Annotated in this window: 54 protein-coding genes (2 of these 54 only partly in view); 33 read left to right on the top strand and 21 right to left on the bottom strand. The window is 41.1% G+C overall.

The annotated features are described in order from the left end of the window. Positions 1–3,050: the 5' portion of a M66 family metalloprotease gene (locus Q7657_RS01590; protein ID WP_498827201.1), read on the bottom strand. It extends 640 nt beyond the left edge of the window; 3,050 of the gene's 3,690 nt are visible here — the first part of the coding sequence; it begins with the start codon at positions 3,048–3,050; the stop codon falls past the left edge of the window. A gap of 801 nt (positions 3,051–3,851) precedes the next feature. Here Q7657_RS01590 and Q7657_RS01585 point away from each other — a divergent pair. Next, positions 3,852–4,085 carry a hypothetical protein gene (locus tag Q7657_RS01585; protein ID WP_053987848.1) on the top strand — a complete coding sequence of 78 codons (234 nt, stop codon included), beginning with the start codon at positions 3,852–3,854 and terminating at the stop codon, positions 4,083–4,085. A gap of 99 nt (positions 4,086–4,184) precedes the next feature. Here the strand turns inward: Q7657_RS01585 and Q7657_RS01580 are convergent, their stop codons facing one another. From Q7657_RS01580 to Q7657_RS01535, 10 genes are all read right to left on the bottom strand, one after another. Further along, positions 4,185–8,093, bottom strand: coding sequence for a M66 family metalloprotease (locus Q7657_RS01580; RefSeq protein WP_107167143.1), 3,909 nt, complete (start codon positions 8,091–8,093; stop codon positions 4,185–4,187). Positions 8,094–8,586: 493 nt separating this feature from the next. Further along, entirely contained in the window at positions 8,587–9,030 is a 444-nt protein-coding gene (locus Q7657_RS01575) for a F0F1 ATP synthase subunit epsilon (protein WP_053987847.1), read from the bottom strand. Between the two features lie 16 nt (positions 9,031–9,046). Next, complete coding sequence (gene atpD / locus Q7657_RS01570; RefSeq protein WP_008988655.1) at positions 9,047–10,432, bottom strand: F0F1 ATP synthase subunit beta; 1,386 nt, start codon at positions 10,430–10,432, stop codon at positions 9,047–9,049. Between the two features lie 21 nt (positions 10,433–10,453). Then, a complete protein-coding gene (gene atpG / locus Q7657_RS01565; protein WP_008988654.1) occupies positions 10,454–11,326 on the bottom strand; it encodes a F0F1 ATP synthase subunit gamma in 873 nt (290 codons plus the stop codon). 57 nt (positions 11,327–11,383) lie between these two features. Beyond that, positions 11,384–12,925 (bottom strand): F0F1 ATP synthase subunit alpha, encoded by a 1,542-nt coding sequence (gene atpA, locus Q7657_RS01560; RefSeq protein WP_053987844.1) that lies wholly within the window; start codon positions 12,923–12,925, stop codon positions 11,384–11,386. A gap of 12 nt (positions 12,926–12,937) precedes the next feature. Then, the gene (locus tag Q7657_RS01555) at positions 12,938–13,486 is read right to left on the bottom strand and encodes a F0F1 ATP synthase subunit delta (RefSeq protein ID WP_107167144.1); all 549 of its coding nucleotides are present in this window, start codon (positions 13,484–13,486) and stop codon (positions 12,938–12,940) included. A 14-nt stretch (positions 13,487–13,500) separates the two neighbouring features. Then, a complete protein-coding gene (atpF, locus tag Q7657_RS01550) occupies positions 13,501–13,971 on the bottom strand; it encodes a F0F1 ATP synthase subunit B (RefSeq protein ID WP_008988651.1) in 471 nt (156 codons plus the stop codon). 52 nt (positions 13,972–14,023) lie between these two features. Continuing rightward, on the bottom strand, positions 14,024–14,260 hold the full coding sequence (gene atpE, locus Q7657_RS01545) for a F0F1 ATP synthase subunit C (protein WP_004730405.1): 237 nt from the start codon (positions 14,258–14,260) through the stop codon (positions 14,024–14,026). A gap of 52 nt (positions 14,261–14,312) precedes the next feature. Beyond that, positions 14,313–15,080 (bottom strand): F0F1 ATP synthase subunit A, encoded by a 768-nt coding sequence (atpB, locus tag Q7657_RS01540; RefSeq protein ID WP_008988650.1) that lies wholly within the window; start codon positions 15,078–15,080, stop codon positions 14,313–14,315. Between the two features lies 1 nt (position 15,081). After that, entirely contained in the window at positions 15,082–15,480 is a 399-nt protein-coding gene (locus Q7657_RS01535) for an ATP synthase subunit I (RefSeq protein ID WP_008988649.1), read from the bottom strand. Positions 15,481–16,804: 1,324 nt separating this feature from the next. Between Q7657_RS01535 and Q7657_RS01530 the strand changes: the two genes are divergently transcribed. The 5 genes from Q7657_RS01530 to Q7657_RS01510 all read left to right on the top strand — a co-directional run bounded on the left by Q7657_RS01530 (position 16,805) and on the right by Q7657_RS01510 (position 20,230). Continuing rightward, positions 16,805–17,866, top strand: coding sequence for a helix-turn-helix domain-containing protein (locus tag Q7657_RS01530; protein ID WP_023934869.1), 1,062 nt, complete (start codon positions 16,805–16,807; stop codon positions 17,864–17,866). Positions 17,867–17,967: 101 nt separating this feature from the next. Next, positions 17,968–18,189, top strand: coding sequence for a VF530 family protein (locus tag Q7657_RS01525; RefSeq protein WP_008988647.1), 222 nt, complete (start codon positions 17,968–17,970; stop codon positions 18,187–18,189). 107 nt (positions 18,190–18,296) lie between these two features. Next, positions 18,297–18,728 (top strand): GNAT family N-acetyltransferase, encoded by a 432-nt coding sequence (locus Q7657_RS01520; protein WP_107167145.1) that lies wholly within the window; start codon positions 18,297–18,299, stop codon positions 18,726–18,728. A gap of 217 nt (positions 18,729–18,945) precedes the next feature. Then, the gene (locus tag Q7657_RS01515) at positions 18,946–19,734 is read left to right on the top strand and encodes a DUF8426 domain-containing protein (RefSeq protein ID WP_107167146.1); all 789 of its coding nucleotides are present in this window, start codon (positions 18,946–18,948) and stop codon (positions 19,732–19,734) included. A gap of 202 nt (positions 19,735–19,936) precedes the next feature. Further along, the gene (locus Q7657_RS01510; protein WP_107167147.1) at positions 19,937–20,230 is read left to right on the top strand and encodes a hypothetical protein; all 294 of its coding nucleotides are present in this window, start codon (positions 19,937–19,939) and stop codon (positions 20,228–20,230) included. 124 nt (positions 20,231–20,354) lie between these two features. Here Q7657_RS01510 and Q7657_RS01505 read toward each other — a convergent pair whose 3' ends face one another. Together Q7657_RS01505 and Q7657_RS01500 are read right to left on the bottom strand one after the other, a co-directional pair. After that, positions 20,355–20,570 carry an HP1242/YdcH family protein gene (locus Q7657_RS01505; protein WP_008988644.1) on the bottom strand — a complete coding sequence of 72 codons (216 nt, stop codon included), beginning with the start codon at positions 20,568–20,570 and terminating at the stop codon, positions 20,355–20,357. A 150-nt stretch (positions 20,571–20,720) separates the two neighbouring features. Then, positions 20,721–21,962, bottom strand: coding sequence for an NAD(P)/FAD-dependent oxidoreductase (locus Q7657_RS01500; RefSeq protein ID WP_107167148.1), 1,242 nt, complete (start codon positions 21,960–21,962; stop codon positions 20,721–20,723). A 238-nt stretch (positions 21,963–22,200) separates the two neighbouring features. Between Q7657_RS01500 and Q7657_RS01495 the strand changes: the two genes are divergently transcribed. Continuing rightward, the gene (locus Q7657_RS01495) at positions 22,201–23,067 is read left to right on the top strand and encodes an alpha/beta fold hydrolase (protein ID WP_258178292.1); all 867 of its coding nucleotides are present in this window, start codon (positions 22,201–22,203) and stop codon (positions 23,065–23,067) included. An 11-nt stretch (positions 23,068–23,078) separates the two neighbouring features. On the opposite strand, the gene Q7657_RS01490 is transcribed toward Q7657_RS01495, so the two are convergent. Beyond that, positions 23,079–24,146: a methyltransferase gene (locus tag Q7657_RS01490; protein ID WP_053987836.1), complete on the bottom strand. Its 1,068-nt coding sequence runs from the start codon at positions 24,144–24,146 to the stop codon at positions 23,079–23,081. A gap of 139 nt (positions 24,147–24,285) precedes the next feature. Further along, a complete protein-coding gene (locus Q7657_RS01485; RefSeq protein ID WP_107167150.1) occupies positions 24,286–24,684 on the bottom strand; it encodes a hypothetical protein in 399 nt (132 codons plus the stop codon). A 269-nt stretch (positions 24,685–24,953) separates the two neighbouring features. Here Q7657_RS01485 and Q7657_RS01480 point away from each other — a divergent pair, with 269 nt between their 5' ends. The 17 genes from Q7657_RS01480 (at position 24,954) to Q7657_RS01400 (ending at position 40,628) form a co-directional block, all read left to right on the top strand. Further along, entirely contained in the window at positions 24,954–25,682 is a 729-nt protein-coding gene (locus Q7657_RS01480) for a beta-ketoacyl synthase chain length factor (protein WP_107167151.1), read from the top strand. Further along, on the top strand, positions 25,682–26,500 hold the full coding sequence (locus Q7657_RS01475; RefSeq protein ID WP_107167152.1) for a lysophospholipid acyltransferase family protein: 819 nt from the start codon (positions 25,682–25,684) through the stop codon (positions 26,498–26,500). Before Q7657_RS01480 ends, Q7657_RS01475 begins: the two co-directional genes overlap by 1 nt. Positions 26,501–26,505: 5 nt before the next feature. Further along, on the top strand, positions 26,506–26,763 hold the full coding sequence (locus Q7657_RS01470; RefSeq protein WP_107167153.1) for a phosphopantetheine-binding protein: 258 nt from the start codon (positions 26,506–26,508) through the stop codon (positions 26,761–26,763). 26 nt (positions 26,764–26,789) lie between these two features. Continuing rightward, positions 26,790–27,044, top strand: coding sequence for an acyl carrier protein (locus Q7657_RS01465; RefSeq protein WP_053987833.1), 255 nt, complete (start codon positions 26,790–26,792; stop codon positions 27,042–27,044). Between the two features lie 3 nt (positions 27,045–27,047). After that, positions 27,048–27,611, top strand: a complete 564-nt coding sequence (locus Q7657_RS01460) for a COG4648 family protein (RefSeq protein WP_107167154.1) — start codon at positions 27,048–27,050, stop codon at positions 27,609–27,611. Positions 27,612–27,676: 65 nt separating this feature from the next. Continuing rightward, on the top strand, positions 27,677–29,071 hold the full coding sequence (locus tag Q7657_RS01455) for an AMP-binding protein (protein WP_107167155.1): 1,395 nt from the start codon (positions 27,677–27,679) through the stop codon (positions 29,069–29,071). Between the two features lie 18 nt (positions 29,072–29,089). Then, the gene (locus tag Q7657_RS01450) at positions 29,090–29,461 is read left to right on the top strand and encodes an ApeI family dehydratase (RefSeq protein ID WP_107167193.1); all 372 of its coding nucleotides are present in this window, start codon (positions 29,090–29,092) and stop codon (positions 29,459–29,461) included. Then, positions 29,458–31,149 carry a glycosyltransferase family 2 protein gene (locus Q7657_RS01445; RefSeq protein ID WP_107167156.1) on the top strand — a complete coding sequence of 564 codons (1,692 nt, stop codon included), beginning with the start codon at positions 29,458–29,460 and terminating at the stop codon, positions 31,147–31,149. Before Q7657_RS01450 ends, Q7657_RS01445 begins: the two co-directional genes overlap by 4 nt. Continuing rightward, positions 31,136–32,695, top strand: a complete 1,560-nt coding sequence (locus Q7657_RS01440) for an HAL/PAL/TAL family ammonia-lyase (RefSeq protein ID WP_107167157.1) — start codon at positions 31,136–31,138, stop codon at positions 32,693–32,695. Before Q7657_RS01445 ends, Q7657_RS01440 begins: the two co-directional genes overlap by 14 nt. Positions 32,696–32,866: 171 nt before the next feature. After that, positions 32,867–33,307 carry an acyl-CoA thioesterase gene (locus Q7657_RS01435; RefSeq protein ID WP_107167158.1) on the top strand — a complete coding sequence of 147 codons (441 nt, stop codon included), beginning with the start codon at positions 32,867–32,869 and terminating at the stop codon, positions 33,305–33,307. Continuing rightward, on the top strand, positions 33,291–33,962 hold the full coding sequence (locus tag Q7657_RS01430; protein WP_053987827.1) for a LolA family protein: 672 nt from the start codon (positions 33,291–33,293) through the stop codon (positions 33,960–33,962). The genes Q7657_RS01435 and Q7657_RS01430 overlap by 17 nt, the downstream gene beginning before the upstream one ends. After that, the gene (locus Q7657_RS01425) at positions 33,946–36,309 is read left to right on the top strand and encodes an MMPL family transporter (protein WP_107167159.1); all 2,364 of its coding nucleotides are present in this window, start codon (positions 33,946–33,948) and stop codon (positions 36,307–36,309) included. The genes Q7657_RS01430 and Q7657_RS01425 overlap by 17 nt, the downstream gene beginning before the upstream one ends. 11 nt (positions 36,310–36,320) lie before the next feature. Continuing rightward, complete coding sequence (locus Q7657_RS01420; protein ID WP_107167160.1) at positions 36,321–36,938, top strand: DUF3261 domain-containing protein; 618 nt, start codon at positions 36,321–36,323, stop codon at positions 36,936–36,938. Positions 36,939–36,999: 61 nt separating this feature from the next. Continuing rightward, positions 37,000–38,214, top strand: a complete 1,215-nt coding sequence (locus Q7657_RS01415; RefSeq protein ID WP_107167161.1) for a beta-ketoacyl-[acyl-carrier-protein] synthase family protein — start codon at positions 37,000–37,002, stop codon at positions 38,212–38,214. Then, a complete protein-coding gene (locus Q7657_RS01410; protein ID WP_053987823.1) occupies positions 38,207–38,683 on the top strand; it encodes a hotdog family protein in 477 nt (158 codons plus the stop codon). Before Q7657_RS01415 ends, Q7657_RS01410 begins: the two co-directional genes overlap by 8 nt. Further along, positions 38,680–39,405, top strand: coding sequence for a 3-ketoacyl-ACP reductase FabG2 (locus tag Q7657_RS01405; protein WP_107167162.1), 726 nt, complete (start codon positions 38,680–38,682; stop codon positions 39,403–39,405). Before Q7657_RS01410 ends, Q7657_RS01405 begins: the two co-directional genes overlap by 4 nt. Beyond that, positions 39,402–40,628 carry a beta-ketoacyl-ACP synthase gene (locus Q7657_RS01400; protein WP_107167163.1) on the top strand — a complete coding sequence of 409 codons (1,227 nt, stop codon included), beginning with the start codon at positions 39,402–39,404 and terminating at the stop codon, positions 40,626–40,628. Before Q7657_RS01405 ends, Q7657_RS01400 begins: the two co-directional genes overlap by 4 nt. Before the next feature lie 96 nt (positions 40,629–40,724). Here Q7657_RS01400 and Q7657_RS01395 read toward each other — a convergent pair whose 3' ends face one another. Further along, positions 40,725–41,090 carry a SpoIIAA family protein gene (locus Q7657_RS01395; RefSeq protein WP_107167164.1) on the bottom strand — a complete coding sequence of 122 codons (366 nt, stop codon included), beginning with the start codon at positions 41,088–41,090 and terminating at the stop codon, positions 40,725–40,727. A 375-nt stretch (positions 41,091–41,465) separates the two neighbouring features. Here Q7657_RS01395 and ectA point away from each other — a divergent pair, with 375 nt between their 5' ends. From ectA to Q7657_RS01380, 3 genes are read left to right on the top strand one after another with little or no spacing between them, the layout of a single operon-like run. Next, positions 41,466–42,020 (top strand): diaminobutyrate acetyltransferase, encoded by a 555-nt coding sequence (gene ectA, locus Q7657_RS01390; RefSeq protein WP_107167165.1) that lies wholly within the window; start codon positions 41,466–41,468, stop codon positions 42,018–42,020. Positions 42,021–42,031: 11 nt separating this feature from the next. Next, positions 42,032–43,297: a diaminobutyrate--2-oxoglutarate transaminase gene (gene ectB, locus Q7657_RS01385; RefSeq protein WP_107167166.1), complete on the top strand. Its 1,266-nt coding sequence runs from the start codon at positions 42,032–42,034 to the stop codon at positions 43,295–43,297. A gap of 14 nt (positions 43,298–43,311) precedes the next feature. Beyond that, positions 43,312–43,698 carry an ectoine synthase gene (locus Q7657_RS01380; RefSeq protein WP_008988619.1) on the top strand — a complete coding sequence of 129 codons (387 nt, stop codon included), beginning with the start codon at positions 43,312–43,314 and terminating at the stop codon, positions 43,696–43,698. Positions 43,699–43,804: 106 nt separating this feature from the next. Here Q7657_RS01380 and putP read toward each other — a convergent pair whose 3' ends face one another. The 5 genes from putP to Q7657_RS01355 all read right to left on the bottom strand — a co-directional run bounded on the left by putP (position 43,805) and on the right by Q7657_RS01355 (position 50,926). Further along, on the bottom strand, positions 43,805–45,301 hold the full coding sequence (putP, locus tag Q7657_RS01375) for a sodium/proline symporter PutP (protein WP_107167167.1): 1,497 nt from the start codon (positions 45,299–45,301) through the stop codon (positions 43,805–43,807). Between the two features lie 67 nt (positions 45,302–45,368). Continuing rightward, a complete protein-coding gene (locus tag Q7657_RS01370) occupies positions 45,369–46,094 on the bottom strand; it encodes an aldehyde dehydrogenase family protein (RefSeq protein ID WP_107167168.1) in 726 nt (241 codons plus the stop codon). Then, positions 46,094–49,267, bottom strand: a complete 3,174-nt coding sequence (gene putA, locus Q7657_RS01365) for a bifunctional proline dehydrogenase/L-glutamate gamma-semialdehyde dehydrogenase PutA (RefSeq protein ID WP_107167169.1) — start codon at positions 49,265–49,267, stop codon at positions 46,094–46,096. The genes Q7657_RS01370 and putA overlap by 1 nt, the downstream gene beginning before the upstream one ends. 229 nt (positions 49,268–49,496) lie before the next feature. Next, complete coding sequence (locus Q7657_RS01360; RefSeq protein WP_107167170.1) at positions 49,497–50,243, bottom strand: helix-turn-helix domain-containing protein; 747 nt, start codon at positions 50,241–50,243, stop codon at positions 49,497–49,499. 122 nt (positions 50,244–50,365) lie between these two features. After that, positions 50,366–50,926, bottom strand: a complete 561-nt coding sequence (locus Q7657_RS01355) for a hypothetical protein (RefSeq protein WP_107167171.1) — start codon at positions 50,924–50,926, stop codon at positions 50,366–50,368. Between the two features lie 810 nt (positions 50,927–51,736). Between Q7657_RS01355 and luxC the strand changes: the two genes are divergently transcribed. The 6 genes from luxC to luxE all read left to right on the top strand — a co-directional run. Next, positions 51,737–53,173 (top strand): long-chain-fatty-acyl-CoA reductase LuxC, encoded by a 1,437-nt coding sequence (gene luxC / locus Q7657_RS01350; protein WP_107167172.1) that lies wholly within the window; start codon positions 51,737–51,739, stop codon positions 53,171–53,173. Positions 53,174–53,184: 11 nt separating this feature from the next. Next, positions 53,185–54,108: a fatty acid reductase transferase subunit LuxD gene (gene luxD, locus Q7657_RS01345; protein WP_107167173.1), complete on the top strand. Its 924-nt coding sequence runs from the start codon at positions 53,185–53,187 to the stop codon at positions 54,106–54,108. Positions 54,109–54,144: 36 nt separating this feature from the next. After that, entirely contained in the window at positions 54,145–55,209 is a 1,065-nt protein-coding gene (gene luxA / locus Q7657_RS01340; protein ID WP_060988028.1) for a luciferase subunit alpha, read from the top strand. Between the two features lie 48 nt (positions 55,210–55,257). After that, positions 55,258–56,235: a luciferase subunit beta gene (gene luxB / locus Q7657_RS01335; protein ID WP_053987809.1), complete on the top strand. Its 978-nt coding sequence runs from the start codon at positions 55,258–55,260 to the stop codon at positions 56,233–56,235. Between the two features lie 23 nt (positions 56,236–56,258). Then, positions 56,259–56,945 (top strand): LLM class flavin-dependent oxidoreductase, encoded by a 687-nt coding sequence (locus Q7657_RS01330; protein WP_107167174.1) that lies wholly within the window; start codon positions 56,259–56,261, stop codon positions 56,943–56,945. Positions 56,946–57,046: 101 nt separating this feature from the next. Beyond that, on the top strand, positions 57,047–57,671 hold the 5' portion of the coding sequence (luxE, locus tag Q7657_RS01325) for a long-chain-fatty-acid--protein ligase LuxE (RefSeq protein ID WP_053987807.1). The gene runs 497 nt beyond the window's last position; the window shows 625 of its 1,122 coding nt (coding positions 1–625); it begins with the start codon at positions 57,047–57,049; the stop codon falls past the right edge of the window.

Here is a 57,671-nt window from a genome sequence, read left to right as displayed (position 1 = left end):
AAATACTCTAAACCATCTTGTTGAGACAACAAGCCAATACTCGCCTGAGCAGTATCCGCAATTGGGTGAGAATAACTAAATGGTTCCATTTTATGAGTTGCATTATTCCACTTTAAGTAACCTGTTGGTGATTCTTTAGAAAACACCATACGGCCTTCCATTACTCGCTGCATTTTAGTACTAGAGTATGGGGTGTACATGGTATAACGGTTGTCAGGGTACATACTGCCCTCTCCGCCATACATAGCATCTAAGCCAAATTGGAAACCATGCCATGGCTGAACACAAATAACCTCTTGATTTTTCTTTATATCACCAATGCACGAAGGTCTATTCGAACGATCACTATAGAAATTAGGGATAAATACATTCTTATCACTATCCCATCCCCACGTCGAATCGAGTTGATCAGCTGGGTGATGAATACTCATATCATAGCCTTCACTATGACCAAGTTCTATACCATGACCCGCTTCATGACTCATTTCATTACCAATCGTGCCAGCTAGCGTAACAATACCACCGCCACCAGAAAGACCATGAGGCTGAACACCATTTTTATATTTACCACTCGCTGTATGTGTCGTCAGCATTAAAGCAAGATCTGGATGAGCATCTTGTCCAGGGCCATCACTGTCATTAATACCAAAATTAGCGCTATCAATACCAATTGAAATAAGTGATTTCGCAATACTTCCTCGCATATCACCTTTATAATAGCCACCATCAGTCGCTGATGCATCAGTATACAGCGTACCATCTGGCATCATGACTTCATTGAGGGTTAAATCTTGGTAACGACTTAAAACAAAGCGGCTCACTGGCAAAGTTTGGTAAAATTCACGAGGTAAATTAGGGTCTTTCGCAAAATCCATTCTATCTGGATGCTTAGTCAACATACCAAGATCAATGGTATTCATATATAGAACAGTTGGTGCGCCAACATTAATGTTATCTAACGTACCTGTCTGATCACCATGCATGAAATCTAAACGTAAACCATAATGCATCCATGATGCTGGAATTTTTGCCGTCCAATAGCCATGCCCATACGTAACTTTTGTGATCTCTCCTGTCACATTGCGCATGTCATACCAAACGCCACCATGATTAACAAATGTCAGTGTCTGACCACGATTAAGTGGAACGTTATACTCAGCAAGAACACTTGAAGTATAGCCAGCATCAGACTTGATCTTAACAATTTTACCGTCTAAGGCTTTATCCTTTTTAAGGATAATTTGTGGCGTCCAGTAACCATCCCAAAGACCAATATAAGCACCATGCTTAGCATCCGCTAATTGCTCAGCAAGATAACTACCGTCATCACCAAGTTTATTTGTATCAACTTTCTTGAAATCTGCTTCTTTTAGTGTTGGATCAACTTTTATTTTTTCTCGGATTTTAGGATCAATAACACCTGAAATTGGCGGCAATTGATAAGGACGATTCAGTACCACAGAGCCTAATTTATTGCCATCAGCATCATAACCTTCCACTGTAACAGGTAAGGTTTCATCAAAATCTTTATCTTTAGCCTTAAACATTACTAAAGTCGTACGCTCACCAACTAAATGTTCAGTTGTGTTCGCCTCTGTGTGAACCACATCTTTACCATCAGGATTATGCTTATGCACAATATCTTTTTTGTGATATTTCGATGGAATAATATGGTTTTGAGCAAATAACACCGTACCTTCTAAACTTCCATCCAAATCACTTGGGAAATCATTAGTATTAAAGGCAATAGGAGGAATATAACCTACATCTTCAAAATTCACTTTTACCTGGCAATCAGCAGAAATATCATTAACAAGGTATTTGTTATCCTCTAATGTGCCATTACAGCCCGCAATACTTTTCAGTTTATTTTTAGAATCAAACTTAATCGTAAATGCACCACTGCCCCCTTCAACCATTGTCATCTTTGCAGGCATTATCTGACCGCTACCACTCACTAGCGTAGTAATCTCAATTTTATTCTCTTTAACATGAAGATGAAGTGCTGCGCTAGTTGATGCCTTACCATCACTTACTGTAACCGTTACAGTAAAATCACCTTTAACATTCGCATCAGGCGTCGCGATGATCACACCCGTTTTACTATCAATCATTAACCACTTCGGTGCATTTTCAAGACCGTATGTGAGTACATCTTTATTTGCATCCGTTGCTTTTACAGTAATATCGGTTATATCACCCGCAGTTAACGTTTGTTCTGGCAATGACGTCCAAACAGGTGCTTTATTTTTATTAGCAATAATAATGACCGTTACCCACTTCGATACAACATCTGTACCGTTATAAACACGCACATCTACGCGCATTTGACCAATATCATTAGGTCCTGGTGTACCAGACATCACTCCCGTATCTGGATCAATATCCAGCCAATCTGGGCGATTCGATATACCATAATGTAATGTTTTACCTTGTGGATCTTTCGCAGATACCTGATAAGTCAATGCCTTACCTACTTCGCCAGTTATCGTGACAGGAACAGTAACAATAGGAGTCGTATTGGCTTTAGTCACTTTCACTGTAACCCACTTCGATACAATGTCTGTACCGTTATATACACGCACATCCACGCGCATTTTACCAATATCGTTAGGCCCTGGCGTACCAGAAATCACACCAGTATCTGGATCAATATTCAACCAATCAGGACGGTTCGATAAACCATAATGTAATTTTTTACCTTGTGGATCTTTCGCTGATACCTGATAGCTCAATGCTTTACCTACTTCGCCAGTTAACGTAGTCGGAACGGTAACCGTGGGAGCCATCGTGCTATTAACCACTATTACTGTAACCCACTTAGACGCAACTTCTGTCCCGTTGTATACACGCACATTAACGCGCATTTTACCAAGATCGTCATCGTTTGTAGGGGTACCCGAAATCACACCGGTATCAGGATCAATATGCAACCAATCAGGACGGTTCGATAAACCATAATGTAATGTTTTACCTTTTGGATCTTTAGCAACAACCTGCACACTCAAAGGCTCATTAATACGAGTGGTTAGCTCACTAGCTATTGTCACTAAAGGAGTAGAATCTGTCGCTGTATCACTCTTTTCTGATAAACGAGAAGACGTTGTTGATGGTGTGACATCAATAATAGATTTTTTATTATCAGTATGGGTATCAGACGACTCTGTATTTGGCGATGATGTAGCACCGTATCTATACTTGTATCTGCATGAGCAGAAAGACTTAAGAGAATGAGCGATGAAAGTAGCGTTTTTTTGAATAACATAAATATCTTTTTATTTTTATATTGAACGTATGAAAATACACATAAGCTGAGCCACAAAAGATACGTTAAAAAAACAAACCGTCAATATTTTGACGCACAAAGAAACACAAAAGACCTTATTAAACATAAGGATAAATACTGTGAAATATTTTCATCATTACAATAAAAATATTTAATCAAAAAGTCTAAATTAACAACTAAAAAAATAAAAACTTAAAAATCAAAATCTTAAAATAAAATCTTTTAAAAAACACCATTTAATAGAGTTTTAACTCTAAACGATGAAAATTTAAAAAACTTATTAAAAATCACGTTTTATATTTTTATGGCGTCACAATATAAAAAATAAATATTGATAAAATAGCTATAAATAATCGAAATCAAATAATTTATAAATAAAATTAAAAACATACAATTTTAATTTCATTTATAAATAAGCAGCACTATCAAGCAATATTATATAAATCTATATTTATGATAAAAGTGTGATCTTTGATTGCACTTAACTTTTAATTTTATATTATTAAAAAATAAAGCTACAATATGAAGGAGCTCATCGAAAATACCTTACAAACTATAAAAAAGAATGAATAATAAATATTCACTGGAAGCTCGATTTATTCAACGTCTTAAATATACCAATGCTTTATATGGCTATATCTCACTTGATGCGATCATCAATAGCCAATTAGGAGCAAAGGTTAAATTTAATAAATTGAAATTAAAGAGAGTTTATAATATTAAAAAGATAGAAAAGAAGGCATCTGAAATACCGGAAGCATTCAAAAAAAACCATCAAAAGAAAACTGCCATAAAATAAAAACATATTATATTCCAATAACATTTTAAAAAGAAATATAACTGCAAAATGTAGTCGCTAAAAAAAAGGGATATAAATATCATTTATATCCCTTTTATATTAACTAATTGTCGCTGTTAACGGTGCTCCATTAACAGACTGAACTAACCCAGCTTCAGGCTTCGATATCGATTTACTTACTAATACTTTATCACTACATACCACTGTTGCACTCACAGGGTTATCTGACTCTGCAACATTAACATGAAACTTATTCATGAATTTTTCGGATAAACGATGACCGGGCAACCAAAATTGCTTCATTTGACCACTTGCTAATTCAACATCTAAATGGCAACTATTCGGCTGAATATATTCGCTATCATCTGCATAGGTATAACCTCGGGAGCCGTGCAATGCCGGATATATATAGCTCGTTAGCTTTTCTTCCGGATCGTAATAACCCACTAATGTTGTAACTGGTACTCCGAATTTCTCAGGTTTCTTTTCAATTGTCGTCGAAAAGCTATCATCGCGAACCCAAGTTTTACCATCAGAGCGATAGGTCAAATTTTTCGGGTTAAAAATCGTTTCACCATTAATATGGAAATTGGTATTCCACAGCGCATCGTGATTAATAATAACAATACGACCTGGCGGTACATCTACCGCACTTGGGATAGTTATATCTCCCGACCAATCATTATTTTTCGAAGCAATTGTAATTGCACTCGCAGTTTCAAATTTCTTGGCAATATAAGCAGCATCATCCGCTTCGCCTTCTAAGACATTACCACCAATCACTAGCATATCTCGTACTGTAACTTGATAGCTAAATGGTTCCATTTGATGAGTCGTATTATTCCACTTTAAGTAGCCTGTCGGTGAATCCTCAGAAAATACCATACGATTTTCCATTACTCGCTGCATCTTCGTACTGGAGAATGGGGTATACATGGTATAACGGTTATCAGGGTACATACTGCCTTCACCACCGTACATCGCATCAAAGCCAAATTGGAAACCATGCCATGGCTGAACACAAATCTTCTCTTCTGCTGGGTTTTTCTTCGGATCACCGATACACGATGACTTATTCGACGGGTTCTTATAGAAGTTAGGAATAAATACATTTTTATCGCTATCCCATCCCCATGTCGAATCTTGTTGATCTGCAGGATGGTGGATACTCATATCATAGCCTTCACTATGACTCAGTTCGATACCATGCCCCGCTTCGTGACTCATTTCGTTACCAACAGTTCCCGTTAAGGTAACAATACCACCACCGCCAGAGCCACCATGATCCTGATTCCACGGCCCTTCAACGATTTTATCGCCTTCTCTTTTCTTTAGATAACGACCAATCGATGTATGTGCCGTTAGCATTAGCGCAAGATTTGAATGAGCATCTTGGCCTGGACCATCAGAAGCATTGAAACCAAAGTTAGCACTATCAATACCAATTGAAATCAAAGATTTGGCAATATCACTACGCATGTCACCTTCTTGCCAACCACCAATGCCAGGTGAATAATCTTTATAAAGCTGACCATTTGGCATCATGATTTCATCAAACGTCATATTCTGATAACGGCTTACAACCAAACGACTAATTGGTAATGTTTGGTAATATTCACGAGGTAGCTCAAGATCTTTTGCAAATTCCATCGTATCTTGTCGTTGCGTTAACATGCCGATATCAATGGTGTTCATGTACAGCACCGTAGGTGCTCCTACATTGACATTATCTAGCGTTCCCGTCTTACCATCATGTGAAAAATCCAAACGTAAACCGTAATGCATCCATGATGCAGGAATTTTTGCCGTCCAATAACCGTGTCCATAGGTCACTTTAGAGATAGCTAAATCTCCAGCAGTAAACCACTGACCACCAACGTTATAAAACACAACCGTCTGACCTATATTGATCCCCATATAGGCATTACGTTCACCTTTAGAGATACTATTAGCATATCGCACATCGGTTGTATATGGGCTATCTGCTTTTATAATCAGATATTTACCATCAAACTTTGGATTATAATCAAGCAATAGTTGATGCAGACGCAACCACTGGGTTGAATGCAGAAACACACCGTCTTTACTTTCAATCAACTGTTGATCTAAATATTCTGTATTGCCTTTGTCACCTTCAGCTGCAACTTTTGCAGTATCAATTGCCGTTAGCTTTGAAGGATCCAGATTAAAGTCGGCCTTGGTTAAATCCGCTTTAGGATTAACGCCAGAAATAGACGGTAATTTATATGGGCGATCCAAAACTAATGTACCGAGCTTCGAACCATTGGCATCATAACCTTCCACTTTCACAGGCAAGGTTTCATCAAAGTCAGCATCTTTAGCTTTAAACATCACTAAAGTTGCGCGCTCACCAATAAGATGCTGGGTCGACTCCGCAGGCGTATGAGTAATTTCACTACCATTCACATTATGCAGATGCACAATGTCTTCTTTATGATTTTTTGATGGGATCACATGGTTCTGTGCAAACAACACGGTCGCTTCTAAGTTACCATCAAGATCACTTGGGTAATTATTAGTATTAAAAGCAAGAGGCGGAATATAACCGACATCTTCATAGTTAACTTGGATCTGGCAATCGGCATGAACATCGCTCACAAGGTATTTATTATCAACCAATGAACCATCACAACCAGTAATGCTTTTTAGCTTGTTTTTCGAGTCAAACTTAATGGTAAATTCACCATGACCACCAGCAACAACGGTCATTTTTTCAGGGCTGATCGTACCAATACCCGTCACATGAGTTGTGATCTCAAACTGTCCTTTATTAACATGAATGTTAAGTGGAGTATCAGCAGAAAGCTTGCCATCACTGGCTATCACAGTTGCGGTAAAATCTCCCACCAGCTTAATGTCAGGCGTTGCAGTGATCACACCAGTTTTACTATCAATCATTAACCATGCTGGAGCATTTAAAAGGCTATAAGTTAGCGGATCGCTATCTTCATCACTGGCTGTCGCAGTGATATCCAGCGTATTACCAGCTGTCATGGTTTGAAGTGCAATAGGCGTCCACGTTGGAGCTTTATTCACATCATCAACAACGATCTGAGCGGTCGATGTTACCTGTTGCTGACCATTTGATGCCGTTATCGTGAACGTAAAATCACCGTTATCATCACGACCTGGCGTACCAGATATAACACCTGTTTTAGGGTTAATCTGCATCCAACTTGGCTGTCCTGATAGCGTGAAATGCAATGGCTTACCGTTGGGATCTTTCGCTGAGATTTGTGCAACGAAAGGTTGGCGCGTACGTGCAGCCATCTTAGCTGCAATCGTCATCACAGGGGTTGGATTAACGAGTGTATTAATCATCACTGAGGTAAAAGCTTTAGCTTTGCCATCAGAGACTTCAACTCTCAAAGCATGCTTACCAACAGCCGTTGGCTTACCCGTAATAATACCTGTTACAGCGTCTATTTTAGCCCAAACAGGTGCATTAATAAGGCGATACGTTAAACGGTTATTGTCTTTATCATTTGCTGATACTGCAACAGTAAATGGCGTATTGACCACAATATTCTGAGCAGATACAGGCAAGATAGTTGGTGCGTTATTACTATCACCAATCACAACGCTAACTTGAGTACTATTGGTTTGTTTACCGTTAATTGCCGTTACCGTGATCGTATAATCACCGTTGTCGTTTTGATGTGGCGTACCTGATAGCTCACCCGTATTAGGATCGATCGTTAACCAACTTGGGTTATTTGAAATCGAGTAAGTTATTACGGCACCGTTATTGGCGGACGCCTTAATTTGACCATGTACAGGCTGTCCCGTCATACCCGTTACAATACCCGATAAATCAAAAGTGGGTTTTGACGGCGTAACGTCAACAATAGGTTTTTTATTATCGGTACTAGAATCAGAAGAGTCAGGTTTAGACGGAGTTACATTGAACTCGGCATCTCCGCCACCATCATGACACCCCGATAAGCTGAGCAAGACGATAGAAGAAAGTAGTGTTTTTTTTAGCATAAATATCTTTTTATTTTAATTATTAACGCATAAAAATACGCAAGGCTGAAATGCGAAAGATACTTAAAAAAAACACATCGTCAATATTTTGACGCGAAATAAAAAATAAAAGTATGTTGAAACAACAACATAACAATTACAAAATAATTAAATTGTAACGACAAAAAAATCTTATCGAGACGTGATTTTTAAATTCTCCCTGAAAAACACATTTAAAAACATAAATATAGAAAATAATTCAATTTTTATAGAGTTTAAACTCTAATAAAAAGAAAAAGCCCTTACTCTCGGCACAAAGTAAGGACTTTGATAGTGATGGGTTTACTGGAGATACCATCTAATAAATAGCGTCCCTGTATTTATTATTGCCTTTCACACCACGTTTCCTTGTTATGAAAAAGGCATGCGTCTCCTGTTGGCACAAAACAATATCCGCTTGCTTTTCTATGGTGATGTAGTCCCACAAACGGTTACTGTATTTACTCCATCAGGATCAGCGGCGCATCTGTTTCTGGGTCAGTTCAACCGCACGTAACTGTGCCATTGCTTTTGCCAGATCCATTTCCGCCATAGCGAAGTTAATATCATCAGCATGCTTGTTGATATTCTCTTCTGCGGCGCGTCGAGCTTCGTCTGCGCGGGCTTTATCGATGTCTTTCCCATGCATTGCCGTATCGGCAAGTACAGTTACTACAGTGGGTTGAACTTCAACAAGACCACCTGAGATATAAAGGATTTCTTCAGGATCCTTTAACCCAGTGACAAAACTCGCCACACCCGGTTTTAGTCGGCTCAACAAAGGAGAGTGACCAGGGCGAATACCCAATTCCCCATCGGAGCCAGAAATTGCCAGCGCGTGTGCTGGGCCAGAAAATAACGGACCTTCTGCACTCACGATATTGAGCTGGAATGTATGCTCGGTAACGCCAATAGCCATAATGCCTCCTCAAGCCTTACATGTTTTTCGCTTTTTCAAGTACTTCTTCGATACCACCACAGTACAAGAATGCTTGCTCTGGGATATCGTCATACTCACCGCTTAGTAAGCCTTTAAAGCCCGCAATGGTGTCTTTCAAAGAAACGAACACACCTGGTTGACCGGTAAAGACTTCCGCTACGTGATAAGGCTGAGTAAGGAAACGTTCAATCTTACGAGCGCGAGATACGGTTTGCTTATCTTCTTCAGATAATTCATCCATACCTAGGATTGCAATGATGTCTTTCAGCTCTTTATAGCGCTGAAGTACCGTTTGAACGCCACGAGCAACATCGTAGTGCTCTTGACCAACAACCAATGGATCAAGCTGACGAGAAGTCGAATCCAATGGGTCAATCGCAGGGTAAAGACCAAGTGCTGCAATGTTACGAGACAATACAACTGTCGCATCAAGGTGAGCGAAGGTGGTTGCTGGCGATGGGTCGGTCAAGTCATCCGCTGGTACATATACCGCTTGAATAGAAGTGATAGAACCCGTTTTGGTTGAAGTGATACGCTCTTGCAGCACACCCATTTCTTCAGCAAGTGTTGGCTGGTAACCTACCGCTGACGGCATACGACCTAACAGTGCTGATACCTCAGTACCTGCCAAGGTGTAACGGTAAATGTTATCGATGAACAGTAGTACGTCACGACCTTCATCACGGAAGCTTTCTGCGATGGTTAAGCCTGTTAACGCAACACGAAGACGGTTACCTGGTGGCTCGTTCATCTGACCGTACACCATGGATACTTTATCCAGTACGCCCGCTTCTTTCATTTCGTAGTAGAAGTCGTTACCTTCACGAGTACGTTCACCCACACCGGTAAATACAGATAAACCCGAGTGTGCTTTTGCGATGTTGTTAATAAGCTCCATCATGTTAACGGTCTTACCAACACCCGCACCACCGAACAAACCGATTTTACCACCCTTAGCAAATGGACAGATAAGGTCGATAACCTTAACACCGGTTTCTAGCAGCTCAGAACTGTTAGATTGATCTTCATAAGAAGGCGCGGCACGGTGAATCGCGTATTTTTTCTTCTCACCGATTTCGCCACATTCATCGATAGGCGTACCCAATACGTTCATAATACGGCCTAGGGTTTCTTCACCAACAGGCACTGTAATTGGCGCCTTAGTGTTAACCACTTCTAAACCACGACGTAGACCGTCTGATGAACCCATTGCGATACAGCGAACTACACCGCTACCAATCTGCTGTTGTACTTCTAGAACAAGCTCTGCGTGCTCACTGTCAACAAGGTTAAGCGCATCGTACACACGTGGTACGCTATCTTGGTCAAATTCCACGTCAACGACAGCGCCGATGACTTTGACAATCTTACCAGTACTCATTTGATGTCCTCAGAATTCTATTTAAACGGCTTGTGCCCCAGCTACGATTTCACTTAGCTCTTGGGTAATAGCGGCTTGACGGGCTTTGTTATATACAAGCTGTAAATCATTAATCAGCTCGCCCGCATTATCGGTTGCTGCTTTCATCGCAACCATTCGTGCTGCTTGCTCACAAGCGATACTCTCAACGGTGCCTTGGTAGACCTGTGATTCGATATAGCGAAGCATCAGCTCGTTGAGGATCGGTTTTGGATCAGGCTCGTAGATATAGTCCCAACGGCTTGAAACGTTCGCTTCATCTTGCTCTTCTTGTTCAAGCTCAGGGTTAGGCAATAACTGGATGACCTTTGGCTTTTGCACCATGGTGTTCACAAATTCGTTGTAAACAAGGAACAAGCGGTCAATCTTGCCATCGTCGAAATACTCCAACATGGCATTCACAGGGCCTAAAATATCTTCAAGTTTTGGCTCATCACCAATACCGGATGTTTGTGCAATGACATTGCCGAAACGGTGGAAAAACGAAATGGCTTTTGAACCGATCAAGGTGGTATCAACCGCTACCCCTTGATCTTTCCATTGGCGCATATCTGCCAGTGTTTTCTTAAACAAGTTAATGTTTAAACCACCACATAAACCTCGGTCTGAGGAAATGATGATGTAAGCAACACGTTTTACCTCACGCTCTTCAAGATAGGGATGCTTATACTCCAGCGAACCGGAAGTCACGTGCCCAATCACCTTACGCATGTTCTCGGCGTAAGGACGGGTCGCTTCCATGTTGTGCTGAACTTTACGCATCTTACTTGCGGCAACCATCTGCATTGCACTGGTGATCTTTTGCGTGTTTTGCACGCTGGCGATCTTAGTGCGGATCTCTTTTGCATTTGACATGGTTAGCTCCTATCTTCATTCATACTGCGTCGTGCTTAGACGGATATTGCTCGTCGCTTAGTACGACTGGGTATCAACGAAGGTTTTTAGAAGCTGGTGCAAGCTTGCTTCGATGTCATCGTTGTAATTGCCAGACTCATTAATAGATGCAAGTAGCTCAGCGTACTGGCTCTTGGCAAACGCCATTAATGCTTCTTCAAATGCACCGATTTGAGATAACTCAACGTTATTCAAGTAACCTTTCTCAGCAGAGAAAATAGCCAGTGATTGCTCAGCAACAGACATAGGTGCGTACTGCTTTTGCTTCATTAGCTCGGTGACTTTCTCACCGTGGTCTAGCTGCTTACGAGTAGCATCATCAAGATCCGATGAGAACTGCGCAAACGCTGCCAATTCACGGTACTGTGCAAGTGCGGTACGAATACCACCAGACAGCTTCTTCATGATCTTGGTTTGAGCTGCACCACCAACACGTGATACTGAAATACCAGGGTCAACGGCTGGACGTAAACCTGCGTTAAACAAGTTAGTCTGCAAGAAGATCTGACCATCCGTAATTGAGATAACGTTGGTTGGTACGAACGCTGATACGTCACCCGCTTGGGTTTCAATGATTGGTAACGCTGTTAATGAACCTGTTTTGCCTTTTACTTCACCGTTTGTGAAACGCTCAACATAGTCAGCGTTAACACGTGCTGCACGTTCTAGTAGACGTGAGTGAAGGTAGAACACATCACCAGGGAAAGCTTCACGGCCGGGTGGACGCTTAAGCAATAGTGAAATTTGACGATAAGCAACCGCTTGTTTAGATAAATCATCGTAAACAATCAGAGCATCTTCACCGCGGTCACGGAAATATTCACCCATAGTACAACCAGCATAAGGTGCTAGGTATTGAAGGGCTGCCGCTTCTGATGCTGACGCCACCACTACAATGGTGTTTTTCAGTGCGCCATTTTCTTCAAGTTTGCGTACTACGTTGGCAATCGTTGAGGCTTTTTGACCAATTGCCACATACACAGAATAGATACCAGATTCTTTCTGGTTGATGATGGCATCAATCGCCATCGCTGTTTTACCTGTCTGACGGTCACCGATGATAAGCTCACGCTGACCACGACCGATTGGCACCATGGAGTCAACCGCTTTGTAGCCGGTTTGAATTGGCTGATCGACAGATTTACGATCGATTACACCCGGTGCAATAATTTCTACTGGCGCAAAACCATCGTTATCAATTGCGCCTTTGCCATCAATTGGCTGACCTAGGGTGTTAACCACACGACCCAGTAAACCTTTACCAACTGGCACTTCAAGAATACGGCCTGTACCTGTTACTTTCATGCCTTCAGCAAGATCAGCGTACGGACCCATAACAACGGCACCGACAGAGTGACGTTCTAAGTTAAGTGCCAATGCATAACGGTTGTCTGGAAGTTCAATCATCTCACCCTGCATCACATCAGCAAGACCATTGATAACAATAATACCGTCGCTTACAGAGACGATTGTACCTTCGTTACGTGCCTGACTGGTCACATTGAAGGTGGCGATTCTTTGTCTAATTAGATCGCTAATTTCGTTGGAATTCAGTTGCATATTATTTACCTATTACGCCTGAAGGCTTGTCGCTAAGCGGTGGATAGAGCTCTTTAGCGTGCCATCAATCACCATTTCACCGGCTTTGATTAGCATTCCGCCTACAAGCGATTCATCAATCTGACAATCAAGCTCAACACTGCGATTTAATTTCTTTTGCAGCGCCTGTTTCAGGTTCGCTTTTTGCTCATCAGTTAACGGCTCAGTGGTGGTTACTGTTGCAGTAACCATGCGCTCATGATCTTCTTTCAGTTCATGGAACAACTCTGCCACTTGCGACAACACATTTAGACGTCCATTCTCTGCCATTACTTTGATCAGGTTCTGACCATGTTCGTCCAGCAATCCTTCACAAACGCCTAAGAACATCGCTGTAAATGCTGCCGAGTCGTGCTCGCCAAATTGCTCACTATCTTCGATTTGCTGAGCAATCACAGGTTGGCTAGCCACCGTTGAAGCCACGATTAACATCTGCTCCCATTGCTCCAATGCATTATTGGTAAGGGCAAAATCAAACGCTGCTTTGGCATAAGGCTGAGCAATCGTTAGTGGATCTGACATAATGTGCTCCCCGCTTACATATCCTTGATGAGTTTATTAACAAGATCGCGGTTCGCATCCGTGTCTAAGTTACGAGCAATCAATTTCTGTGCGGTTTCAATTACCATGTCAGACATTTCTGCACGTAGTTCTTGGCGTAGACGATTTCGATCGCTTTCTACTTCCGCTTGACCTTGAGCAATAATGCGCGCTTTTTCTTTCTCACCTTCCGCTTGTGCGTCTTCGATGATTTGAGCGCGGCGTTTATTCCCTTGCTCAACTAATTCATTTGCACTTTTCTTCGCATCATCAAGTAGCTTTTCACCATTAGCTTTCGCTAACTCAAGCTCTTTTGATGCGTTTTCGGTATGAATCAGTCCTTCGGCGATATCACGCTGGCGTTGTTCAATTAACGCCGTTAGCGGTGGCCATACATATTTCATACATAGCCAAACAAAAATCACGAAAGAGATTGCCTGACCAAGCATGGTTGCATTTAAATTCATACCATCCTCACTATTTAAATAACGTTATGATTTATAACGGTAGTTTTGGCTATTACGCCACAGCAAAGATGATGTAAAGACCAATACCCACACCGATCATAGGAACCGCATCCACAAGACCCATCATGATGAAGAATTGAGTACGTAGCATAGGGGTTAGATCAGGTTGGCGAGCAACACCTTCTAGGTATTTACCAGCAAGATTACCGATACCTGATGCCGCACCAGCTGCACCTAAACCAATGAGAAGCGCACCAGCAACGTAAAGAACTGCACTTACGATATCCATGAAAGACTCCAAAAATTACTAAATATATAAACTTAAATTGAAACGAATTTAATTAATGTTCTTCGGTTGCCATTGCGAGGTATACAACTGTCAATACCATGAAAATAAAGGCTTGAAGGAACACAATCAGAATGTGGAATAATGCCCAAGGCACGCTTAGCGCCCACTGGATCCACCACGGCATTAATGCAATCAGGATAAAAATCATTTCACCTGCGTACATATTTCCGAATAGTCGAAGTCCAAGAGAAATTGGTTTTGAAATTAATGTTACCAACTCCAAAACGAAGTTCACCGGATACAACAATGGGTGTTCAAATGGTTGCGTTGTTAACTCTTTAATAAAGCCAACTAACCCTTTATTTTTCAGGGTGTAACCAATAATCAAAATAAACACACCGATCGCCATCGACATCGGCACGTTAACATCGGCAGAAGGCAAATCACGGAAGTGAGTAAAGCCTAATTCACGCGCTAACGTTGGAACAAAATCAACAGGAATTAAGTCGATCATGTTCATTAAGAAAACCCAGACGAAAATCGTTAATGCCAATGGGCCAACAATCTTGCTTTTCGTTTGGAATATTTCCTTAACGAGGTTGTTTACAAATTCATACGTGATTTCAATAAAGCACTGCAATCTACCTGGAACCCCACTGGTTCCGCGTATTGCCACATACCTAAAGAGTCCGATGAACAGTAAACCTAACACCCATACCATAAACATGGAGTCGATATTGAGGCTCCAAAAACCATCGCCTACAGTAAGGAATGTTAAGTGGTGCTCAATATAATCATGAGCAGTAGTTACTGATTCCACCTTACGTCATCCTAAATTGAGGTTTGTTTAGTATCGGGGTTAAAAAGCATCCTAAAAATGTCACGCTGTAAGCCAATAACATAGCTACATGATTAACTGGAATAAAACGAACAACAGCTAACATCATTACTGCGGTATATACCCACTTAATAAAACTATTAAGCTTGGCTAAATATCGAATATTAATGTCTTTATTTGTTTTTATTTTAAAAGCGGCAGTCATTAAACCTAACAAAGATGGAATAACCGCAATAGCGACTCCAATAATGGAAGATTTAATACAAAGCCAATCAGCAGAAATAAAGGAAAAACAGATAAATAGAGAACCTAGGATCGTTTGACCAATTAAAATCTTTTTTGCTGCAGATAAAATATCGCTAAAACCAGAATCCGCATTCATTTTCAATCCTCTTTACATTTGCACTAAGCAGCCAACCCCTCCATATCAACTTATTACGGATTATTTCAACTTATGACACAACCTGCACAACATACAGAATGAATAATCTTGCAAGAGAAATAAAACCATTAGGAGTCGTATCAGTAATAAATACAATGTTACGTATTTATTAATAAACCAAAGCGAAATTTTGCCAATTCTCACGACGTAAAAAACAAATCATGTAAATCAAGCACTTCCGCTCAACCTCCTACCTTTTAAAATCTACGTGATCACCATCACGAGCGCTATAAAAAAAATTGCAATCAATGTTTTTCATTTTTGAGAAGCAACAACAATTGAAGTCACAATGGATTATGTTGTACGCATGATGCATAAATATGTATTCATATTATTAATAAAAATGAGCATTAATCGAAAACGGTTAGGTAATAAGAATTGTTCCCAAAGCAAAATTTCGACCTCTTTTTTATTACTATTTTTCATTTGCTGTCATAAAACGAAATTTGTTGAGCGAACCGCGAAATGGCACTTTTTTACATGGTAAAAAGTTGGAGCAAAGAACCACAGCCAGCACTATTCCACGCAATATAAGTAAGGAAAAAACACCAGAGAAAAGAATGGAAGAAGTAGAAATAAAGAGTAGAAGTTCAAGCAAGAGCACTTCTATCAAGCTGATTTAAAACAATATTTAAGCGTTAAGCATTAACTAACCCATTGTTTATTAATACTTATTATGTCATCTCAGATCTATCAAGCACATATCCTTCAATAATAGCAATCGCTCTCAATTGCGTTCAAACAAGCATCCAAATGAGTAAAATATTACTGCTGAGAAAATGCGCTATTTTTTGTAACAAACATCAAAAAATAAAAGCATAAAAGTACATTTAAAAAATATAAATAATCTGCTAACTAAGCTATCATTACACGATATATCGAAGCGTTTTTTTGTTTAATGCAAATTGACTATATATTGAATACAATAATAAACAGGCGTTTTAAATAATAACCGTTTTCATTATTCCTATTCTTATTTCTTTATATAAAGGGCTTTTGTTAGTATTAATTGTCATTAATGATTTTTATTTATGACATATTTAACGTGCTACAAAGAGCACCATGTAAAATATAAAACATTATAAAGAACAGAGTGAAAACAAAATAAAATTAAAGCTGAACATTTGATTCATTTTAAATTAACATTAACTATTATTTTATAACGGTCAGTGATTGCACTTTTTTACATAGTTAAGAATAGAAGTAGCGTTAAACGGCTTATTTGTTACTAAAAAGTAAACATTATCGGAGCGTGTTGGTAACCATGGACATCAATCATTCCCTGTCACCTTATAAAAATACGGTTTCTTCTGGCTGGAAACGTATCATTCCCTTTGCCAACTTCAATATGGAAGAGAACCACACCTTTGATATGACTCATTTTGAAGGTCTGTGGCTAAAACAGTACCTTTCAACGATCACACCTGAATACCATGCGCTATCGCATCAGCTAACCAAAATCGCGCAATCAATTAATCCGCTGACCTTTAACTTTTACAGCTTAGCGTTATGGACAAGCCCAGATCGATACACTCAGCTTCACACCCTGTGCCAATACAGTGAGTTATTAAACAGCTCAATCCGCTTTTATCTCGATGAAAATAAAGGCGATAATATTAACTTATGGCTATTGAGTAATGAGCCTGTTGCCAAACACTCAACCGAAAGCCTGTCTTTATTAGCATTGCATTTCGCTTTCTTACTCAGCGTGTTCAAACAAACATGGGGCCATAAAGCCATTAAAGGGGATGTGTTTCTGCCCTCTTTAACCAATGCCCGTATAGAGCAACAACTGTTTGATAACTTAATGGCATCGTCTGCGTTAAACCTAAAGTGTCACTATGGTTATCCATTAATTCGCCTGACCTTTAGTAAAAAGTCACTGACAGCACCATTAACGGAAGCCGATCCGATCATAAACCAAAACAGTTTGTGGCAGCTGCAAAGACAGCTAGAGAACTTCCACCAGCACAACGTGATCACCCAAGTCTACCGCGTATTAGACAGCTTATCGGATCTGGAAATCGCCTCTGGTAATCATGTTGCTAGCTTAATGGATATCAGTTTCCGCACTCTAAACCGTCGCTTAGCCTGCCTTTCTACCAGTTATCGTGGCGTGTTAGAGAACTATAAGCTCGAAAAAGCCCTCTCTTTATTAGACGATCCAGAATTAGCATTAACGGATATCGCCCTTAAACTTGGCTTTTCCGATCTCAGCACCTTTTCTCGCGCCTTTAAACGCTGGACTGGGGTATGCCCATCATTATTGGTCAATAGAAATCAAAGCCTAGATACCCATGTCATTTCACATTGGGAGCTAACCTAAACATCAGGCTACAATAAGAATGCGTGAAAGCATCAACATCTCTCATGCATTCTGATACACTCGCCCTCTTTGATCACCGCAGTGTAGGAACACCCATTAAAATGAGCCAAGAACAACCGAATAACCCATTACACGGTTTAACCCTAGAAATGATCCTTGTACGCTTGCAAGAACACTACGGCTGGGAAGGTTTGGATGCGAAAATTCAGATCAACTGTTTCTACAGCAACCCATCAATCAAATCATCATTGAAGTTTTTACGTCGTACCCAATGGGCACGAGACAAAGTAGAAGCGCTTTATATTGAGACTTTCTGTCAGTGATCCGATTGGCATACAGGCTTTAACTCGATAAAAGTAAGGTATGCCATTTCTCTCCTCCACTCCCCTCACAAAACATACCCCTATCATCGAAATATTTGGAGAACGGCATGTTTACTACTCGCCAAGCCAAAAAAACTGACTACAACTTTCTGTTTGAACTGAAAAAAGCCGCAGAATACGAACCAATTAAAACTATCTTTGGTTGGGATGAAACAATTCAACAACGGATTCACCGTGAAGAATGGGAATTAGCCAAACCAACCATCATTGAAATTAATGGCAAACCAGCAGGCAGTTATCTAGTCCAGCGTCATGACGATCATATTTACTTTGGGCGTTTTTTCTTACTGCCACAATATCAAGGGCAAGGGATCGGTAGTCAGATTCTAAATGATGTAATTGAACAAGCCCAAAACGCCTCACTACCCATAAAGCTCATCTATATCAAAACTAATCGAGTAGAAAAACTATATCTAAGATTCGGCTTTGAAGTTACTCATCAAGATGATCAGTTCGTCCATATGATCAAGCAATGCTAATTTAAATGGTTTAGCTCTTCTTTATCGGATTTAATAGCGACGATTTTAAATCCGATTTACATACTTCTCTTTCTATATCCTACGAAAGTTAATTCATATGTAAAATTGCCATCAAGATCATGATATTTATGAGTTTAGTTGAGTATGATTATGGGTCTTTCTTCTGCGTGAAAGTAAGAAGGCTTATTAAGAAGCAGTTCGGCATTTAGAGGTAACTATGAATATTTGGCGCTTAATTGCCCATCATGAAAATGCATTAGAATCGATTGAACTCATGAAAGAGTTAGGCTGTATCGCTATAGGTTGGTCGGATATTAACGACTTAACGCAAATAGCTCCAAACAATCAATCAGAGATAACTAACTTGATTAGCTCCTCTTACCCTAATTTGGATAATGCGCACTTAGGAGGCCCAAGTCTCTGGAATCTCTATAAAAACATAAGAGAGGGCGATTTTGTTATTGTAAACGAAAATGGTCGTAGAAATTGTGTTTTTGAGGTTACTGGACCTTACGTATTTAATAAAGAAAATCCTATTTTGGGGTATATGCATCAGCGCCAAGCTGTGCTAACTGATATCTCAGCAGAAAAATTATGGAAAGACTGCAACTCCACTGTTCAATCTGGTCAAAATATACGTTGGACACTTGCTGGTTGCCAGTTTTCTGAAATAGCTGAAGACACAATTCTTAAAGAAGGTGCAAGATTTTCAATTACTTCAACTGCAATTGAAAGGAATCCTGTAGCTAGGCAAAAGTGCATAGAACACTATGGTTATACCTGTGCGGCATGTGATATCAATATGGAAAGTAAATATGGGCGTATTGGTAAGAGTTTCATACACGTACATCACCGCACAGATCTTGCTTCAATTAAAGGTATCCATAGAGTTGATCCACTTCGAGATTTGATTCCTCTATGTCCGAATTGCCATGCAATGATTCATAAGGAAAAACCAGCAATGCCGTTAGAAAAGTTAAAAGCAATATTGCGAGATAATGCCTAACAAGTTGCTCAAATGGACATGTAACAGTTGGCTCACGCTAGTTCCTTGCAAGTTTAGCCAACTACTTCATGCCGCTTAGCAAGATATTGTAACCTGTTCAGATATTTAACGTTAGTCATTCTAAATGAGATCGCGATACGATTTATATTATTAAGTTAATTGTATATTGATGACTTCTGCTAATGGTCTTATGAGGGAACTAATGGCTAGCCAAACATACGAAGTTGCACATATTAGAGAGCAAGGTCAAGATATGATCATTGTACCTGTGTCTTCTCGAGTTCAATCAATGTCCAGTCAACAGCAAAATAAGTTAAATCAATCTCTTCAGTATTACGCCAATGATGCAGGTTTAGCTGGAGAGGTATGCTTGGTGTGGGAATATGGAAATCGCTTTTACTTTCTTGCCCCACAACCTTGGCACCCGTTCTTCAAAAGTATCGATATGCGCTTTGTAGTCTCAAATATAAATAAGAAACTTACTTGTATGAGTTAGTATCTGGGTTATAACAAACTTTTATCCACTAATAAGTTCTATATCCATCTAAATAAAAAACAGAAAAGAAAAACTAACGCTTATCTTTTCTGTTTCAATTTACTTATTGTTGGCGGATAGATTATTACTTCGCTTCGGCATTTTTTAAATAAGCCAAGATTTCATCTTTAAGTAGTAGCTTTTCTTTCTTTAGCTTATCAATAATATCTTCGTCGTAACCGTCTTTCGCTGTCATTTTTTCAATTTCAGCATTTAGCTCGCTGTGTTTGTCATATAGACGATCAAAACCAACTTCTTTGCCCTTTAAAGAATCGATTAAATCTTTATATTCTGGAAACATCGGTACTTCCTCATAAATAGTGTATGTATTAGTTATACGCCTTCTATCTAATTAAATTAAGACAAAAATCACGCTTTTGCTGCCCTATTTATGAAAACCAATATTACTATTTCAAGCCATTGAACATGGCTTGAAATAGAGGCAATCTGATCAGCTACAAATCTCTGCAAGGGTGCGTAAACGACGCTCAGACTGAGCAACGAACGGGTTCTTCTTATCCCATGCGTAACCTGCCAAAATCGAACACACCATCTGTTTAATTTTAGGATCAGGATCGGTATAGAAAATCACTTTCTGTAATTCACCTGAGTACCAACCTTCAACATACGTGCGGAAAGTATTCACACCTACCATCAGCTTATCAGCGTAATCTTGCTGCCAATTTACTTCATCACCTGCTAATTGCTTTAATAATGCATTAACCGCGAAGTCGGCTGACTGCATCGCAATCGTCACACCTGATGAGAACACAGGATCTAAAAACTCCCCCGCGTTACCAAGCAGTGCATAGTTGTTGGTAGCAAGGTGCTTCACATTGGCAGAATAACCACCAATTTGCGCTGCTGGGTTTGAATATTCTGCCTTGCTCAGCAGTTTATTTAAGGTTGGCTCTTCTGCCACAATTTGTTGTAGGGCTGTTTTTTCATCAGCATCGTATTGGGCTAAGAACGCAGGCTCTGCTACTACACCTAATGAACAAGTGCCATTGCTAAATGGGATCAACCAGAACCAGACATCTTCATTGGTTGGATGTACTGAGATCAGGATTTTTTCACGATCATGCTCAACACCACTATCTTCGATATGATCGACAACATGGGTGAAAATCGCATGGCGTACAGGCAAGCATGATGGTTGTTCTAAATCGAGTAAACGCGGCAGCACACGACCAAAACCGCTGGCATCAAGAATGAAATCGGCTTCTAGCTGATAAACCTGATCGTTCACTTCATCACGTACTGTTAATACCGATGTAGTATCGCCGCAATCCACCGCTTCCACATTGTGTTGGTAGCGAATTTCAACACCTTGCTTTGCTGCTTCATCTGCCAGCACTTTATCAAAGTTGCCACGTTGAACCTGAAATGTTGTGCCTGCACCATCAGTAAACTTGTCACGAAAATCAAATGCAGTGTAGGTGTCACGACGACGAAATGCCGCACCGTTCTTGTATTGGAAATCAGCCGCATTAACAGCATCGACCATATTGGCTTTTTTGATCACTTCCATACACGCAGGCAGTAAGCTTTCACCAATAGAAAAACGAGGAAAGGTGTTTTTCTCTAAAACGACAACATCAACCTTATGTTGATTGAGTAACGCGGCTGCAACAGCTCCTGATGGACCTGCACCAATAATTGCGACTTGTGTGCGTTGTCTGTTATTCAAAATCTTGTTCCTTTGATCACGATAGAATGCGCTTATCTGAAGTATGACTCGATAAGGTTAAATGGTCTGTTAATGCGAACAGGGAGTTTAGCAAAGATCTGTCATCGCGCCACTTCTTGCCTCAAGTCTTTGCTTTAAAAAATGGATATGTGAATCATTGTTTTGATTTCTCATAAACGAGATCACATTTTGTCGCCACGCTGTACACACTTATCAATATGTCGGGTGAGTGGAAGGCAAGATGATGAAATCATTGTTATATCTCATAATCTTACTAACAGTCTTATCACTTAATGGATGCGCTAACCAAGCCTTCTTTTCTCCCTCTAATGACCGCGATCCGAGCGAAAAAGTCTCGCGTGTTTATTCACTATCGGGCAATCATATTGCTTATCGCCTTTTTCCTGCTTCAAACTCACCACAACGCGGTACGATTGTGCATTTTCATGGCAATAGTGGGCAAATGGAGCAAACCCAAGAGAAAGTCATATGGCTGACTCAACATGGATTTAATGTTCTGACCTTTGACTATTCAGGCTTTGGTTATTCTACCGGACGTGCGACAGATAAAGCCGCCTACCTTGATGCTATTTCAATACTGAACTTTATCAGCCAATATAACCACCAGCCATTATTTGTGGTTGCGACTTCAACTGGGAGTAATATTTTTCTACGCGCATGGGCAGATAACCCAGTCGTTATTGATGGCATGATCCTTGATTCACCGTTTAGCAGTTACATCAAAGAAGCCCAGTTTGTATTACGCCAAAGCCCTTTTGGCATCATGTATGATTGGTTAGCACATCTGATCATGCGAGATGATTATGCTGCCGAGCAAAGCCTACATCGCATCCCGTCAAGCCACGCCTTGGTGATCCATTGTCAGCATGATGCGGTCGTGCCTTTTGAGTTTGGTGAGCATGTTTATAGCCATATTAAAGGCACGAAAGCGTTTATGGCGTTAGATGATTGCCGCCATGCCAGAGCAATGACACATGACCATCCACACCACCAGCAACATATTGCCCAATGGTTAAAAACCACTGAGCAATTGGTAAGAAACCAAGCGCCTGCTACACAAGTAGAGATGCTAGCGTATCAAGAATAATGAAACGCCACTTATGCAGCAGCAAGTGTCAGTAAGGTATGGCCTAACCCAATGTTATCTTCTCGCTCAACAACCACAAGCCCTGCTTCTGCGACGATTTCAAGGAAGTCTTCACTGCGGTAAAAACGGCTATTGCCATTTGCTAAACAGGTAAAATATAACGAGGTAGCATTCAAGCTATAGGTGGCAGCTTCATAGCGTTGCGCATCCCAAAATAGCTCCAGAATATACACGGTCGCACCCGGTGACATGGCTTCGCGTACTCGACGTAAAATACTGAGAATTTCCATTGGCGAGAAACAATCTAAGAACTGACTCATCCACCACACATCGGCACCTTGCGGTAGCGCTTGGGTTTTATCCAGCAAGTTGATACCGACACCATCAATGCGATCTGCCAAGCCTTTTTCTTGTGCTTGTGCAAGCGCCATTTCTATTTGTTGTGGCAAGTCGATAATGGTGACATTGACATCAGGATCATAAGCACAGCACTGTTGCGCCCATTTCCCCGTGTTACCACCAATATCAAATAAACGCTTAGGCTTTTTAGCAAAGACACGCTCAAGCAATAACGGGAATGAACGATCGGAATAGAAGTGATCGAAGTTAAACCAACTTTCTTTAGCAGCCGTTGGCAATTGTGATAACCCTTGGTAAATGGTTTCCCAATCACCGAGTTCCACCAAGCCTGCCGGTTTACTTTCTTTGATAGAGTCAGAAAGGTGCATCATCGCGGCATAACAAACATCGGCGGTGAAATCTAAGTTCGCTCGTGTCATACCGTCATGCAATAGATAGTGACCAAGATTCGCTAAACGATAATTGGGAGCCTGCCACGTTACGATATGAGCACTTAACCCCATATCTAATAGTACTTTGACTCCGTATTCACTGATCCCTGTACGCTTTGAAATGGCAGCAGCATCCAGCCCTTCTTTTTTCACTTCGTCTAATGCAGCAAGAATACCAAGATCACGCAGTGACTTAGCGGTTTGAAATACGATAGGAGCAAAAGCGAGTTTTTGCGCTTCTGTTTTTGCATCAAGAGCATTGAAAGGATCAATAGAATAATGGGTCACGCGACACCTACATCAATTATATAGTTAGCGCTTATTCTATCGACCCTTGAGGGGGCATTATTGTTCTAAAACAAATTATTGGTAATTAACCGTGTCACCTTTTCGCTCAATGACTTACCAATAAACACCTCTTTTTTTATTAATAATTTTGAGTACTTACGCCCAATTGCTGCTGAATTGAACGAGAAAGTTTCACTACCCAATTATTATAATTACGATGAATATCAGTACCATCGTAATCTAAGTTTTGGCTGTCTTTATAGTCAATGCTGTAGCTGGTTGATGAATATGGGATCTCAACGGTTGCACTATGGGTTCGCACCGAAATATTCGCCAAAATCAAACCCGGCTTGATCATTCGCGCACTCCAACCGCGCTGCTCTGCAGCCGTTAAAATCGCTTTTTGTACATCTTCTGCCGTGTGCTGTTGTCCCGTCACAGTCGTTGGCACATAAACATTGTTTAAATTCATTACAGGTTTACTAGTACAACCGACAATGAGCAAGCTAGCTAAAGTTGTTAGGAAAAGTTTTTTCATTGTTTAATTATTATCGCTGTTATTAATTAGAATTTTATCAGCTAAGCATTATTTCGCTGTCTATATTAAGCTTGTAATACTTATATGATAACTGACTATACCCAAGCCTCTTGGGTATATCGATATCACTTATTTGATGAAGGGTTTACATTGTAAAACTTAAGCTAAGTTTTATTTATGTCCCAAATACCTTTTTCAATAAGCGACGGATTTTATTATCATAGACAAATTGAAATTATAACAATAAATATTACTCAAACGGTTTAAGAATGAACTCGGTGCACTTTACTATTAATGACTGGAAAGCCCTTTCGCTAGGTCTTTCTTCCTCTTTAGAATGGCAAGAATGGGCAGAAACCCAACGCTGGCCACAAGCACCAGAGCCGATCAAATTCGATAAAATTCCGGCCATGATGCGCCGACGCATGAGCAACTTAACCAAGCTTGCACTACAAAGCGCGCTATCGCTCGCTGATGAAAAAGATATTGATTACATCATTTTTGCTAGCCGCCACGGTGAACTTCATCGCACGGTTGATCTGATTGAATCCATCATTGATGGTGACGACGCCTCACCCATTGCTTTCTCTCAATCTGTTCACAATACCGCAGCGGGTCTTTATACCATCATTACCAAACAGCCGATCCCAGTAACATCGTTATCGGCTGGTGAACACACACTGCATTCAGCCTTGATTGAAGCAGCATGCTACTTAAGCGATAACCCACAACACCAAGTATTGCTGGTTGATTTTGACGAACCACTACCTGAGCAATACCAAGCATTTGAGAATGATGCTCACCAAGGCTATGCCTTCAGTGCCATTCTTTCTGCGGGCGATGACTACACACTGCAATGGAGTGCATTTGATCAGCGAACAAAGGACGTGAACATGGGCTACCCACAAACATTAGATGTGATCAAGCATCTCACATTAGGCAACAAACAATTTGTTATAACCGATCAGCGTCACCACTGGTATTGGGAACATAAGTAATGCCAAATTCAACGCTGACAGTGCCACAACGCTTGAATAAATACTGGCGTATTTTCGCAACCGGTTTCTGCTTCACCATCTTTGGCGTAGGCGCACTGGCATTGACCTTTATTGTCTTCCCACTCATGACACGTACCGCTAAAGACAGCCAGCAGCGTGAATTTAAAGTGCAAAAAATCATTCAACAAGCGTTTGATTTTTTCTGCCGTACCATGCGTTTTTGGGGAGCGATTGATTACCGTTTTGAAAATACTGAGCTATTAGCCAATGATCGTAATTGCCTAATTGTGGCAAACCATCCAAGCTTAATTGACTACGTATTAATTGCATCACGGTTGCCACAATGTGATTGCTTAGTAAAAGCCGCTATTTGGCATAACCCATTTATGAAAGGCATTGTGAAAGCCGCAGGCTACATTCCCAATAAAGATCCTGAAAGTTTATTAGATGGCTGTAGTGAGCGTTTAAATAACGGTAATGTTTTACTGGTTTTCCCTGAAGGTACGCGCACAACACCGGGAAAAAAGTCCAAATTGCAACGTGGTGCAGCACAGATTGCGGTACGCACAGAATCAGATCTACGTGTTATTCATATCACGGTAGAGCCAAGCTTCTTAACGAAAGAGAAGAAGTGGTACCAAGTGCCTGATACCAAGCCTTTCTTCTTAGTTGAAGTAAAGGATAAAATAGAGATCGGATCATTTCTTAAAAGCAGTGATTCAGCAACGACAGCAGCGCGTAAGCTTAATCGTTATCTTGGCGAAGCCATTTTTCCCGCCCAACACACGGTTGAGCAACATAATAACAATCATAAGTAGGTACTATGGAACAACTACAAAACGAATTAAAAGAACTGATCATTGAATCGTTGAACCTTGAAGACATCACGGTTGATGATATTGAAACAGATGCGCCTCTTTTTAATGATGGTTTAGGTCTAGATTCCATCGACGCACTAGAATTGGGCTTAGCGATTAAGAAGAAGTACAATATTGTTATTGATGCAGATGACACTAACACTCGCGAGCATTTCGCGTCGGTAGCAAATCTAGCAAACTATATCTCTAACAATAAAAAATAAATACAGATAAAACAGCGTATTAGAATATGACAGAAGCAAACCGTAACCAAGTATTTGATCAAGTTAAAAACGTGCTTGTAGAGCTATTTGAACTTGATGCCGATGACATTCAACCACAAACCAATCTATACACAGATCTTGATCTAGACAGTATTGATGCGGTTGATTTAGTAGTTCATCTACAAAACCTAACAGGTCAAAAAATCAAACCTGAAGAGTTCAAAACAGTGCGTACCGTTGACGATGTTGTCGATGCTGTGATCGAGCTAATTAAGGAATAACCCATGATGCGTTTGCTGACTGCAGTGTCAGCATTAGCATTACTCGCCTATCCTCTCGCGGTTTACTATGGCTTAAATCGTTGGGGATTAGGCGTAGTGGCTGGGCTACTGGCGATTTTATTTCTTGTTCGGATCATTGCCGCCAAACAAACTCAACTTCGTGAGCTCAAGTACATTGCATGGCTCAGTGGTGGTGCTGGCTTAACCCTTGCTCTACTCGGTAGTGTTTTCCGTGAACATGGCTGGTTTTTATATTATCCAGTGATCGTCAATGTACTTATGCTTGGGTTATTTGGTGCCAGCCTATGGCAAAAACAGAGCTTGATCGAGCGATTAGCACGACTACAAGAATCCGATTTACCGCCTAGCGGTGTCCGTTACACCCGTAATGTAACCAAGATCTGGTGCTTGTTTTTTATTATTAATGGTGCAATCGCCTTAACCACTTGTTTCCTTTCTCTACAAGTGTGGACGTTATACAACGGCCTGATCAGCTACATTTTTGCTGGCAGCTTATTTGCGATTGAATGGGTAGTTCGTCAATTCGTTCAACGTAAATCACAATAAGGTTAAGGGCTTGTCCCTTACTTGCTGCCATTGCCATTCATCTTCACTTCAACACCGGAATTATCATGGAACCATTAACACTGCCGACAACAATGACGTCACTCTCTCAGTTGATGCTGCAGTCTCATCGCCAATCTCCTGTGTCAGTCGATCCTCCAGGTAACACATCTTGGGCACAATTCACTCACGATGTAGCACTGTTGTGCCAAGCTCTTGCTCGCTATGACGCTAAGCAATGGGCGATCTGTTGTGAAGATAGCTACTTTTTTGCCGTGGCATTTATGGCGCTGGCACACAGTAAACACCAACTGGTTTTACCGGGTAATCACCAGCCAGCAGCATTAGCTGAACTTAGCCACCACTTTGATGGCTTGTTGCACGACAACAATATTCAATGTCCAAGTGATTGTATTAGCCTAAAACTCAACGACATTGACTGGCAAACCAGTGTTCACAACGCTACACAATTTACCCCTCTAGCACTTGAAGCTATTGAACTCACACTATTTACTTCAGGCTCTAGTGGTGCACCGAAAGCGATTCATAAAAATCTGGCGTTGCTGAATAATGAAATTGCTCAACTTGAGAACTTATGGGGCAAAAAGCTAGCACAAGCCACCATTAGCAGTACGGTATCACACCAACATATTTACGGCTTACTGTTTCGTATTCTCTGGCCATTATGTTGTGATCGCAGCTTTAGTCGGTTTGATTTGATCTACCCTGAACAAGTAATGGCACAAGCGAGCAATGATCATGTGCTGATCAGTAGCCCTGCTTTGCTAAAGCGCCTCGATAACGAACAGAAAACCGCACAGTATCGTGCCATTTTCTCATCCGGTGGTCCGTTACCCTTAGCAGCGGCTCACCAATGCCAACATTTATTTGAACAACTGCCGTTTGAAGTGTTCGGCAGCACAGAAACAGGCGGTATGGCATATCGTCAACAGCAACAAGCCACAACCCCTTGGCAGCGTTTCCCAGCTATTGAGATTGCACTAAATGCTGAACAGTGTTTGAAGATCCTATCACCGTTTATTGATCCAACTCAGTGGTATCAAACCAGCGATCATTGTGAACTGTTCGATAACGATCGTTTCATGCTAAAAGGTCGTACTGACCGCATTATCAAAATTGAAGAAAAACGAATTTCGCTCACCGATGTTGAACAACGTTTATGTTCGCTACCATGGATTAATGAAGCAGCTGTGTTACCGCTAGAGCAAGATAATCGTCTAATCTTAGGAGCAGTGATCACGCTGACAGAAGAAGGACAAACACAGCTTACATTAATCGGTAAAGGGAAGTTTTGGTTGCTATTACGCCAACAACTACGCCAGTGGATCGAACCTGTCGGCATTCCACGTAGCTACCGACTGGTTGAGAGTATTCCACTCAACACCCAAGGAAAGCGTTTAGTCAGTGATTTAGAGCTGTTATTTAAAGCAGATAACGCCTAGCAAAAAAGAATAATAATGATGACAAATAGAACTCCAACATTACTCGCTCAACATATCGACGACAATAAGGCAGAACTCACCTTACGTCCTGATGGTCAGCTATCAGATTTTCAAGGACATTTTCCGTCTTTTCCACTGCTACCGGGTGTCAGTCAAATTGATTGGGCAGTCCATTTTGCTAAGCAATGCTTTGCTGATATTCCCACTCATTTTAACGGCATGGATGTAATTAAATTCCAAGAGCCAATTTTGCCCGATTCAACCATTATCCTAAAATTGGAATGGCGTGATGATCAGCAGAAGTTGCACTTTAGCTATACCTCTATCGATGAAAATGATGAATTACACAAACACTCATCGGGCAAAATCAAACTAGGACAGCCCGCATGAGTGTGTTTAACCCTTGCTTTCTGATCCCTTGCTATAACCACGGTGCGACAGTCCCAGCGGTGATTGATGCCCTCACATCCTATGGCTTTCCGATCATTATCGTCGATGATGGTAGCGAATTAGCGACTCGAAAGATTTTATCTGAGCAAGCTAAACGCCCAAATATCACCGTTGTCACGCTACCAAAGAACCAAGGTAAAGGCGGTGCAGTGATCGCCGGTATTAAACAAGCTGATGCACTTGGCTTTAGCCACGCACTCCAAATTGATGCCGATGGTCAACATGATTTAGCGGCCTTACCTAAACTGCTCGAAGCGTCTCAAGCCCATCCCGAAGCATTGATTTCTGGTCAACCTATCTATGATGACTCGGTGCCTAAATCTCGCTTATATGGTCGTTATGCCACCCATATTTGGGTATGGATTGAAACCCTGTCGTTTAATATCAAAGACAGTATGTGTGGCTTTCGCTCTTATCCTATTCGTCCGATCATTAATGTGATTAATCACAATAAACTTGGTTTGAGAATGGATTTTGATACTGAAATCATGGTGCGTTTTTACTGGGATAATGGCGATGTTCGCTTCATTGATACCAAGGTAATTTACCCTGAAAACGGGATCTCTCACTTTGATGCGCTATGGGATAACGTCAAAATCAGCTGGATGCATACCAAACTGTTTTTTGGCATGTTGCCACGCATTCCTAAACTAATAAAACGTAAGCCAACCGATCAACAGCATTGGTCTTCACACGCTGAGCGTGGCACGATTTTAGGCATAAAAACCTTATTAGCTGTTTATTCACTACTAGGGCGAAAAGCATTTAACCTGCTGTTAAAAGCCGTGATGGGTTACTACTACTTAACCGGTAAAAAAGCGCGAAAAGCCTCAGAAGATTATCTCGAACAACTCGAAAACTACGCCAGCGACAATCAGTTAGCCTTGCCTACAAAACTTAATAGCTACGATCATCTACTGTCTTTTGGTCACACCATGTTAGATAAACTGGTGGCATGGCAAGGCGACTATTCTGAAAAAAACTTAACCATTCATGGTGACGAACACTTTAATGAGCTAGCAAAGCGCAAACAAGGCATCATTGTGTTGGGCTCACACCTTGGCAACCTAGAACTATGCCGAGCATTAAGCTCTCGCCATCCCGATATTAAGATCAACGCATTAGTCTTTACGGAACACGCTGAACGTTTTAATGCGGTGCTCAAAGCCATTAACCCTGATTCTGATCTCAATCTCATTCAAGTGAATGAATTAGGCGCAGATACCGCGATCATGTTGCAGCAAAAAGTGGAACAAGGTGAATGGGTGGTCATCGTCGGTGATCGCACTTCAGTGACCAAAGAACAACGTGTGGTATGGGCAGACTTTTTAGGCAAACCAGCCCCATTTCCACAAGGGCCTTTTATTCTTGCTTCCGTATTAAAAGTGCCCGTCTACACACTCTTTGGTTTACGTGATGATAGCCAAGCGACACCGCATTTTGATGTGTACTTTGAACCTTTCAGCGAGCAGTTGATTTTGCCTCGTAAGACACGAGAAACAGCGCTGCAAGAAACAGTACAACGTTATGCATCAAGGCTAGAGTCCTACACAATCAAAGCACCATTACAATGGTATAACTTTTTTAATTTTTGGCAGCTTAGTGGAAAGAACAATGACAACCAATAATACCTCTACAACTCAACAAACCATTAAGTTCGGTGCTGATCGCCTCACTATTGAAGACGTTTGTGCTATCGCTAATGGTGCCCATGCTGAAATGAATAATGATGCCTCATTCAACGAAAAAATTGATCGCGGTGTCGCTTTCCTTGAACGCCTACTTAAAGATGAAGGCGTAATTTATGGTGTAACCACTGGCTACGGTGATTCATGTACTGTTGCGATCCCACCAAAACTCGTTGATGAATTACCGCTGCATTTAACCCGTTTCCACGGCTGTGGTTTAGGTGAAGTATTAGCACCGCAACAGGCTCGAGCAGTGCTAGCCACCCGTTTATGCTCGCTATCTCAAGGGGTTTCTGGCGTTAGTCATGAACTACTGAACCAATTAGTAACCTTGATTAATCACGACATCGTGCCACGTATTCCTGAAGAGGGTTCCGTTGGTGCCAGTGGTGATTTAACCCCGCTGTCTTACGTTGCTGCAACCTTAATCGGTGAGCGCGATGTGATTTATCAAGGCGAAGTGCGTCCAACTGCCGAAGTGTTTAGTGAACTTGGTATTACGCCTATTCAGCTAAGACCGAAAGAAGGCTTAGCGCTAATGAATGGCACATCGGTAATGACAGCACTTGCCTGTTTAGCTTACAAGCGCGCGGAATATCTAGCACAAATGGCAACCAAGATCACCGCAATGGTGTCTGTTGCGATGCAAGGTAATGATTTCCACTTTGATGAAGCACTATTTGCAGTAAAACCACATCCTGGTCAGCAACTTATTGCTAGTTGGTTACGTTCAGATCTGCAAGCAGAACGTCCACCTCGTAACAGCGATCGACTGCAAGATCGTTACTCATTACGTTGTGCGCCTCATGTGATTGGTGTGCTGCAAGATAGCCTGCCATGGCTTCGTCAAATGATTGAAAACGAACTCAACAGCGCTAACGACAATCCGATTATTGATGGTGATAACGAACGTGTGCTTCACGGTGGTCACTTCTATGGTGGTCATATTGCAATGGCAATGGATACCCTAAAAACCGCTGTTGCTAACATTGCAGATCTGCTTGATCGCCAAATGGCACAGCTGATGGACTACAAGTTCAACAACGGTTTGCCATTTAACCTAACGGGCGCCGTGGGTGAACGTAAGCCCATCAACCACGGCTTTAAAGCGGTACAAATCGGTATCTCAGCATGGACGGCAGAAGCGTTAAAACACACCATGCCAGCCAGTGTATTCTCACGCTCTACCGAATGTCACAACCAAGATAAAGTCAGTATGGGCACCATTGCTTCTCGTGATTGCTTACGTGTATTGCAGTTAACAGAGCAAGTCACTGCTGCATCATTGCTGGCAGCCACTCAAGCAATTGAGCTAAGAAAGCGTGATGAAGAACTTAATGCATCACATTTAAGTCCTGCACTGACTAAGATGAATGAAGCGGTGTTAGAGCACTTTGAACCTGTTATTGAAGATCGCCCACTAGAGCAAGATTTACGTCTGTTTATCGATATGATCCAGCATCAACATTGGCCACTATATCGCTAACAGTTTCTCTTGCTTGGAAAATTGACCAAATACTCACTCAACATTCAGAGTGAGTATGGCTTTTTCCGCTATTATCTTGATGACTTATACCCAAGTCAGCGCAAGGTACTAAGTTCAGCAAAATCACATGGGTATATATTTTCTTATTTTATGTTTGTAGGAAATCGATAAATGGCAGCAACTAAACCTGAATTCATCAGTGCTGAAATCTCGATCACAACGAATTTTCAAGATGCCGATCCAATGGGCGTTATTTATCACGGTAACTACTTCCGCTACTTTGAAGAAGCACGTCATCAGTTAATGAACAAACTGAACTACAGTTATCGTGAAATGGAAGCATCGGGTTATGTGTGGCCAATCATTGATACCCGCGTGAAGTACGTTAAAGCGATCCCTTACGACCATCCTATCCGCATTACTGCCACCATGACAGAATGGGAAAACCGTCTCCGTGTTGATTATGTTATCTATGATGGTGAAACAGGCGCACGAATGACTAAAGGGCACACCATGCAAGTAGCGGTTGGGATTGCTGATCGTGAAATGTGTTTTGTGTCACCAAAAGTATTTACAGAAAAAGTGGAGGCTTGGTATGCCAACCATGCGTAATAAAACTCATTTTAGCCATGGATTTAAACAAGCGCTAAAAGCAACACTGGCAGTTTCTGTGTTAGCACTTACTAGCTTATCAGCCCATGCTATTACCTTAGAGCAGCTACAAAAGCGCTTATCTTCAGAGCCACTTGTACGTGGTGATTTTACTCAAAAGCGTGAAATGGCCATGTTCGATCAACCCTTGCTATCCAGTGGTCAGTTCTTACTGTCAGCGAAAAACGGCCTATGGTGGCATCAAACTAAGCCTATGCCTGTATCACTGGTGTTAACCCAAGATAAGCTCAGCCAGCAATTTGATAACCAGCCAGCACAGGTGCTTTCGGCCAGTGATAACCCAATGGTGTTCTACTTTAGTCATGTGTTCTTATCACTGTTTAAAGGCGATACTTCACAGCTTACTGAGCAATTTGATCTATCACTTAAAGAGATAAAAGACAGCACAACGCACAATCAATGGCAGTTAGTGCTTACTCCTAAAGCCGCGCCTTTAGATAAAGTCTTTAGTAAGATTGAAATTGAAGGCGGTAAGTTCATTAACGAACTTGAACTGGATGAAATTCGTGGCGATAAAACCATTATCACCTTCAGCCAGCAAAAAACGACACCGTCCACACTAACATCAGAAGAACAACGTGTTTTCCAATTCTAAGTTAGCCAGTTTATGGCTTGCGATTATGTTGATTTTGGTAGCCGCCCTTGGCTACCAACTCACTGCGCGTAAACAGCTCCCGATTGAAACCAACATCTTGGCGTTATTACCTGAAAATCGCCAAGATCCCATAGCGCAACAAGCGTTTGATCATATTGCCACCAGCATGAGCGATAAGGTGGTCTTTGTTGTCGGCAGTAAAGACAGCGATACCATGCTCAAAGCCGCTAAAGACTTTAGCCAAGCCCTGCCTTCCCTTGATATGTTCAGCCATATTGATGCCAAAGTAAGTCAAGATCAGCAGCAAGCATGGGCAAAGCTCTACTATCCGAAACGCTTTCAATTACTGACTCCTGAGCAACAAGCGCGCCTACAACATCACCCAGAACAACAAACCCAAAACGTTATCCATACGCTGTATAACCCGTTCTCAGGCATTACTGGTACTGAACTTAAAAACGACCCTTTCTTGTTGTTTCGTGAATACCTTGCCGATCTCACCGCAAAAACGGGTAAATTCAGCCTAAAGCAAGGCTTTCTGACTACAGAATATCAAGGTAAACATTACGCCCTGATCACCGCCAATCTCAAAGGCTCAGCTTATAACATTGGCTTACAAGGTAAATTGCCTGCATTAACCGCCTTAGAACAACAGATTGAAAGCAAGTATTCACTTACCGATTCACCGCTTGAAATCGAGCAAACAGGGGTGATTTTCTACGCCGCTCACGGTACACAAAGCGCAGAAAATGAAATTAGCACCATAGGCTTTGGCTCATTGCTAGGGATTGTGATTTTATTGATCGCGGTTTACCGCAGCACCTTACCATTAGCCCTTGCCCTGCTTTCCATCACCTGTGGTTTAGTGGCAGCATTTGTTGCCACCGTTGCGATTTTTGGCAAAGTGCATTTGTTTAGCTTGGTCTTTGGTGCCAGCTTGATTGGGGTTTCCATCGACTATGCTTTCCACTACCTCACCGATCGTTTAGCAGCAGGTAAACATTGGAATGCACAACAAGGTTTAAAGCACATCTTTACCGCAATCACGCTTGGTTTGATCACTAGCTTGATTGGTTATTTAGGCATGTTAGTAGCACCCTTCCCTGGTTTGCAGCAACTGTCTTTATTCTCAGCCATTGGTTTAACAGCCGCTTACGCCACTGTGGTCTGTTGGTATCCAACCCTTGCAGCAAAACCAAGTAAACCTCGTGCTATTCCTTTCGCAGGTACATTAGGTCGTTGGCTGCATCTATGGCAGCAACCTAGTGTCCGTTGGGTTACACCAATACTCTTAGCACTGCTATCTATCTATGGTTTAACCAAAGCAACTTACAACGATGATATTCGCCAACTACAAGCCCTACCAGCGTCGTTACAACATCAAGAAGCGACGATTAAAGCCATCACAGGCGTGAGCAGTAGCCAGCAAATGTTGCTAGTAAAAGCTGATAGCCAGCAAGCATTACTTGATAAAATCGCAGCCACCGATCACGCCTTAGATGGATTGATCAAACAAGGCGCATTAAAAAGCTATCAAAGCCTTGGGCAATATATTCCTACACTTGAGCAGCAAAAGACTAACTTCGAGTTAGTTAAACAGCTATATAAAGAGCAAGGTACCGCTCTTAGCCAAAGCTTAAATTTGGCACAACCTGTTAGCTTCACCGCCACATTTGAACCTTTAACCATGGCGCATTTCTTGGCATCACCGATCTCAGCACCACTGCGTTTTATGTGGCTTGATGCACTAAAAGATAAAAATGGTGTCAGTAAATACAGCGCAGTGATTTTGCTTCATGACATTCAACAGCAAAGTGCGATTGAACAGTTAACGCATAATGACAGTGAACTGACGTATTTAAACAAAGCCGATGAGATCTCAACTCTGTTTGGACAATACAGAGAGCATGTCACTTGGCTATTGATCGCAGCGACCTTTGCGATTTATCTGTTACTAGCTTGGCGTTATGGCATCAAGCAAGGGGTGAAAATGATCGCTCCATCTTTGATTGCTGGTATAGCGGGTATTGCGATCACAAGCCTAACAGGGACACCACTTAACTTGTTCAACCTGTTAGCTCTAATATTAATTTTGGGCATCGGGATTGATTACAGCCTGTTTTTTGCCGAGTTAAAGACTGAAACAGCGCACCAGCAAGGGATCACCACCTTATTGGCGATCACCTTATCCGCATTAACCACTGTTTTATCATTTGGCTTACTTGCATTGAGTGAGACTCAGGCTATCCATAGTTTTGGGATCACTGTACTAACAGGCATCATCATCGCTTGGCTATTAGCTCCATTGGCGATGAGCAAAGTAAAACCGTCACAACAACGTCAATAAGGCTATTTGCAATGAAAACCATAAAACAACACGCTAAAGGTATGATTGCCGTATTGATGGCGAGCATGGTGTTAGTCGGATGCGCCAGCAAACCTATGGTGCAACAAAACCAAGTGGAAATTGCGCCCGATACGCTAGTGACCTTACCAACACCAGCTCAACTGGGTTACTCATTAACAGCCAGCCAGCTGATCACCGCTACATGGAAAAAACAAAGCCACCAGCTTCCGGTTCAGCTACAAGTTGATCCGAAGCGCGTAGCATTAGCGGGATTTTCTTCATGGGGAACCCGTATTCTTAGCCTTGATTATCAAGATCAACATATTGATACCTATGTTATGCCGGGGCTAGGTGCAACACTGCCCGATCCTAAGCAGGTCTTATTTAATATTATGATCACGCTGTGGCCGATTGATGCTTGGCAAGCCCCATTAACACAAGTAGGTTGGCAATTAAAACAAACCCATAATCACCGTCAATTAATTGATAATAAAGGTGATATAATTGCAGATATTGATTATAAAAATAGCGATCCGCTAAAAGGTGATATTACCTTTATCAACCATCAACAGCATTACACGATCGGTATTAAAACACTGCAATCAAGCCAACATGAGTCAGGTAAATAATCTCTTACTCATAACGAAAAAGCATTAAATAACCAATATCAAAGAGCCAGATACCAGCACTATGCAAACAATCGCCGACAAACAGTCAATTTATATTCGTGGGTGTGGGTTTAACTCAGCGTTAGGCTGCGAACATGACACCATCCACCAACGATTACGCCAAGGTATTAGCCCAGATATGCTAACCGTACAAGGCTGGCTAAATGACGGCACAGAGACTGTCGTTGGCAAAGTTTCATCTGCACTACCAAATATTGATAGCACGCGTTTCGCGTACCAAGATACGGCTAATAACCGTTTAGCCTTATCTGCACTGCAACAAATTGAACCCGAGATCCATGCCGCCATTAAGCAATACGGCAATGATCGTATTGCGGTAATTATTGGAACAACAACCTCTGGGATCAGTGATGGTGAGCAAGCACTAACGACACGAAAAGAGACTGGCAGTTACCCAAATGGGTATCACTACCACCAGCAAGAGCCGAGTAATACAGGGCAATTTATTGCTGACTATTACCAATTAACAGGCCCTTGCTACACCCTTTCAACTGCATGTTCATCTAGCGGTCGCGTGTTTTTATCGGCAAAGCGCATGCTAAAAGCGGGCTTAGTCGATGCGGTTATTGTCGGTGGGGCTGATAGCCTTTGTCACTTAACCCTTAATGGTTTTCACGGCTTAGATTCTCTTTCAAGCAGTTTGTGTAATCCATTTAGTGATAATCGCAACGGGATCAACATTGGTGAAGGAGCGGCTTTTATGCTGCTTGCTCTAACCCCAGATGAACATCAATCAGCACCGCATATTGCATTGCTTGGTATCGGTGATAGCTCTGATGCTCATCATATTTCAGCGCCACATCCAGAAGGCTCTGGGGCGGAAGAAGCAATGCGTAAAGCCTTAGCCGATGCCAATCTGACGCCTAACGATATTGGTTACATCAACGCCCATGGAACGGCAACGCCTTTAAATGATGCAATGGAAGCAAAAGCCCTTGCCCGAGTGTTTGGCAATCACGTACCCGTGAGTTCAACCAAACCTCTTACAGGGCATACTCTAGGGGCTGCAAGCGCGATTGAAGCTGCCATTTGTTGGCACTTACTTCGCTATAATTTACCCCTGCCAATGCAAATTAATGATGGTGTTGTCGCAGACGATCTTCCAATTCAATTAGCCTCTGCAGAGATGGCATTAGCCAAGCCCGTAGTGCTCAGTAACTCGTTTGCATTTGGTGGCAACAACATCAGCCTTATTATTGGACGTACCGATGACTAATTGCCCCCCATTACATCAACTATTACCTCATGAATCACCAATGATCCTTGTCGATGAGCTCATTGACGTAGGTGAAAAGCACATTCATTGCCGTGTGGTGATCCGCCCTGATTGCCTGTATTTCGATCCACAAACGCAATCTGTTCCCGGCTATGTTGGGATCGAATTTATGGCACAAAGTGTCGCAGGTTGGTCAGGCTATCACGCTTGGAAAAAAGGTGATGATTCACCGATCGGCTTTCTCTTAGGTTGCCGTCGCTACCACAGTGAATTAAGCACCTTCAAAGAGCACGAAATTTTAGACATTCATGCTGAAGAAATTATGGAAAATAACGGCATGGCTGTTTTTGACTGCAAGATCATGGTTAACGACAACATCGTTGCAAGCAGTCAACTCAATGCATTTGTTCCCTCAAAAACACAATTAGAACAAATGCAAACAGACAACAATAACAGGAAGAACGCATGACTCGACACGTCCTCGTAACAGGTGCAAGTAAAGGCATCGGTCGCGCGATAGCGATACAGCTGGCTAAAGATGGTTTTACAATCGCCGTTCACTACATGAGTGATAAACAAGGTGCTGAAGCAACATTGGCTTCAATTACAGAAGCTGGTGGTGAAGGTCGCTTAATTCAATTTGATATCAGCAACCGCGAACAATGCCGCGAAAGACTTAATGCAGACATTGCTGAACATGGTGCTTATTACGGCGTGGTAAGTAATGCCGGGATCACCCGAGATACCGCATTCCCAGCGATGACAGAGCAAGAATGGGACGGTGTGATCCACACTAACCTTGATAGCTTCTATAACGTGTTACATCCTTGCGTAATGCCTATGGTGCAAAAGCGTAAAGGCGGTCGTATTGTTACCTTAGCATCGGTATCAGGGATCACTGGTAACCGAGGACAAACCAATTACAGTGCTGCAAAAGCAGGTGTGATTGGTGCGACCAAATCACTCGCGCTAGAGCTCGCAAAGCGTAAGATCACCGTAAACTGTGTCGCACCGGGACTGATTGACACAGGTATGGTAGACGAGCACGTAAAAGAGCATGCTTTACCGCAAGTACCACTACGTCGTATGGGTGAACCAAAAGAAGTGGCTGGACTGGTTAGCTACTTAATGTCTGACATTGCCGCTTATGTTACTCGTCAGGTTATTTCAGTGAACGGAGGTTTAGTATGAACCGTCGTGTAGTTGTTACAGGCATGTCTGGGGTTACTGCATTTGGTAACGATTGGCAGCAGATTGAGCCAAAACTGCGTGCATGCGAAAATGCAACCATCTACATGCAAGACTATGAATTGTATGATGGATTAAATACCAAACTGGCTGCGCCAATTGAAAACTTCACCCTGCCAAAACACTATACACGTAAGAAAACCCGTGCCATGGGTCGTGTATCTAAGCTATCAACACTGGCAACGGAAAATGCACTGATTCAAGCAGGCTTATTAGACAACGATGTACTGACTAACGGTCAAACCGGTATTGCTTACGGCTCATCAACCGGCAGTACCCCTGCGATCAGTGCTTTTGGTGTGATGCTTAACGAGAAAAGCACCCGCGCAATTACTGCCACCACTTATGTACAAATGATGCCTCACACCACTGCTGTTAACGTGGGCTTATTCTTTGGTCTGCGTGGTCGTGTGATCCCAACTAGCAGTGCATGTACTTCAGGTAGCCAAGCAATTGGTTATGCGTATGAAGCCATTAAACACGGCTATCAAACTGTAATGGTAGCTGGTGGTGCTGAAGAGCTTTGCCCAACAGAGTCTGCCGTTTTTGATACCCTTTTTGCTACCAGCCTTAAAAACGACACACCGAAAGCAACACCTCGCCCCTACGATACCGAGCGTGATGGCTTAGTGATTGGTGAAGGTGCTGGCACATTAGTATTAGAAGAATACGACCATGCCATTGCTCGTGGCGCGAAGATCTATGCTGAAGTGGTTGGCTTTGCTAGCAACTGTGATGCCGCCCACGTAACACAACCACAAAAAGAAACCATGCAGTTATGTATGGAAATGGCACTACAGCAAGCGAACTTATCACCAAGTGCTATCGACTATATCTCAGCTCACGGCACAGCCACTGAGAAAGGTGATATTGCCGAGAGCCAAGCGACAGCGAGTATCTTTGGTAATGACACGCCAATTAGCTCTCTGAAAAGCTATTTAGGTCACACTCTTGGTGCCTGTGGCGCGATTGAAGCATGGTTAAGTCTAGAAATGATGCATAATGGTTGGTTTAACCCAACCCTTAACCTAGACAACGTTGATCCTGAATGTGGCGATTTAGACTACATTCGCGGTGAAGGACGCAACCTTAATTGCCAGTACATTATGAGCAACAACTTTGCGTTTGGTGGGATCAACACGTCAATTATTTTTAAGCGCGTTTAACACCTACATATAGCGCTAAATATACGCTTAAAAACGCAAACCAATAACCATGCACATACTAAGATCAGTTATCGTGCATGGTTATTGTCATTCACATTATTGCTGTTTTAAAAATTCGATCGCCTGATCTTTTTCCTCTGGCTGGAAGAATTGAATATCGATGTTACGAAATAGCTTGTCTTCCACTTTGACAATTTTTTCAATCCACTGCTTATCAGCAACCACTGCAACTTTGGTAATGTGCGAAATACCCGCATGAAACACATAACGTACTTCTTCAAGTAGCGCTGAAAACTCTATCCCTTCAAAATTATCGATCTGCTCGAAAATCACAATCTTGCCATGTACTTCAGTTTTAGCTTGTGCATCATACAAAATACGCTTCATGTCATCTTCATTGATCTTGCCATCAATTGAAAACGCCACTGCATTATCAATATCAACATTGAGCATAGTTAACATTATTGTGTCCTTAATCCTTCAAGAAATGAGTGTTTTACTATGCGCTTTTTGTCAGAAAAGTGCAGTGAGGTAGAGACGATATTTTGGGGAAATGATATTGCATCAAAGCATTGTGATTTGCTCTCCTCTTTATTAAAAAAGAACTCCAACAAAATAAGCACCAATATGCACATATCTATTTACATTTCTAAACAAACAGAACATTGCAAAATAAAATTTAGACCTCTAATCAGTTAAGATTCATTTTCATACATGTAAAAATGAGATAAAACCCACAAAAACAACGTAAATCATGTATAATTATGATTACGCATCATCACAATGCGTAATAATACCTATTAAATTATTTAGAGCTCAAAGGAATAGACTCTTAATATGGACATATCAACACCTTCGGTAAATGCTTCCGAAATAGGTGAAGACATAAAGCAAACGTGGACATTTTTACAACCAACAGCAAAGGATGGTGATGAGATTTTTAATCTGATCGCTGATTGTCCCCCTCTCGATACCAACTCCTCTTATTGTAACTTTCTCCAATCTACCCATTTTCATAAAACCTGCGTTATTGCACGTTGTAATGGCCAGATTGCAGGGTTTATATCAGGTTATAAAAAGCCTGATGAGTCCAGCACTTTATTTGTATGGCAGGTGGCAGTAGCCCACCAATATCGAGGTCATGGGCTTGCCTTTAACATGTTACAAGAGCTAATAACGCGTGATGCATTGCACCCTATCACGGCCATTGAAACCACGATCACAGAAGATAACCGCGCATCGTGGGCATTATTTAGAAAGCTAGACGCACGCCATGGCGAGCAAGGCGAAGTGAGTACTTTTTTAGACGAAGACATTCATTTTAAAGGTAAGCACGATACGGAATTCTTGTATCGCATCCCTTTAACTCATACTCAACAGAAAGGAAAATAAACGGGCATATTATGGATATTTTTAAGAAACAGGAATCAAAAGTTCGTTCTTACTCAAACAGTTTCCCCGTCGTATTTACCAAAGCAAAAGGCAGCTGGCTTGAGACCGAACAAGGCGATCGTTACCTCGATTTTCTCGCTGGTGCTGGTTCTCTAAATTACGGTCATAATAATCCTGTGTTCAAACAGGCTCTACTCGACTATATCGAACAAGATGGGATCACCCACGGTTTAGATATGCACTCCACAGCTAAAGCCAATTTCCTTGAAGTATTAGAGCGCAATATTCTCGCCCCTCGCCAGCTTAACTATGTAACGCAATTTACCGGTCCTACGGGCACAAATGCGGTAGAAGCAGCACTGAAACTGGCACGTAAAGTAAAAAAGCGCAGCTCTATTGTTGCTTTCACCAATGGGTTTCATGGTTGTACTGCAGGTGCATTAGCCGCAACAGGCAATCAACATCACCGTCAAGGTTCAGGAATGAGCCTTAACAATATTACGCGTATTCCTTTTGAAGGTTATGCAGATATTGACGGTCTTAAATTATTTGAAACCATGCTTACCGATAATTCAGCTGGCATGGATAAACCAGCCGCAGTATTGATTGAAACAGTACAAGGTGAAGGCGGTTTGAATGTCGCTTCTAACCAATGGCTGCAACGTTTAGAAGCTATTTGTAAACAACACGATATTTTACTGATTGTGGATGATATTCAAGCAGGCTGTGGACGAACAGGTACTTTCTTTAGCTTTGAACCATCAGGGATCAAGCCTGATATTGTGACCCTATCAAAATCAATTGGTGGCTATGGTTTACCAATGGCGATTGTACTGTTCAAACCTGAGCTTGATATCTGGCAACCGGGTGAGCATAACGGTACTTTCCGTGGTAATAACCATGCATTTGTAACGGCAACCAAAGCCCTTGAAACCTACTGGGCGGATGATTCACTTGAAAAACATGTTGCCGCCAGCTCTGAGATCATTAGTAAGGTATTAGATAAATGTCTTCATGATCATGCCGATCTGTTTGTACAGAAAAAAGGTCGCGGCATGATGATCGGGATTGAATGTAACGATGGCGAGCTTGCCGGACAAATAGCAAAAACGTGTTTTGAAAATGGCTTGGTGATTGAAACTGCAGGCCCTAATGATGAAGTCGTGAAATTCTTTAGTCCACTTACTATCTCACATGATGAGCTAAAACAAGGTTTAGCTATTTTTGAAAATGCGGTAGAGCAAATCGTCGCAGAAGACTTTAAACAAGCATCATAATTTAAGGACAAATCATGATTGTTAGAACATTAGATGAATGTCGTGATAGTGAGCGTCGTGTTGCCTCTGAAACATGGGAAAGCGTTCGTATGTTGCTCAAAGATGACAAGATGGGCTTTTCTTTCCACATCACGACCATCTTTGAAAATACCGAAACCCATATCCACTATAAAAATCACTTAGAGTCAGTGTATTGCATGAGTGGTGAAGGGGAAATTGAAGTCGTGGGTGGCAAAACCTACCCTATAAAACCGGGCACACTGTATATTCTTGATCAGCACGATGAGCACTATTTACGTGCTTACAAAGATAAAGAAATGGTGATGGCGTGTGTGTTTAACCCACCGATCACCGGCAAAGAGACCCACGATGAAAACGGTGTTTATCCACTCGTTGATTAAAAGCGGCATGAACATCTCAATGTTAGTATGCTAAAACAAAAATCCCGCTACAGGCTCAAACTTGTAGCGGGATTTTAATTTGAAAACTTAGCAACAAAAAGCGGCGTTAATCAAACTCAGCCAGATTTTGTTGGTATTGTTGATATTGCTTTTGTACTGCATCAGATGGTGCACCTGTTGCTTTACTTACCACCACAACAGCCAGTGATGCGAAAATAAAGCCTGGGATAATTTCATATAAATCAAAAATACCGCCAGTCAGTTGCTTCCATACCACTACAGTAACAGCTCCCACTAAAATACCAGCAATCGCACCATTACGGTTCATGCCTTTCCAGTACAAGCTAAGCAGTAATACAGGACCAAATGCCGCACCAAATCCTGCCCATGCATAAGAGACTAACGCTAACACTGAGCTTTCAGGATCCAACGCTAAGATAAATGCAACAATAGATAACAAGATCACCGCAATACGTCCGACCATCACAATCTCTTGGCTTGATGCTTGTGGGCGGAATACTTGCTTATAAAAATCTTCCGCTAGTGCAGATGATGAAACCAACAATTGTGAATCAGCGGTACTCATGATCGCAGCTAAAATCGCAGCTAATAAAATACCCGCCATCACAGGGTGGAAAATCGCATTTACTAATAGCATGAACACTTTCTCGCTATCAGCAAGTTCACCACCTAAATTGCCATCAACATACACAATACCTGTTAAGCCCACTAACAATGCACCAATCATAGAAAGGGCTGTCCAGATCACTGCGATGCGACGCGCAGTACCAATGTCTTTGTTAGAACGTGTCGCTTTAAAGCGTGCCAAAATATGCGGCTGACCAAAGTAGCCTAAACCCCAACCGAGTAGTGATAAAATCACCATCCAAGATAGCGGCTGACCTTTAATGTCATTCCAAAATGTCAGTAGCTCTGGATTTTTGCTATGCAACGTTTCCATGAGAGTAACAGGATCCGCATTCATTGCAGTGATCGGCACAATCAATAAAGCTGCAGACATTAACAAACCTTGCACTAAGTCGGTCCAAGATACCGCAAGGAAGCCTCCAAATAAGGTGTATGTCACGACACATACCGTACCGATGAACAGTGCAAGGGTGTAATCAAGCCCAAATACGGTTTCAAACAATTTTCCGCCTGCAACTAAACCGGCACTGGTATAGAAAAGGAAAAACAACAAAATAAAGAAGGCAGAAATGGTTTGGATCAGCTTTGAATTATCATCGAATCGACGTGATAAAAACTCAGGCAGTGTTAATGAGTTATCAGCCGTAATACTATAAGTACGTAAGCGCTTGGCACAAATAAGCCAGTTCAACCAAGTGCCTAATAATAAGCCACCAGCAAGCCATAAAGACTCAAAGCCTGCGATATAGGCGTAACCAGGTAAACCTAATAATAACCAGCCACTCATGTCTGATGCACCAGCAGAGATCGCTGACGGCCAAGGGCCTAGTGAGCGTCCACCTAAAAAGTAATCACTGGAACTTGAGGTGCGTTTATAGGCCATATAACCAATGGCTAACATCGCAAGTAGGTATGCGATAAACGTCGCTGTAATAGCGAAGTTATTTTCAATCATGTTGTACTTCCTTTTGATCGGCCTTTGTTCATGGCAAAGGCCTTTGATCATTTTTAACTACGTCAGGTTAGCTTGCTTCTCCGCAACCCAATTCAAGCAAGGTTGCATTACCGCCAACGGCAGTAATATTTATCGTTCTGGTACGTTCGGTAATAAAACGTAAACAGTAACTTTGGCTACCAATAATCGGTAAATTCACTACATCTGTTTCAGCCACTAATTGTGCTAATTGTCCTTCTCGTGCAGCTAATTGGCGCGCAATTTCTAGTGCACGATCCGCACTGCCACAGTAAGCGACAGCAACCACATCTTCGGATTGAATTAACGATTCAAAATCATGACTCTCGATAATAGTAAGAACATTAGCGATAGCTCCTGCTTGCGCTAATTGGCTGAGAATGGCACCTGCTTTTAAGGGATGATCTGGCGATAGGCATAGCATCACGCTATTCCCACACACCAGTGCGGTAGTAATTTGAGCGATGACCACATGGTTTGCGACATCATCGTTAGCAGTTACAACAACCACACCACGTCCTACACAATAAAGGGTATTGCTCTCTCCTGTAGGCCCTGGCATTACATGGGGTGTCGCAATCATTTCCTGTGCATTGGCGCACTGAAAGTTAACCATCATAGCTGATAGGTTATCTAACGATTTCGCCCAGCGGCGTAGAATAGCGATTCGCGTTTCAAAGTCCAGATCATTCCAGATGGAAGCAGCAAAAATGCTACCTCGTAGCGACTTTTGCACATTCGTTGATAGTGATATTTGTTGTTGAGCATGCATCATTATTCAACTTCCCCCATATCGATATGATTAGTTGTATGAGTTGGAACAACACTAGGTTGCATAAAGCGATATAGGTAATGCGGTCCTCCCGCTTTTGGCCCAGTACCGGATAACCCTCGACCACCAAACGGTTGTACCCCAACCACGGCCCCCACTTGATCGCGATTGATATAGCAATTGCCGACTTTGGCGCGTGATTCAATTTCACTGTACGTCCGTTCATTACGGCTATGTATGCCCATGGTTAATCCATAGCCAGTTTTATTTATTTGATCGATCACCTGATCAAGCTCACTCGCCTTATATCTCACAATATGCAGAATTGGCCCAAAGTGCTCTTGGGTTAACACACTGATATTGCTGATCTCAATCGCTGTTGGTGGAACAAAATCCCCTAACTGACAATCACGGGCTAACGGTGTTTGATATAGCACTTGAGCGTGGTTTTTCATCTCTTCAATATGGGTGAGTAGTTTGGCTTTTGCTGATATATCAATCACAGGACCAACATCCGTCGAATGTAAGCGAGGATCGCCCACACTAAGCTCGACCATCGCACCTTGAATTAACCCTATAACCCGATCGGCAATATCTTGCTGCACAAATAACACCCGCAATGCAGAACAACGTTGTCCTGCTGAGGCAAAAGCAGAGCGCAATACATCTCTAACCACTTGTTCAGGCAAAGCAGTACTATCAACGATCATCGCATTTTGACCGCCCGTTTCAGCAATAAAGGGAACAGGTGCACAATCTCTTGCCATTAACGTACGGTTAATTAATTGCGCAGTCGGTGTGGAGCCTGTAAACGCAACACCCGCTACGCGTTCATCCGATAGAAGTTGCTGACCAATGTCACGCCCTTGTCCTGTCAGTAATTGGATAACGTCTTTTGGTATCCCTGTAAGCTGTAACAATTCAATCGCGCGACAAGCAATTAATGATGTTTGCTCGGCAGGCTTGGCAACCACAGTATTACCTGCTGCTAATGCTGCACAAATTTGACCTAAGAAGATCGCTAAAGGGAAATTCCACGGGCTAATGCAGACAAACACCCCACGACCTTGATAACGCACTAACTGATCGACACCATCAAAGCTTGTACTACGCTGAGGTTGCGAAAAATGTGTTTCCACTTGCTCACTGTAATAACGACAAAAGTCCACAGCTTCTCGAATTTCATCTATCGCATCATGAATGGTTTTACCTGCTTCTCGCTGACATAACGCCACCAATTCTGCTTGATGTAGTTCTAACTTATCGGCTAATAAATTTAAGTAATGAGCACGCTGAGAAGCATCCGTTTGCGACCACATCGCAGAGGCATCGTGTGCTGAACTGATCGCCGTTTCAATTTGTGCCGATGTGCTATAAACCACTTCGCCTACCACTTCACTACGATCATAAGGGGCAGTGATTGTTACTCGCTCTGCCGCTAAAATAGCTTCTAGATTGCCGTTTATGATTGGCGATGCTTTCCATATTATCTGATCAAAAGCGTGAACGGCTTGCTCGAAAGGCTGACATTGAGATTCAATATCAATGTTAACGCCTGCCGAGTTTTGACGGGCAGAGCCAAAAATATCTTTCGGCAATGGGATCAAGCTGTTATGAAGTGTTTTTCGTTGCTTTAATAAATCAACAGGATGTTGAGTTAAAGAATCTATTGGACAGTTGGCATCAACCAATCGATGGACAAATGAACTATTGGCACCATTTTCTAATAATCGACGCACAAGGTAAGGCAATAAATCTTTATGGCTACCGACAGGTGCATAAATCCGTACCAATGTTTGATGCATTGCCATCACATGGTTATAAAGCGCATCGCCCATACCATGCAGACGCTGAAATTCGTAACCTGAATGTGTTGCCATTGCCACTATTGCACTCACTGTATGTGCGTTATGGGTAGCAAATTGTGGGTAGATCAGATTTGAAAAATGTTCCGATAGCAGTAATCGAGCACAAGCTAAATAGGAAGTATCCGTTCCTTCTTTACGAGTAAATACCGGATAACCGCTATACCCTGCTTGCTGACTCAACTTTAATTCACTATCCCAATAAGCCCCTTTTACCAAACGCAAAGGAATAACATCACCCTGTTGTCTTGCTAATGCCGCCAGCCAAGTTAATACCGGTAATGCCCGTTTTGAATAAGCTTGAACTACAAGTCCAAAGCGTCCCCAGCCTTTTAGTTCATCTGAGCGATAGAGTTTTTCAAACAGTTTTAATGATAACTCCAGTCTATCGGCTTCTTCCGCATCAATGGTGATCCCAACGTTATGCTCTCGGGCATGGATTAATAACGCCAATACCGAGCGATACATTTCATCCAGCACACGGGCTTCATTAGCGACCTCATAGCGAGGATGCAATGCTGATAGCTTAATAGATACCGTAGGATCAGATGATGAGCGAGAGGTTTGACTCACATATGCACGGTTTTCATTACCGACAGCCTTAATCGCGGTGAAATAATCGTTATAGTACTTCTTAGCATCTGTTGCGGTTAATGCAGCTTCTCCCAGCATATCGAAAGAATAAGTAAAGCCTTGTTCACGCTTCGGTTTACCATTTTTCATCGCCTCATCAATATTGCGTCCTAACACAAATTGATGCCCCATGATTTTCATCGCTTGGTGCATCGCTTGTCTGATCACGGGCTCAGACATTTTATTGACCAAACGATTAATCACATTTGTTGGCGTACCATCTTGATTGGCATCTAAGGTCACTACTTTGCCAGTGAGCATTAACCCCCATGTTGAGGCATTCACAAACAAAGAATCGGAGTTTTTAAGATGGGACTTCCAATCTGCCACACTGAGTTTATCGCGGATCAAAGCATCCGCTGTTGCAGCATCAGGTATCCGCATTAATGCTTCAGCTAAGCACATTAATAAGATACCTTCTTTGGTATCTAGGCTGTATTCCAGCAACAGTGCATCAATCATTTGCACCGCATTTTTATCGCTACGAACACGGCTTATTAACTCTGAAGCTTTCTCGTTACAAAACGCTTGCTCTTGTGGACTTGGCTTTGCCAATGGTAAGAGTTGTGTAAGCCATGTAGATTCATCGATGGCATATAAAGGTGAGATCAACGACCATAATTGATCAAGTGGTTGCTCAATAAAAGCGGGCTGGAGCACATCAACAGCTTTAAACATCAGGTTCCCTCTATGACATGAACAGTGAGATCATAATGAACGCCACCCTCATGTTACTACTTTGTTATTGCCTGTAGATATTATGGATAATATTTAATGTCGTCTTATGAATTCCTACGCAATATTTTATTTTTCCTCCGATAGTGGATAATCCGAGATCTAGCACATAAAAAAAGCGCTACATAGCAAAATAAACTATGTAACGCTTCTAAGTAGTGCTGCTTATAACTTATTGAATGAAATACTGATAGCGTGTAGGTGAAGTGCCGTATAAACGGCGAAAAGCTTGACTAAAACTACTTTGACTTGAAAACCCGCATAATTGTGCAACTTCCGATAACGGCTTTTGACGTTCTGCAATCAACTGCTTGGCTAACTCTAACCGTTTTTGCAACACATATTGATGTGGCGTTGTCCCCATTTGCGCTTTAAATAAAGCATAAAATTGGCTTTGTGCTAAAAAAGCGATGCTGGATAGCTCTGCCACTGAGATCTTCTTCTGAATATGCTGCTCTATATAGTTATCAATGAGTACCATATTCAATCGTTCTACTTTTTTTTCATCAAAGAGCATCAAGCTACGCTTAATTAAGCACTGCAAGGTGTTACTGATAGATTGTGATAACAAACTATCATCCGAGTGTTCTTTTAATTCAGTCGCCAACAATGAAATAAGCTGATGAGTACGTGCATCTAAGCTGAAATTGCTATTGCCGAACTGTTCAACGTCAGTCATTGAAATAAACGGGGGTAAATTCATCACTAAGACTTGGTTATTAGATGTACCTGAAAAACTATGTTCAACATTGGCATTAATTCGGTACCCCATACCAGGAGAAAGACAAACTGAACTATTCTCGATAGAAAGTTCACTTTTTCCAATTAGTCCTAGAATAATCTGAGGATATTCATGATGATGGTATGTCTTTGATTCATCTAACGTTTCCACACGAAATGACGGCGTTTTTCTTTCCACACATCACCTCCTTTTTACACTCCATAAAGTACAGCATCTATGTACTGCGCCTGATACTTCAAAATAAAACAAACAAGCGCATTAATAATAATGCGCTTATATTTAGCGGCAGCACTTAATCACTACCATTCATTTAAAATTTCAACGTTCACTTTCACATCTTTTGCTAACGATGCGATGTTAGTGTTCGCTAATAAATCACGAGAATAATTCAGTGTGATAAGGCTGTCTGACATATCAGTGATAGGCAAAGAGATCCCATCAATTCCAATATCGTCCTGCACTGTTAAGTTTTCAGCTAACCCTTTAGGGATATCAATCAGTACAGAAAAACCCGCTTCATTTTCTTCTATCGCTGTGACCAGCGCAGTACCTTTAATATTTCCTGTTAATCCACCACGACCAACCACCTCACCAAATTTAGGGTGGATTTCTAGGTTTACCTGATCACCTTCTTTTAATCCATCAAATGTTGTCGTACCCAATGCTTGGTCGATATCAAAGTACACCATATCGCCTAAAATACGGACAACCGTCAATGAACAACCATTTACTAACATTACAGTATCTACATCAACAAGTTGCAACATATCTTCAGGGAATATAATCCCATGCCGCTGACTATCTTCACTTTTTGAAATGGATCGAATAACACCACAACCTTGAACAATACCTCTAAACATTAATGTCTCCTTTTTTAGACTCTATATAATATTTTCAGCCAAATACGACTAGCACATTTATGAGATTCTAGTAATTGAAGAAAGAAATACAAAAAGCGGACAATATTTTTCTATTACCATCACAAATATTTTAATCAAACAATATAAAAATCAATCTTGTGTTAATAATGAAATACCAATAATATTTTAATGGGTAATTGAAACATTATTCATTTTACATTCCAACCGAACACTACATAAACAATTCCAACCAATGCCTATCAAAAATCCCGCCCCAATAAAAATAAACAAAACATTAAAAATCAACAACATAAAAATAAAAACTCCTACAGATACTTGCTAAAACCCACATTTACAAGGTTGAGCAATATTTACCTAATAAAAGTAAAAACTATTATTCAAACTTAAAACATACAAAACAAAATACTGTTTAATTAAATGAAAAACACCGGAGTAAATATAAAATAAAAATATAAAAATAAAGTTCAAAATATAACCAAAAAGCTTAAATTTACATTTATAAAAATTCATAGAAATAATAAATATAAAACATTCCGCACTGCATTCTATATTTTTTTGATCGATTTCTCACCGCTCATAAGTGTAAAAAAAACTGGGCAGGTTAAATATAAAAGACACAAATTAAAAATAATATTATCAACAATGTGAGACAAATCTCAAAACGTAACAAATGTAAAACAATTTACTTACACTAAAAAAAATATTCTCCTAGCCTAATTTTATTCCCTATGCAGCATGTAACTATGCAAACAGGGTATATAAAACTTACGATATGCTAATGGAGATTGCATGATTAAGAAGATCCCACTGATTATTGGAGGCGAAGTTCAAGACACGTCAGAACATGATGTCCGTGAACTTACGCTTAACAATAACACCGTCAATGTACCTATCATTACGGACAAAGATGCTGAGGCTATCACCTCACTAAAAAATGAAAACAAGCTAAATATCAACCAGATAGTTAACTTCTTGTATACTGTTGGGCAAAAATGGAAGAGTGAAAACTACAGCCGTCGCCTTACTTATATCCGTGATCTAGTAAAATTCATGGGCTACTCCCCTGAGATGGCAAAACTAGAGGCGAACTGGATTTCGATGATTCTATGTAGCAAAAGTGCGCTATATGACATTGTTGAAAATGATCTCAGCTCTCGCCATATCGTTGATGAATGGCTACCCCAAGGTGATTGCTATGTTAAGGCGCTACCAAAAGGCAAATCTATCCATTTATTAGCGGGTAACGTTCCGCTATCAGGTGTGACATCGATCCTGCGTGCAATTTTAACTAAAAATGAATGTATTATTAAAACATCATCAGCTGATCCATTTACCGCAACTGCGCTGGCTTCCAGTTTTATTGATACCGATGCCAACCACCCAATTACTCGATCAATGTCAGTTATGTATTGGTCACATAATGAAGATATCACTATCCCACAAAAAATCATGAACTGTGCAGATGTGGTTGTAGCTTGGGGTGGCACCGATGCAATCAAATGGGCGACAAAACATAGCCCTGCGCATGTCGATATTCTTAAATTTGGTCCAAAGAAAAGTATTTCAATAGTTGATAACCCAACAGATATTAAGGCCGCAGCCATTGGTGTTGCTCACGACATCTGTTTTTATGATCAACAAGCATGTTTCTCTACCCAAGATATCTATTACATGGGTGATAAACTCGATGAATTTTTCGATGAACTGACTAAACAGCTCAACATCTATAAAGTTATTTTGCCTAAAGGTGACCAATCTTTCGATGAAAAGGGGGCGTTTTCTTTAACCGAAAGAGAATGTTTATTTGCCAAATATAAAGTGCAAAAAGGTGAAGAGCAGGCTTGGTTATTAACGCAATCTCCAGCGGGTACTTTTGGTAATCAACCGTTATCACGCTCAGCATATATTCATCATGTTAGCGATATTTCAGAAATAACACCGTATCTACAAAATGATATAACCCAAACTGTTTCAATTACCCCATGGGAAGCATCATTTAAATATAGAGATACATTAGCGTCACATGGTGCGGAACGTATTATTGAATCAGGTATGAATAATATATTTCGCGTTGGTGGTGCACATGATGGTATGCGCCCTCTTCAGCGCCTTGTTAAATATATTTCACATGAAAGACCATCAACTTATACCACTAAAGATGTCGCTGTAAAAATAGAACAAACTCGCTATCTAGAAGAAGATAAATTCCTCGTATTCGTACCATAAAGAGAAATATCATGAAAAATACTCAAACCTCTGCACCTATTGATCACATGATCAGCTTAGGTGAGAATCGTCACATCCGAGTATGGGAAACATTACCTAAAAATCAAGAGATTAAGCGTAATAACACGATTGTTATTGCCGCAGGTTTTGCCCGTCGAATGGATCATTTTGCAGGTCTTGCTGAATATTTAGCAAATAATGGTTTCCATGTAATTCGTTATGATTCATTAAATCATGTCGGCTTAAGTAGTGGTGAAATTAATCAATTCTCTATGTCTGTTGGTAAACATAGTTTATTAACCGTCATTGAATGGCTAAAAGGCCGTGGTATTGATCAAATTGGATTAATTGCTTCAAGCCTTTCTGCTCGTATTGCTTATGATGTAGCAGCTGAAATTAACCTATCATTTTTAATTACCGCTGTTGGTGTTGTTAATTTAAGAAGCACGCTTGAGAAAGCACTTAAATATGATTACCTACAAATGGAAATTAACGACATTCCTGAAGATTTAAATTTCGAAGGCTATAACTTAGGCTCAAAAGTCTTTGTGGCTGATTGTTTTGATAATAATTGGGATAGCTTAGATTCAACAATAAATAAAACTAAAGATCTCGATATTCCTTTTATTGCCTTTATTTCTAATGGCGATGATTGGGTCTGCCAACAAGAAGTGAAAAAATTGGTCGGAAATATGAACTCCGATAAAACCAAAATCTATTCACTCATTGGTTCATCACATGATTTAGGTGAAAACCTGATCGTACTTCGTAACTTCTATCAATCGATTACTCGTGCAGCCATTGGCTTAGACAGTGAAGTAATTGATTTAGTTGATGATATTAGTGAGCCAAACTTTGAAGATCTCACCATTATTACAGTTAATGAACGTCGTTTGAAAAATAAAATTGAAAACGAAATGTTCGCTAGCGCTTAAACCAATACCTATTCAAGTCATCAAAAGGAAAAGATAATGAAATTTGGCAATATTTGTTTCTCATACCAGCCACCAGGTGAATCTCATAAAGAAGTCATGGATCGCTTTGTTCGTCTTGGCGTTGCTTCAGAAGAATTAAACTTCGACACCTTCTGGACACTTGAGCACCACTTCACTGAATTCGGCCTAACAGGTAACTTATATGTTGCTTGTGCCAATATTCTTGGTCGCACCAAAAAACTCAACGTCGGCACAATGGGTATCGTACTACCAACAGCTCACCCTGCTCGCCAAATGGAAGATCTACTGCTACTGGATCAAATGTCAAAAGGACGTTTTAACTTTGGTGTAGTACGTGGCCTATACCATAAAGATTTCCGGGTATTTGGTGTTACGATGGAAGATTCTCGTTCGATCACTGAAGATTTCCATAAGATGATCATGGACGGCTCTAAATCAGGCGTTTTACACACTGATGGTAAAAACATTGAATTCCCAGATGTAAATGTCTATCCAGAAGCCTACCTAGACAAGATCCCTACTTGTATGACAGCGGAATCTGCGGCGACAACAACCTGGCTAGCAGAACGTGGTTTGCCAATGGTACTGAGCTGGATCATCACCACCAGCGAGAAAAAAGCACAGATGGAACTGTACAATGAAATTGCAGCTGAGCATGGGCACGATATTCACAATATCGACCACAGCATGACCTTCATCTGTTCCGTTAATGAAGATCCAGAAAAAGCAGAAAGTGTCTGCCGTGACTTCCTATCAAACTGGTACGAGTCCTACACCAATGCGACCAATATCTTTAAAGACAGTAACCAAACTCGTGGTTATGACTATCACAAAGGTCAATGGCGTGACTTTGTACTACAAGGCCATACCGATACCCGTCGTCGTCTTGATTACAGTAATAACCTAAACCCTGTTGGTACACCTGAAAAATGTATTGAAATTATCCAGCGCGATATCGATGCAACAGGGATCAACAACATCACCCTTGGTTTTGAAGCAAACGGTTCTGAGCAAGAAATCATCGCATCGATGGAACGCTTCATGACACAAGTAGCGCCATACCTAAAAGATCCGAAATAAACCTCCACATTCAAGCCATTGAATTAAAATACAAATAAGGAACATAACATGAATTTTGGATTATTCTTTCTAAACTTTCAGCTTAAAGGTATGACATCTGAAGCAGTACTAGACAACATGATCGATACTATTGCTTTGGTTGATAAAGACGAGTACCACTTCAAAACCGCATTTGTGAACGAACACCATTTTTCTAAAAACGGTATCGTTGGTGCACCTATGACAGCTGCAAGTTTTCTACTAGGTTTAACTGAACGCCTTCATATTGGTTCATTGAATCAAGTGATCACCACTCACCACCCAGTCCGTATTGCAGAAGAAGCTAGCTTACTTGATCAAATGTCAGATGGGCGTTTTATTCTTGGGTTAAGTGATTGTGTTAGTGATTTCGAGATGGACTTCTTTAAACGCCAACGAGACAGCCAACAGCAACAATTCGAAGCCTGTTACGAAATTCTAAATGACGGTATCACTACTAACTACTGTTATGCGAATAATGACTTTTATAACTTCCCAAAAATCTCTATCAACCCACACTGTATTAGTAAAGAAAACCTAAAACAGTATATTTTAGCGACCAGCATGGGCGTGGTGGAATGGGCTGCGAAAAAAGGGCTACCACTGACTTACCGCTGGAGTGATACGCTGGCAGAAAAAGAAAATTACTATCAACGTTATTTAACTGTCGCCGCTGAAAATAATGTCGACATTACTCATGTTGATCACCAATTCCCATTACTTGTTAACATTAATCCAGATCGTGATATTGCTAAACAAGAAATGCGTGACTATATCCGTGGTTATATTGCTGAAGCTTACCCAAATACAGATCAAGAAGAAAAAATTGAAGAGCTAATTAAGCAACATGCGGTTGGTACAGAAGATGAATATTATGAATCATCTAAATATGCTTTAGAAAAAACAGGTTCAAAGAATGTATTGCTATCTTTTGAATCAATGAAAAATAAAGCCGCTGTCATCGACCTTATTAATATGGTTAATGAAAAAATCAAGAAAAATCTATAATAATAAATAACAGGATAATAAAAATGACAAAATGGAATTATGGCGTCTTCTTCCTTAATTTTTACCATGTAGGACAGCAAGAGCCATCATTAACCATGAGCAATGCGTTAGAAACATTACGTATTATAGATGAAGATACCTCTATCTATGATGTTGTTGCATTTAGCGAACACCACATAGATAAAAGCTACAATGATGAAACGAAATTAGCGCCATTTGTTAGCCTTGGCAAACAAATTCATGTTTTAGCCACCAGCCCTGAAACGGTTGTAAAAGCGGCGAAATATGGGATGCCACTACTGTTTAAATGGGATGATAGTCAACAAAAGCGTATCGAATTATTAAACCATTACCAAGCAGCTGCGGCTAAATTTAATGTCGATATTACAGGTGTTCGTCATCGATTAATGTTATTTGTCAATGTTAATGACAACCCAACGCAAGCCAAAGCTGAGCTTAGCATTTACTTAGAAGATTACCTCTCTTACACCAAAACAGAGACATCCATTGATGAGATCATCAATAGTAATGCTGCAGGCAACTTCGATACGTGTTTACATCACGTTGCTGAAATAGCTCAAGGTTTAAATAATAAAGTCGATTTCTTATTTTGCTTTGAATCGATGAAGGATCAAGAGAATAAAAAATCACTAATGATTAACTTTGATAAACGCATTATTAATTATAGAAAAGAACACAACCTTAACTAATTAAGTTAAGTCAATTTAAATTAAAACTTCGTCAATCATTGTCATTATTAATGGCAGTGTGGCTTCTTACGCTGCCATTAATTTTTTTATTAAGGTGTAATATGACTACTTTATTAGATATTGATACTAACGATATTATTGTTAGTTCAGAACTCGATGATATTATTTTCTCATCATCACCGCTTACCTTAACCTTTGATGAGCAAGAAAAATTAAAGCAAAAGTTTATAATGGAATCATTCCACTACCATTATAAAAATAATGAAGATTACCGTTATTATTGTAATGTCCAAGGTGTGGATGAAAATATTACATCTATCGATGATATTCCTGTATTTCCAACCTCGATGTTCAAGTACGCCAAGCTACATACTGCCGATGAAACCAATATTGAAAATTGGTTCACCAGCAGCGGCACCAGCGGAATTAAAAGCCATATTGCCCGTGATCGCCAAAGTATCGAACGTTTACTGGGCTCTGTGAATTACGGCATGAAGTACTTAGGTGAGTTTCATGAACACCAACTAGAGTTGGTGAATATGGGACCAGATCGCTTCAGCGCCAAAAACGTTTGGTTCAAATATGTCATGAGTCTCGTTGAGCTGTTATACCCAACGACGTTTACAGTCAACGAAGATGAAATTGATTTTGAGCAAACCATCGCCTCATTAAAAGCGATCCAACGTAAAGGCAAAGGTATTTGTCTTATTGGCCCTCCGTACTTTA

Origin of the sequence: Candidatus Photobacterium acropomis, from assembly GCF_030685555.1 — a bacterium.
In the GTDB taxonomy this organism is placed as follows: Bacteria; Pseudomonadota; Gammaproteobacteria; order Enterobacterales; family Vibrionaceae; genus Photobacterium; species Photobacterium lucens.
The sequence above is the reverse complement of the archived record's forward strand: the minus strand, read 5'-3'. Positions and strand labels throughout refer to the sequence as shown.

Bases quoted from the DNA above. Each gene is read 5' to 3' on its own strand.
- Q7657_RS01585 (WP_053987848.1), top strand. From the start codon at position 3,852: ATGAATAATAAATATTCACTGGAAGCTCGATTTATTCAACGTCTTAAA.
- Q7657_RS01580 (WP_107167143.1), bottom strand. From the start codon at position 8,093: ATGCTAAAAAAAACACTACTTTCTTCTATCGTCTTGCTCAGCTTATCG.
- Q7657_RS01575 (WP_053987847.1), bottom strand. From the start codon at position 9,030: ATGGCTATTGGCGTTACCGAGCATACATTCCAGCTCAATATCGTGAGT.
- atpD (WP_008988655.1), bottom strand. From the start codon at position 10,432: ATGAGTACTGGTAAGATTGTCAAAGTCATCGGCGCTGTCGTTGACGTG.
- atpG (WP_008988654.1), bottom strand. From the start codon at position 11,326: ATGTCAAATGCAAAAGAGATCCGCACTAAGATCGCCAGCGTGCAAAAC.
- atpA (WP_053987844.1), bottom strand. From the start codon at position 12,925: ATGCAACTGAATTCCAACGAAATTAGCGATCTAATTAGACAAAGAATC.
- Q7657_RS01555 (WP_107167144.1), bottom strand. From the start codon at position 13,486: ATGTCAGATCCACTAACGATTGCTCAGCCTTATGCCAAAGCAGCGTTT.
- atpF (WP_008988651.1), bottom strand. From the start codon at position 13,971: ATGAATTTAAATGCAACCATGCTTGGTCAGGCAATCTCTTTCGTGATT.
- atpE (WP_004730405.1), bottom strand. From the start codon at position 14,260: ATGGATATCGTAAGTGCAGTTCTTTACGTTGCTGGTGCGCTTCTCATT.
- Q7657_RS01535 (WP_008988649.1), bottom strand. From the start codon at position 15,480: ATGAATGCGGATTCTGGTTTTAGCGATATTTTATCTGCAGCAAAAAAG.
- Q7657_RS01530 (WP_023934869.1), top strand. From the start codon at position 16,805: ATGGACATCAATCATTCCCTGTCACCTTATAAAAATACGGTTTCTTCT.
- Q7657_RS01525 (WP_008988647.1), top strand. From the start codon at position 17,968: ATGAGCCAAGAACAACCGAATAACCCATTACACGGTTTAACCCTAGAA.
- Q7657_RS01520 (WP_107167145.1), top strand. From the start codon at position 18,297: ATGTTTACTACTCGCCAAGCCAAAAAAACTGACTACAACTTTCTGTTT.
- Q7657_RS01515 (WP_107167146.1), top strand. From the start codon at position 18,946: ATGAATATTTGGCGCTTAATTGCCCATCATGAAAATGCATTAGAATCG.
- Q7657_RS01510 (WP_107167147.1), top strand. From the start codon at position 19,937: ATGGCTAGCCAAACATACGAAGTTGCACATATTAGAGAGCAAGGTCAA.
- Q7657_RS01505 (WP_008988644.1), bottom strand. From the start codon at position 20,570: ATGTTTCCAGAATATAAAGATTTAATCGATTCTTTAAAGGGCAAAGAA.
- Q7657_RS01495 (WP_258178292.1), top strand. From the start codon at position 22,201: ATGATGAAATCATTGTTATATCTCATAATCTTACTAACAGTCTTATCA.
- Q7657_RS01485 (WP_107167150.1), bottom strand. From the start codon at position 24,684: ATGAAAAAACTTTTCCTAACAACTTTAGCTAGCTTGCTCATTGTCGGT.
- Q7657_RS01480 (WP_107167151.1), top strand. From the start codon at position 24,954: ATGAACTCGGTGCACTTTACTATTAATGACTGGAAAGCCCTTTCGCTA.
- Q7657_RS01475 (WP_107167152.1), top strand. From the start codon at position 25,682: ATGCCAAATTCAACGCTGACAGTGCCACAACGCTTGAATAAATACTGG.
- Q7657_RS01470 (WP_107167153.1), top strand. From the start codon at position 26,506: ATGGAACAACTACAAAACGAATTAAAAGAACTGATCATTGAATCGTTG.
- Q7657_RS01465 (WP_053987833.1), top strand. From the start codon at position 26,790: ATGACAGAAGCAAACCGTAACCAAGTATTTGATCAAGTTAAAAACGTG.
- Q7657_RS01460 (WP_107167154.1), top strand. From the start codon at position 27,048: ATGATGCGTTTGCTGACTGCAGTGTCAGCATTAGCATTACTCGCCTAT.
- Q7657_RS01455 (WP_107167155.1), top strand. From the start codon at position 27,677: ATGGAACCATTAACACTGCCGACAACAATGACGTCACTCTCTCAGTTG.
- Q7657_RS01450 (WP_107167193.1), top strand. From the start codon at position 29,090: ATGACAAATAGAACTCCAACATTACTCGCTCAACATATCGACGACAAT.
- Q7657_RS01445 (WP_107167156.1), top strand. From the start codon at position 29,458: ATGAGTGTGTTTAACCCTTGCTTTCTGATCCCTTGCTATAACCACGGT.
- Q7657_RS01440 (WP_107167157.1), top strand. From the start codon at position 31,136: ATGACAACCAATAATACCTCTACAACTCAACAAACCATTAAGTTCGGT.
- Q7657_RS01435 (WP_107167158.1), top strand. From the start codon at position 32,867: ATGGCAGCAACTAAACCTGAATTCATCAGTGCTGAAATCTCGATCACA.
- Q7657_RS01430 (WP_053987827.1), top strand. From the start codon at position 33,291: ATGCCAACCATGCGTAATAAAACTCATTTTAGCCATGGATTTAAACAA.
- Q7657_RS01420 (WP_107167160.1), top strand. From the start codon at position 36,321: ATGAAAACCATAAAACAACACGCTAAAGGTATGATTGCCGTATTGATG.
- Q7657_RS01415 (WP_107167161.1), top strand. From the start codon at position 37,000: ATGCAAACAATCGCCGACAAACAGTCAATTTATATTCGTGGGTGTGGG.
- Q7657_RS01410 (WP_053987823.1), top strand. From the start codon at position 38,207: ATGACTAATTGCCCCCCATTACATCAACTATTACCTCATGAATCACCA.
- Q7657_RS01405 (WP_107167162.1), top strand. From the start codon at position 38,680: ATGACTCGACACGTCCTCGTAACAGGTGCAAGTAAAGGCATCGGTCGC.
- Q7657_RS01400 (WP_107167163.1), top strand. From the start codon at position 39,402: ATGAACCGTCGTGTAGTTGTTACAGGCATGTCTGGGGTTACTGCATTT.
- Q7657_RS01395 (WP_107167164.1), bottom strand. From the start codon at position 41,090: ATGTTAACTATGCTCAATGTTGATATTGATAATGCAGTGGCGTTTTCA.
- ectA (WP_107167165.1), top strand. From the start codon at position 41,466: ATGGACATATCAACACCTTCGGTAAATGCTTCCGAAATAGGTGAAGAC.
- ectB (WP_107167166.1), top strand. From the start codon at position 42,032: ATGGATATTTTTAAGAAACAGGAATCAAAAGTTCGTTCTTACTCAAAC.
- Q7657_RS01380 (WP_008988619.1), top strand. From the start codon at position 43,312: ATGATTGTTAGAACATTAGATGAATGTCGTGATAGTGAGCGTCGTGTT.
- putP (WP_107167167.1), bottom strand. From the start codon at position 45,301: ATGATTGAAAATAACTTCGCTATTACAGCGACGTTTATCGCATACCTA.
- Q7657_RS01370 (WP_107167168.1), bottom strand. From the start codon at position 46,094: ATGATGCATGCTCAACAACAAATATCACTATCAACGAATGTGCAAAAG.
- putA (WP_107167169.1), bottom strand. From the start codon at position 49,267: ATGTTTAAAGCTGTTGATGTGCTCCAGCCCGCTTTTATTGAGCAACCA.
- Q7657_RS01355 (WP_107167171.1), bottom strand. From the start codon at position 50,926: ATGTTTAGAGGTATTGTTCAAGGTTGTGGTGTTATTCGATCCATTTCA.
- luxC (WP_107167172.1), top strand. From the start codon at position 51,737: ATGATTAAGAAGATCCCACTGATTATTGGAGGCGAAGTTCAAGACACG.
- luxD (WP_107167173.1), top strand. From the start codon at position 53,185: ATGAAAAATACTCAAACCTCTGCACCTATTGATCACATGATCAGCTTA.
- luxA (WP_060988028.1), top strand. From the start codon at position 54,145: ATGAAATTTGGCAATATTTGTTTCTCATACCAGCCACCAGGTGAATCT.
- luxB (WP_053987809.1), top strand. From the start codon at position 55,258: ATGAATTTTGGATTATTCTTTCTAAACTTTCAGCTTAAAGGTATGACA.
- Q7657_RS01330 (WP_107167174.1), top strand. From the start codon at position 56,259: ATGACAAAATGGAATTATGGCGTCTTCTTCCTTAATTTTTACCATGTA.